The following is a 54,544-nucleotide window of genomic DNA, read 5'->3' on the forward strand; positions in this document are numbered from 1 at the left end:
GAAGCGCGTGATCGCGATCTTGTAGGTCTCGTCGAGCACGGTCGACACGGGCGCGGCGGCTTCGTTGACGATCGGCGCGGTGATCGAATAACCCTTGAGCGGATAGACCGGAATCTTCATCAGGTTCGAGATGAAGCTCGTCGAGTACGAGCCGAGCGCGACGACGTACGCGTCCGCGCGTACCGTCTCGCTGCCGCACTGCACGCCGGCGATCTTGCCGCCCGCGATCGCGAGCGCATCGATCGGCGTGTTGTAGCGGAACTTGACGCCAAGCGATTCGGCGAGCGCGGCGAGGCGCGTCGTGAACAGCTGGCAATCGCCCGTTTCGTCGCCCGGCAGGCGCAGGCCGCCCGTCAGCTTGTGCGAGACGGCGGCGAGCGCCGGTTCGGCCTTTTTCAGTTCGGCCGGCGACAGCAGTTCGAACGGCACGTTCGCTTCCTGCAGCACGGCGATGTCCTTCGCCGCGCCGTCGAGCTGCTGCTGCGTGCGGAACAGTTGCAGCGTGCCGCCCGTGCGGCCTTCGTACTGGATACCGGTATCGGCACGCAGCGCCTGCAGGCAGTCGCGGCTGTATTCGGCGAGACGGACCATGCGGCCCTTGTTGACTGCATAGCGCTCGGCCGTGCAGTTGCGCAGCATCTGATACATCCACTGGAGCTGGAAGCGCGTGCCGTCGAGGCGGATCGCGAGCGGCGCGTGCTTTTCGAACATCCACTTGACCGCCTTCAGCGGCACGCCGGGCGCGGCCCACGGCGCGGCATAGCCGGGCGAGATCTGGCCTGCGTTCGCGAAGCTCGTCTCCAGCGCCGGGCCGGCTTCCCGGTCGATCACAGTGACTTCATGGCCGGCGCGCGCGAGGTAATACGCGCTTGCCACGCCCACCACACCGCTGCCCAGAATGACGACTCGCATAGCTGCTCCAGATGGAAGGGACCAGATTGAGGCCGGGCGCACCCTGCGGCTCCGTGTAACCTCTAGCTGATCTAGTTTTTTGAGCTATGGTATTGTCGAATGTGCAGTTTTTGTTATCGTATTTTTTCGGTTTTCAGCATAAACAAATGAGAACGCAACGTCAGCCCGTACGCTCGCTCGACAAGCTCGACCGACGCATCCTGAAACTGCTCCAGGACGACGGCCGGATGGCGATGAAAGACCTTGCGGAACAGGTCGGCCTGACCGTCACGCCGTGTATCGAGCGTGTGCGGCGCATGGAGCGCGACGGCGTGATCACCGGTTATCACGCGCGGGTCGACCCGGGCCAGCTGGGCGCCGCGCTGCTGGTGTTCGTCGAGATCACGCTCGGCCACAAGGGCGGCAACATGTTCGAGCAATTCCGCCGGGAAGTGATGAAGATCGATGAGGTGCTCGAATGCCATCTCGTCTCCGGCGATTTCGACTATCTGATCAAGGCGCGGATCGGCGAGATGGCCGACTACCGCAAGCTGCTCGGCGACATCCTGCTGCAGTTGCCCGGCGCCGTGCAGTCGAAGAGCTACGTCGTGATGGAAGAAATCAAGGAAACGCTGACGATCGCCGTCGGCGAATGACGTGCCGGCGGCCCGTTGTCGGGCCCTTTATCCCGCCCTTGGCATGCTGCGCCCAATACTGTATAAATGTACAGTATTGGGCGCAGGCGAATGGGTGGGCACATGGACGATCGGTCCGACAACGAATTTCCGATAGCGCCGCCCGTGCCCCGCAAGGGGCGCGGTGCGGTCGACAACCTGCAGGGGCGGTATGAACTCGCGCAGCGCGAAGCGGTGGACGACGGCTGGACGCACGAGTCCGACGATGCCGATTTCCCCGCGCCGCTGCGCACGCAGGTATTCGAGGAGCGGGCGAAGAGCATCCTGACGCACAACCAGTCGCCCGATATTCCGTTCAGCGTGTCGCTCAATCCGTATCGCGGTTGCGAGCACGGTTGTATCTACTGTTTCGCGCGGCCGACGCACAGCTATCTCGGGCTGTCGCCGGGGCTCGATTTCGAAAGCCGCATCTACGCGAAGGTGAACGCGGCCGAGCTGCTCGAACGCGAGATTTCCCGCAAGCGCTACGTGCCGGAGCCGATCGCGCTCGGCGTCAACACCGACGCATACCAGCCGGTCGAGCGCGACCTGCGCATCACGCGCAGCGTGATCCAGGTGATGCACGATCGCGGCCTGCCGTTCGCGGCGATCACGAAATCGTCGCTGATCGAGCGCGATCTCGACCTGCTTGCGCCGATGGCCGAACGCGGGCAGGTGATGGCGGCGGTCACGATCACGACGCTCGATGCCGAACTCGCGCGCACGCTCGAGCCGCGCGCGGCCACGCCGGCGCGGCGGTTGCGCACGATCCGCGCGCTGCGCGATGCGGGCGTGCCGGTCGGCGTGAGCATCGCGCCGGTGATTCCGTTCGTGACCGAGCCGGACATGGAGCGCGTGCTGGAGGCGTGCGCGGAAGCCGGTGCGACGCATGCGAGCTACATCATCCTGAGGTTGCCGTGGGAGGTCGCGCCGCTGTTCAAGAGCTGGCTTGCCGCGCATTTTCCCGATCGTGCGGAGCGCGTGATGAACCGCGTGCGCGACATGCGCGGCGGCAAGGATTACGACTCGGATTTCTCGAAACGGATGAAGGGCGAGGGGATCTGGGCCGACCTGTTGCGGCAGCGCTTCCGTCAGGCGGTCAAGCGGCTCGGGTTGAACGAGCGCACGAACGGCATTCTCGATCTGTCGCGGTTCAGCGGGGCGCCGGCCGCTGCGGTGCCGGCGCCGCGTGTTGCGGTTCGCTCAGCCGGCGCGAAGCCGCGCGACGACATGCAGTTGAGCCTGTTCTGATGGACGAGCGATACGGTTGCCGGTGTGCCGTATCGACCGTATCGGTGGTGCTTACTGCGAAATCTGCTTGGCTGCTTCGACCTGCGATTCGAAGTAAGTCTGGAACGACAGCGCGAGCGCGGTCATCAACAGGAACGCGCCGATCAGCAGCGAGAAGATCACGACGAAGATCACGGTCCAGCCCGACTTGCTGTGCTTGCCGGTGTCCGCGTTGAATTGCGCATCCCATTTTTCGTCGGGACGCAGCCCGTAGACGAGTGCGGCGAGGAACGCCGCCAGCAGCGAGATTGCGCCGGGGACCGCGAGCCACCAGCCGAGGCCGGCGCTGCGCTGGGTAGCCGCGAGCAGGAGGAAGCCCGGGATGCCGACGATCGTCGCGAGCAGGTGGGCCCAGCCGTACACGTCGCGAAAGCCGTACAGATAGAAGCGGTGCGCGCCGAGCGATCCGAGCAGGAACGCGAGGGCGGCGGTGAGCGTCTTGGAGCGGAAGCGGCGGGGCGATGCGGTGCTGCTGGACATGGATGGCGGCGTCTTGTCGTTGGCATGGGCGGGGCCGGCAGGCCGGCGCGGGCGCGCGGCCCGGCACGCATTCTACGATGCCCGGTCGGGCCCGGTCACCCCTCGCCTGCGTCAAGGTGCCGCATAGGTCACGCGATAGATCGCGCCTGCGTAATCGTCGCTGACGAGCAGCGAGCCGTCCGGCAGCGGCAGTACATCGGCCGGGCGTCCCCATACCGTGCCGTCGGGTCGCAGCCAGCCGGTAATGAACGGCGTCTGGCGTGCATGGCTGCCGTCCGCCGAGACGACCACGCGCATCACGCGGTAGCCGACCTTCGTGCTGCGGTTCCACGAGCCGTGTTCGGCAATGAAGACATTATTGCGATACGACGCCGGAAACATCGGCCCGGTATAGAAGCGCATCCCGAGCGCCGCGACGTGCGCGCCGAGTTTCAGGACGGGCGGCACGTAACGGCGGCAAACCTCGGCGCTGCCGAATTCGGGGTCGGGTGTATCGCCGCCGTGGCAGTAGGGAAAGCCGAAGTCGAGGCCGGCGCGGGGCGCGCGGTTCAGCTTGTCGTCGGGTACGTCGTCGCCCATCATGTCGCGCCCGTTGTCGGTGAACCACAGCTCGCCCGAATCGGGGTGCCATGCAAAGCCGACCGTATTGCGTATGCCGCGGGCGACCACTTCGCGTCCGCTGCCGTCGGCGTTCATTCGCGCGATGATCGCGTAGCGGTTGCGATCGGCGAGGCAGGCGTTGCACGGTGCGCCGGTCGGCACGTACAGCTTGCCGTCGGGGCCGAACGCGATGAATTTCCAGCCGTGATGGTGGTCGGTCGGCAGCGCGTCGGTCACCACGACAGGGGCGGGCGGTCTGGCGAGCCGGTCGTCGATATGGTCGATGCGCACGATGCGCGACACGGCGGATATATAGAGAGCGCCGTCGCGGTAGGCGACGCCGACGGGCATGTCGAGCCCGGACGCGACGACGTAGCGCGCGCTGATCCGGCCCTCGTGCATGACGAACGCGTGGACCCGGCCGTCTCGTGTGCCGACATACAGGATGCCGCGCGGCGACCACGCCATTTCGCGCGCGGCCGGTACGGCGTCGGTCAGCACGTCCACGTGGAAGCCGGGCGGCACGACGAGTTCGTTCACCGGCAGCGGCGCGGTAAACGCCGGCGCGGACACGGAGCAGGCAAGGCCGGCAAGCAGCGCCGCGAATGGGCGCCGTGCGCGGCGCACGAGGGCGGCGCGAAGGGGCAACATGACGGTCGGGAGCGTCCTGGACACGACGATTGTAGGCCCAGCGGACGGGCCGTCCGCGGATTTTTACGCGTAAGTGTTTGTTGTACCTCTGGTTTCCGGCTATAATCGCGTGTTTCAGTAGTTTCGAACCCGGTTTTCCCGAAGGACATCATATGGTTATCATCCGTCTGGCTCGTGGCGGCTCGAAGAAGCGCCCGTTCTACAACATCGTTGCTACCGATTCGCGCAACCGTCGTGACGGCCGCTTCATCGAGCGCGTCGGCTTCTACAACCCGGTCGCCACGAAGGGCGAATCGCTGCGTATCGCTCAGGATCGCCTGACGTACTGGCAAGGCGTTGGCGCGCAACTGTCGCCGACCGTCCAGCGTCTCGTGAAGGAAGCGCAAAAGGCGCAACCGGCTGCCTAACATGGCACGGTGTGCCGGTCGTGCCGGCTATGAGGTGCATTGATGGCGGGTCACGATTCCGGTAATGCAAGGCGCGGGCGGGCGTCATTCGGCGCATTCGTCCGCAAACCGGTCGAGCGCGACATGGTCGCGAACGCCGGTCAGGCTGCCGAACCAGGCGGCCTCGACGCGACGCAAACCTGGCCCGACGATGCCGTCGAGGTCGGGGCGGTGGTCGACGCCTACGGCCTGAAAGGCTGGGTCAAGGTGGCGGCGCATGCCGATGCCGGTCGCGGTGGCGACGCGCTGCTCAATGCGCGTCGCTGGTGGCTGGAACGCGGTGCGGAGCGGCTTTCCGTCCGCATCATGCAGTCGAAGACGCACAGCGACACTGTCGTTGCGCAACCCGCGGGCGTCAGCGACCGCGATGCTGCGCTGTCCATGCGCGGCTTTCGCGTGTTCGTGCGCCGGGAAGATTTCCCGGCACTGGCCGCGGACGAATTCTATTGGGTCGACCTGATCGGTCTCGAGGTCGTCAACGAGCAATCGGTGGCGCTCGGGAAGGTGAGCGGGATGATCGACAACGGCGTGCATTCGATCATGCGTGTCGAGTATCCGGCGACCGGCAAAGACGGTCGGCCGACCACCGACGAGCGGTTGATTCCGTTCGTCGGCGTCTACGTCAAAACGGTGGATCAGGCGGCGCGTCGCATCGTCGTCGACTGGGAAGCCGATTACTGAAATGAACCAGGTTACCGAGAGCGCGGTGCAGTTCGACGTCATCACGCTCTTTCCCGAGATGTTCCGCGCACTGACCGACTGGGGAATCACCAGCCGGGCCGTCAAGCAGGGGCGCTTCGGGCTGCGCACCTGGAACCCGCGTGATTTCACGACGGACAACTACCGCACGGTCGACGATCGTCCGTACGGCGGCGGTCCGGGCATGGTGATGCTGGCGAGGCCGCTCGAAGCCGCGATCGATGCCGCGAAAGCGGCACAGGCGGAGCAGGGCATCGCGAGCACGCGCGTCGTGATGATGTCGCCGCAAGGCGCGCCGCTCACGCATGATCGCGCGGTGCGGATGGCGCAGGAACCCGGCGTCGTCGTGCTGTGCGGTCGTTACGAAGCGATCGATCAGCGCCTGCTCGACCGTTGCGTCGACGAGGAAATCAGCCTCGGCGATTTCGTGCTGTCGGGCGGCGAGCTGCCGGCGATGGCGATGATGGATGCAGTCGTGCGATTGCTGCCCGGTGTGCTGAACGATTCGCTGTCGGCCGTGCAGGACAGCTTCGCCGATGGTCTGCTCGATTGTCCGCACTACACGCGTCCCGAGGAATACGACGGCGTGCGCGTGCCGGACGTGTTGCTCGGCGGGCATCATGCCGAGATCGAGAAGTGGCGGCGTCAGGAAGCATTGAGGAATACGTTGCGGAAGCGGCCGGACCTGATCGTCCGGGCGCGCCGCGAAAAGTTGTTGAGCCGGGCCGACGAGGCGTGGCTTGCGAACCTCGCACGCGAAGCGAAGGACGCCTCCTGAGGCGGCTGCGCGAGCGGGAATTGGCGGTGCCGTACATGCGTGTACGGTGCCTGATGTGAATCCATCCTCTATCGGGGCCAGGCCTGGAAGCAGGCGGGTGCCAACGCCGACACGATGGCATAAGGAGTCAGTAATGAATCTGATCGCAAAACTTGAGCAGGAAGAAATCGAGCGCGCGCTCGCCGGCAAGACGATCCCCGATTTCGCCCCGGGCGACACGGTGATCGTGAACGTGAACGTGGTTGAAGGTAACCGCAAGCGCGTTCAGGCTTACGAAGGCGTCGTGATCGCGATTCGCAATCGTGGTCTGAACTCGAACTTCATCGTTCGCAAGATCTCGTCGGGCGAAGGCGTCGAGCGTACGTTCCAGACGTACTCGCCGCTGCTGGCAAGCATCGTCGTGAAGCGTCGCGGTGATGTGCGTCGTGCGAAGCTGTACTACCTGCGCGAGCGTTCGGGCAAGTCGGCTCGTATCAAGGAAAAGCTGGTGTCGAAGGATCGCGCCGCAGCAGCTTCCCAAGAGTAAGAGCTGTAAGGAAAAAGCACCCAACCGGGTGCTTTTTTCATTCTGGCGCGACAATATGCTCGATACGACACGAACCCGAGAGTCCCATTGAATCGCCGCCCCATCATCGATCCCGAAGTCTTGCCGGTCGAAGGCACCGGCGCCGGCCTGCCCGTCATCGACTCCCGGCTGATGACGCCGTCCGGCCTGCGCGAACGTTTTGCGCGCACGCTCGAATGGAGCGTCGAGCCCGGCGAGGCGAGGCTGCAGGAGGGCGTCGATCCGCGTAGCGCGGCCGTCCTCGTGCCGCTCGTCGTCCGCGAGTCAGGCCTCACCGTGCTGCTGACGCAGCGCGCCGATCACCTGAACGACCACGCCGGACAGATCAGCTTTCCCGGCGGCCGTCGCGAGCCGTTCGACCGCGATGCGACCGCCACCGCGTTGCGCGAGGCGAAGGAAGAGATCGGGCTGGCCGCCGAACGCGTCGAGATTCTCGGCGCGCTGCCCGACTACCTGACCGGCACGGGTTTCTGCGTGACGCCGGTCGTCGGCCTCGTGCATCCGCCGTTTACTGTGCAGGCCGATACGTTCGAAGTCGCCGAGATTTTCGAAGTGCCGCTCGCGTTCGTGATGAATCCCGCGAACCATCAGGTCCGCGTGTTCCGGTGGGAAGGCGGCGAGCGTCGTTTTTTTGCCATGCCCTATCCGAATGGCGAACCGGGCGGGCATTACTTCATCTGGGGCGCAACTGCCGGCATGTTTCGCAATCTGTATCGCTTCTTGGCCGCCGGCTAGGCGGGCGCGCCGACTGGCGCGCGCGACCGGCTGCCGGGCGACCGCGCCGGCAGCCATGCGCGGCTGACGCTGTGCTATCGTTATGCAAAAAATGACATAACTCCGAAGACGGCGCCACGCATGACTTTCTTTTCGGTTCTCCTCGCTCTCATCATCGAACAGGTCCGCGCGTTGTCGCCGAGCAATCCGGTATTCGCGCTGTTCCAGTTTCATGCGGAAACCGTCGCGCATGGCCTCGACGCCGGCAAGCAGAAGCACGGGATCCTCGCATGGCTCGCGGTCGTGCTGCCGTGGGTGCTGATCGTCGCGCTGATCTATTTCCTGCTGTACAAGGTGAGCTTCGTGCTCGCGTTCCTGTGGAACGTCGCCGTCGTGTATTTCACGCTCGGCTTCCGCCAGTTCAGCCACTACTTTACCGACATCCACCTCGCGCTCAACAACGACGACGTGCCGCGCGCGCGTGAAATCCTCCATGAATGGACGGGCATCGACACGGTCGACATGCCGGTGGGTGAAATCGTCCGCCATACGCTGATCCATGCGGTCGTCGCGTCGCATCGCCACGTGTTCGGCGTGTTCTTCTGGTACGTGCTGCCGATCGGCCCGGCCGGCGCCGTGCTGTACCGGATTTCCGAATATCTCGCGCGCAGCTGGGCGACGCCGGGCGACGACCGTACGGCCGCGTTCTCGACGTTCGCGCAGCGTGCGTTCTTCGTGATCGACTGGATTCCGTCCCGACTGACGGCGCTCGGTTTCGCGATCGTCGGCAATTTCGAGGATGCGATTTACGCGTGGCGCAATCACACGCGCCAGTGGCCCGACCCGAACGACGGCGTACTGCTGGCCGCCGGCAGCGGGGCGCTCGGCGCGCGTCTCGCCGGGCCGCTCGCGGAACCGTCGAGCCTCGATGCGCTGGCAGTCGGCGACAGCGGCCCGTTGACGGTTGGTGACGATTGCACGCCGCGCACGCTGCAGTCGGCGGTCGGCCTCGTATGGCGCGCGGTGATTCTGTGGATGATCCTGCTGCTGATGCTGACGCTTGCCGTCTGGGTGTCGTGACGGGGCAGCCTGACGCGCGATGAAATGAAAAGGCCGGCTCGATGCCGGCCTTTTCGCTGTGTGTCAGCGCGGTGCATTCAGTCATCGAGAGGGTCACGCACGGCGCCGCATTGCCAGCACGCGGTGAATTGCGCTTCGAGCGCTTCGCCGCACTGCCGGCAGCGCCAGGGCGCCGCGCCCGCCGACGGGCCGTGCGACGCGGCGTCGAGGAGCCGGCGGGCGAGTGCGTCGTCACGTTCGTCGTCGAGCCACAGCTCGGGTGTGCACGCATCGGCCGGCAGGCCGCCGAGCGCGCCGGTCGCGTAGCAGTTGTGCAGTTCGCAACCGATGCCGGCTACCTGGAGCACGTTGGCCCAATGCTGCGCGGTCGCGAGGTCGGGTGCCTTGAAACGCATCGCGGCTCCTGTCGATGAAAGCCGGCCCGGCTGGCGCCGGCCGGCCGTCGTGCACGTCGCGCGGTCAGCGGACGATCTGGCTCGCCTCGTGCACGAGCTGCGCGTACAGCGCGTGCCGCGACGGCGCGATACGGCCGTCGGCGACCGCTTCGAGGATCGCGCAGCCGGGCTCGTGCAGATGATGACAATTATAGAAACGGCAGTCCGCGAGCAGCGGCCGGAATTCCGGAAACGCGCGCTCGAGGCGGCCTTCCGTCAGGTGGTAGAGGCCGAATTCCTGGAAGCCCGGCGAATCGATCAGCGCACCGCCGCCTTCCAGCGGGTACAGGCGCGTGAACGTCGTCGTGTGACGACCGCTGTTGAGCGCGGCCGAAATTTCGCGGGTTGCGGCTTCGGCGTCGGGCACGAGCAGGTTCACGAGCGTCGACTTGCCCATCCCGGACTGGCCGAGCAGGATCGTCGAATGCCCGGCGAGGTGCGGCATCAGCTGCGCGCGCGCATCGTCCGGCGCGCCTTTCACCGACAGCTCGAGCACGTCGTAGCCGAGCGCGCGGTACGGGGCGAGGCGTTCGCGCGCGACCGGCAGCGCGGCCTCGACGTCGATCTTGTTCAGCACGACGAGCGGCTTCAGCTCGTTCGCTTCGGCGGCGATCAGCGCGCGGCCGAGCAGATCCTCGCTGAAATAGGGCTCGGTCGCGAGCACGATCAGCAACTGGTCGAGGTTCGCGGCGAACAGCTTCGATTTGAACTGGTCGGAGCGGTACAGCAGGTTGCGCCGTTCGCCGATTTCCACGATCACGCCCTGGTCGGCCGACGCGAGTTCGTACGCGACGCGGTCGCCGACCGCGATGTCGCTCTTCTTGCCGCGCGGGAAGCATTGCAGCATCGGGCCGCCGTCGTCGGGGGCGACGATGTAGTGGCGGCCGTGCGCCGCAATCACGCGGCCTTCGGCCCGTTGCGCGCTCGACGCGCGCGGGGCCGGCTTGCGGGAGGTCGGCCGGCTCATGCGTGCTGCAGCAGGCGGTCGATCCGCTGCGAGGCCGGCGGATGCGAGTAGTAGAAGGCCGTGTAGACGGGGTCGGGCGTCAGCGTCGACGCGTTGTCCTCGTAGAGTTTCACGAGCGCGCTGACGAGATCCTGCGCGTCGGTCTGGCTGGCCGCGAACGCGTCGGCCTCGAATTCGTGCTTGCGCGACGTGAGGCTGCTGAACGGCGTCGCGAAGAACAGGAACACGGGAATCGCGAGGAAGAACAGGACGAGCGCGGCGCCCGCGTTGCTGGTGTCGAGCGACGGCGTGACGCCGAGCCCCGTATAGAACCACGTGCGCTGCGCGAGCCAGCCGAGCAGCGCGAGCAGCACGAGGCTCAGCACGAACGACACGAGCATGCGCTTCATCACGTGGCGGCGCTTGAAGTGGCCGAGTTCGTGCGCGAGTACGGCCTCGATCTCCTGGCCGGACAGGCGCGCGAGCAGCGTGTCGAAGAACACGATCCGTTTCGATGCGCCGAAGCCCGTGAAGTACGCGTTGCCGTGCGCGGAGCGGCGGCTGCCGTCCATCACGAACAGCCCCTTGGCCGCGAAGCCGCAGCGCTTCATCAGCGACTCGATGCGCGCGCGCAGCGCGTCGTCCTTCAGCGGCTCGAACTTGTTGAAGAGCGGCGCGATGAAGGTCGGGTAGATCAGCAGCACGAGCATCTGGAACGCGACCCACACGATCCAGGTCCACAGCCACCACAGGCTGCCGGCCTGGTTCATCAGCCACAGCACGACGAACAGCAGCGGCAGGCCGAGCGCGGCGCCGAGCAGCGAATTCTTCAGCATGTCGGTGAAGAACAGCTGCTTCGTCATCCGGTTGAAGCCGAAGCGCTGCTCGATCCCGAACTGGCGGTAATACTCGAACGGCACGTCGATCACGCCCGTGATCACGAGCACCGCGGCGACCAGCGCGACCTGCTGCCCGTAGCCGCGGCCGAGCCAGCCGGTCAGCAGCGTGTCGAGCGCGCCGACGCCGCCGAGCAGCGTGAGGCCGACCAGCACGGCCGCGCTGACGACGATCTCGAGCATCGTCAGCCGGGTGCGCTCGACCGTGTAGTCGGCCGCGCGCTGGTGGGCGGTCAGCGGGATGGTGGCGCTGAACTGCGCGGGTACGCCGTTACGGTGCGCGGCGACGAAGCGGATCTGCCGCGATGCGAGCCACAGTTTGGTGACGACCATCGCGAGTACGGCGAGCGCGAACAGCAGGGTGAACGAAAAGGGTGACATCGAAGGCGCCAAAGGGTTCTATGCGAGAATTATATGTTCTTGCGGACCGGCCCCGCTGATGCGATGCCGGCCGCCCGGGCGGCGCTGCATCGGCGCGCCCGGTCCGCCATTTTCCAGGATGAATCATGACCGATACCGCCGCTTCCGCCAGCCAGCCCGCGCTCGTGCGCAACGAGTTGAACCTCGTCTGGCTCGACATGGAGATGACGGGCCTCGACCCGGATAACGACCGCATCATCGAGATCGCGGTCGTCGTGACCAACTCCACGCTCGACATTGCCGTCGAGGGCCCGGTGTTCGCGATCCACCAGAGCGACGAGACGCTCGCGAAGATGGACGACTGGAACAAGTCGACGCACGGCCGTTCCGGCCTGATCGACCGCGTGCGCGCATCGACCGTGACCGAGGCGGACGCCGCCGCGCAACTGCAGGCGTTCCTCGCGCAGTACGTGTCGCCCGGCAAGTCGCCGATGTGCGGCAACTCGATTTGCCAGGACCGCCGCTTCATGGCGCGCTGGATGCCGGAATTCGAGCGATTCTTCCACTACCGCAACCTCGACGTCAGCACGCTCAAGGAGCTGTGCCGCCGCTGGCAGCCGGCCATCTACAAGGGTTTCCAGAAGCGGGCGATGCACACTGCGCTCGCGGACATCCACGAATCGATCGACGAGCTGAAGTATTACCGCGAGCATTTCCTGATTCCGGCCGCGTCGGTGTCGGCAGGGGAATCCGCGCCGGCCGCGTGAGCGGGCCGGCACGCGCGCAGCGCCCGGCAAACGCTCAGCGCCGCGCGCTTTTCGGCCGGAACGCCGCGACCACCGCGGCGTCGGTCTCGACATACGGGCCGCCGATCAGGTCGATGCAGTAGGGCACCGCGGCGAAGATGCCGGGCACGGTCGGCTTGCCGTCGGCGTCGCGCAGCCCTTCCAGCGTTTCCCGGATCGACTTGGGCTGGCCGGGCAGGTTGATGATCAGCGCCGCATGGTCGGCCGTTTCTCGGATCACCGCGACCTGCCGCGACAGGATCGCGGTCGGCACGAAATTCAGGCTGATCTGCCGCATCTGTTCGCCGAATCCCGGCATTTCCTTCGTCGCCACGGCCAGCGTGGCTTCCGGCGTCACGTCGCGGCGCGCGGGGCCGGTGCCGCCCGTCGTCAGCACGAGGTCGCAGCCGGCGACGTCGACGAGCTCGGTCAGCGTGGCCGAGATCGTCGGCGCATCGTCCTGGATCAGGCGCGTTTCGGCGCGCCACGGCGAAACCAGCGCGCCGGCGAGCCATTCCTGCAGCGCCGGAATGCCCTTGTCTTCGTAGACGCCCGTACTCGCGCGGTCGCTGATCGACACGAGGCCGACCACGAGTTCGTCCGGGTGGTTACGCTTCGTCGTCATGGTCGTCATGGTCGTCTCCGGCGTCGTCGGCCGCTTCGTCGTCGCTGTCGGATGCGCCGCCCGCGGCCTTGATCCACTGGAACAGCTCGCGGAAATAGCGCGGCGGCTTGCCTTGCTGCGCTTCCTTGCGCGCGTTGCGGATCAGCGTGCGGCCTTCCTGGATGTCGGCGTCGGGGTGCTGGCGCAGGAATTCGGTCAGTGCGTCGTCGCTCGCGAGCAGCTGCTCGCGCGTGCGCTCGATCCAGTGCAGGCGGGCTGTCGCGGCCTTGTTCACGCCGCGTTGCGCGTCGAGCGCGGTACGCAGCGCGGCCGTTTCGTCGTCGGTCAGCGAGCGCATCACGCGGCCGACGTACTGGAGCTGGCGGCGCTTGCCCTCGTGATCGGTGATCCGGCGCGCCTCGCGCACGGCGTCGGCGAGATCTTCGGGCATCGGCATGCGCTTGAGCGCGTCCTTCGGCAGGTCGACGAGCGCCTGGCCGAGTTCCTGCAGCGCGTGCATTTCGCGCTTCAACTGGGATTTGCTGGGGCGATCGTAGCCATTGTCGTCGTCCTCGACGGCATGTTCGATCGGCTGGATTCGGGTTTTGCGTGTCATGGGCCGCATTGTATCGCGGCGCGGACACCCCAAGCTTGTCTGTGTCCGGCCCCGGACCTTGCTATGATCGCGGGATACGCAACATTTTGACCATGCGGGCGCCCGCCCGCCACCGGATACCAAGACGATGGCAGCCAATCTCGACGTACAAGCGCGCTATTTCCCGCACACGCAGGACCAGCTCAAGGAAATCGCATCGGACATCCTTCGCCATGCGAAGGCGCTCGGCGCGACGGACGCCGCGACCGAAATCTCCGAGGGCGACGGCCTGTCGGTGTCGGTGCGCCGCGGCGAAGTCGAAACGATCGAGCACAACCGCGACAAGATGGTCGGCGTGACCGTGTTCATCGGCAAGAAGCGCGGCAACGCGAGCACGTCGGACTTCTCGCCGGCCGCGATCAAGGACACCGTCGCTGCCGCGTACAACATCGCGCGCTTCACGGCCGAGGACGAAGCGGCCGGTCTCGCCGAAGCCGAGCTGCTCGAAACCGACCCGCGCGACCTCGATCTGTACCACCCGTGGGCGCTGAGCGCCGACGAAGCCGTCGAGCTCGCCCGCCGCGCGGAAGACGCCGCGTTCGCGGTCAGCCCGCAGATCCGCAATTCGGAAGGCGCGAGCGTGTCGGCGCAGCATTCGCAATTCGTGCTCGCGACGTCGCGCGGCTTCCTCGCCGGCTATCCGTACTCGCGCCACTACATCGCGTGCGCGCCGATCGCGGGCAGCGGCCGCCACATGCAGCGCGACGACTGGTATTCGTCGAAGCGCAGCGCGATCGATCTCGCCGCGCCCGAAGCGGTGGGCCGTTACGCGGCCGAACGCGCGCTCGCGCGGATGGGCGCGCGCCGTCTCGACACGCGCAAGGTGCCCGTGCTGTTCGAGGCGCCGCTCGCGGCCGGCTTGCTCGGCGCCTTCGTGCAGGCAGTGAGCGGCGGCGCGCTGTATCGCAAGACGTCGTTCCTCGTCGACAGCCTCGGCAAGCCGGTGTTCGCGCCGCACGTCCAGGTCGTCGAGGATCCGCACGTGCCGCGCGCGATGGGCAGCGCACCGTTCGACGAGGAAGGCGTGCGCACGCGTGCGCGCAGCGTCGTGAAGGACGGCGTCGTCGAAGGCTATTTCCTGTCGACCTATTCGGCACGCAAGCTCGGCACGCAAACCACCGGCAACGCGGGCGGCTCGCACAACCTCGCGCTGCGCAGCTCGAACACGCAGGCGGGCGACGACTTCGACGCGATGCTGAAGAAACTCGGCACGGGCCTGCTGCTGACCGAACTGATGGGGCAGGGCGTGAACTACGTGACGGGCGACTATTCGCGCGGCGCGGCGGGCTTCTGGGTGGAGAACGGCGTGATCCAGTATCCGGTCGAGGAAATCACCGTCGCCAGCACGCTGCAGGAGATGTTCCGCCATATCGTCGCGATCGGTGCGGATTCGATCGTGCGCGGGACGAAGGAAACCGGCTCGGTGCTGATCGAGCAGATGACGATCGCGGGGCAGTAAGCCGCACGCGGCACCGGCCGCCTGGAAACGAAAAAGCCCGACCGGCGCAAACCGGTCGGGCTTTTTTCATCGTGCGGAAGCAGGCGTCAGCCGCGCTTGCGTGCGTAGACGACGAACGCATAGCCGAACGTGTTCGGCGCGGCTGCCTGATGTGCGTCGCGCGAGAATTCCTGCCAGTGCGCGGCGTCGGGCGCCGGGAACGATGCGTCGCCGTCGAAGTCCGCATCGATCTCGGTGACGACCAGCTTGTCGGCGAGCGTGAGACCTTCCGCATAGAGTTGCGCGCCGCCGATCAGGAATGCCTCGGGTGCGCCGTCGCGCGCGGCGAGCGCCAGCGCATCGGCCAGCGACGTGACCGTGTCGCAGCCTTCGAAACGGCGCGTCGCGTCGCGCGTGACGACGATATTGCGGCGGCCCGGCAGCGGCCGCCCGATCGACTCGTGGGTCTTGCGGCCCATCACGATCGGCGCACCCATCGTCGTGCGCTTGAAGAACGCGAGGTCCTCGGGAAGTTTCCAGGGCAACTGGTTGTCGCGGCCGATGATGCCGTTGCGGGCACGCGCGACGATCAGGGTCAACGTCGTCATGAAGGTCGGGGAAGAGGGAAAACGGAATGGGCCGATTTTACCGGAACGGCGGCACGCTCCGGATTCCGCACGCCGGTAGGGACGTCGGCGTTTCCCGTGCCGTGCGCCGCGACGCGTGATGCTCCGCGTCGCGGCGACCGTCCGAATAAAAAGAGTGCCCGCCGGGGGACGGAGCACAAAAAACGTTTTGTGCCGCGAGATCGGCGATGCCGGTTCCGATCGAGGGCAGCGCGTTCGACCGGATCGTCAGTTCAATACGGAATCCTGATCGAATCGAAGCGACGCGAGCATCAAGGATGCGTACTGCCTCGCGCGTTGCCGCCCATCGCGTGCCGCATGTCCGACGGTTGCGGCGCCGGCAGCGGCATCGGCAACTGGGGCGGCGGCGGGATCTCGTCCCAAAGCGTCACGGAGGCCTGGGCGGCCGGCAGCGGTTGCGGCGCCGACACGGTCACGATACTGAAGCCGTCGCCGAGCTGCATGCTCGGCACAGGCTCGGCAACCAGCATGGCGCGATCCGGCCGCATGCCTTCGTCCGCGCATGCCGGTGCGGGCGGGCCGGCTGCCGAGAGCACGAGCGTCATCGGCACGAAAGAAAGTAAAAGATGTTTTCGCATGGCGACTGTCTCCGGTCGTTCCCGTATTCAGCGAAATACATGCCACGGTACCGGGACCATTGCCGCCATTGCGATTCCTGCTCAAGCGTTGCGAATTGTGGCCAAAAACGCCTGAAAATGTTTCAGGCCTGAAACGAGGGGGCTCGGGAATACTGCTGATTCAATCGATACGCTTCAAGGATGAAAATCGGCGCGTGTGTTGATGACGAAACCCTTCCCTGCGCATGGGCTATGTGCAGATGATTGATCTGCATCGACCTCCTGAGCGATTCGGCCGCATCGCCATCGGCACTGAAACGGCTTTGTCGTATTCGGTGCCTATAACCAAGCAGTCTTGATCAAAAATAACTGGACGCGAGATAAGCGCCATCATGCGAGGCTGTGTCGTTGCCGCGCATCGGCATGGCGAATCGAGCCACCTTGGGCTGACCCGATTCGATCCTTTTGCACGTGACCTTGACGTGTGCGGCAATCGTTAGACGGTTGATGAACGGGGTGAGCATATGGGAGCCGATCAGCGGCACGTGATCTACTATTCGCGCGAACCGAACGACGCGTTGCGCGGCCATTTCGACGAATGCGGCTGGCGCGTCGATCTGGCCGAGACCGTGCGCGATGTGCGGCGCGTCGTGCAGCATGGCGTCGCAACCGCCGGCCTGCTCGATTTCTCGCCGGGCTTCAAGCCGTCGGATCTGCGTGAACTCGAATCCTGCCTGAGCATCCAGCACATCGGCTGGATCGCGGCGACGCGGCGCGGCCAGTTGCAGGACGCGACGCTGCGCCACCTCATTCGCGACTATTGCTTCGACTACGTGACGATGCCGTACGAAACGGCGCGGATCGTCGAGACGGTCGGTCATGCGCACGGCATGGTCGCCCTGACCGATCCCGTTGCGCCGCCCGTCGGCGCCGGACGCAGCGAAGGCGAGATGGTCGGCACCTGCGATGCGATGCTCGGGCTCTTCAGGACGATCCGCCGCGTCGCGGCGACCGACGCACCGGTATTCATCTCCGGCGAATCGGGTACGGGCAAGGAACTGACGGCGGTCGCGATTCACGAGCGCTCGTCGCGCGCACAGGCGCCGTTCATTGCGATCAATTGCGGCGCGATACCGTCGACGCTGCTGCAGGCCGAACTGTTCGGCTATGAACGCGGCGCGTTCACCGGTGCGAACCAGCGCAAGATCGGTCGCGTCGAGGCCGCCAACGGCGGCACGCTGTTTCTCGACGAGATCGGCGATCTGCCGCTCGAAAGCCAGGCGAGCCTGTTGCGCTTCCTGCAGGAAGGCAAGATCGAGCGGCTCGGCGCGCACGTGTCGGTGCCGGTCGATGTGCGCGTGATCTGCGCGACGCACGTGGACATGGAAGCGGCGCTGCGCGAAGGGCGCTTCCGCGAGGACCTGTTTCATCGGTTGTGCGTGCTGAAGATCGAGGAGCCGCCGCTGCGCGCGCGCGGCAAGGACATCGAGGTGCTCGCGCGCCACATGCTCGAGCGCTTCAAGGGCGATGCGCATCGCCGTCTGCGCGGCTTTTCCCCGGATGCGGTCGCGTCGCTGTACGGCTATTCGTGGCCGGGCAACGTGCGCGAGCTGATCAACCGCGTGCGCCGCGCGATCGTGATGTCGGAAGGCCGGATGATCACGTCGGCCGATCTCGAACTGAACGACTATGCGGCGCTTGCGCCGGTGTCGCTGCTGGAGGCGCGCGAGGCGGCCGAACGGCAGGCGATCGAGCAGGCGCTGCTGCGCCATCGCGGCCGTTTCGCGGATGCCGCGCGCGAACTCGGCGTATCGCGCGTCACGCTCTACCGGCTGATGTGCGCACACGGGATGCGCGATCGCGGCGACACGCTCGGAGGGTTTTCGGCGCCGTTGCCGGAGCTTCCGCGTCACGCTTGTTAAAATTGGCGGGTACGGCCGCCCTCGCGGCCGAAGGAACCCGCATGAAACAGTATCTCGATCTCGTTCGTACCATTCTCGATACCGGCAGCTGGCAGGAGAACCGGACGGGGATCCGCACCATCAGCATGCCGGGCGCGATGCTGCGCTTCGACCTGCAGCAAGGCTTCCCGGCCGTGACGACCAAGAAGCTCGCGTTCAAGTCTGCGATCGGCGAACTGGTCGGCTTCCTGCGCGCGTCGCGCAGCGCGGCCGATTTCCGTGCGCTCGGCTGCAAGGTGTGGGATGCGAACGCGAACGAGAACGCACAGTGGCTCGCGAACCCGTATCGCCAGGGCGTGGACGATCTCGGCGACGTCTACGGCGTGCAATGGCGCCAGTGGCCGGGCTACAAGGTGCTGGATGCCGGCGCGGACGCGCAGATCGCCGATGCGACCCGCCGCGGCTTCCGGATCGTCACGCGTTTCGACGAAGACGGCGCGCCGAAGGTGCTGCTGTACAAGGCGATCGATCAGTTGCGCCAGTGCCTGGACACGATCATGGAGAACCCGTCCGATCGCCGCATCCTGTTTCACGCATGGAATCCGGCCGTGCTCGACCAGATCGCGCTGCCCGCGTGCCATCTGCTGTACCAGTTCCTGCCGAACGCGACGAAGCGAGAGATCTCGCTGTGCCTGTACATCCGCAGCAACGACGTCGGCCTCGGCACGCCGTTCAACCTGACGGAAGGGGCCGCGCTGCTGTCGCTCGTCGGCCGGCTGACGGGCTACACGCCGCGCTGGTTCACGTATTTCATCGGCGACGCCCACATCTACGAGAACCAGCTCGACATGCTGCAGCAGCAACTCACCCGCGAGCCGTACGAAAGCCCGCGGCTGGAAATTGCCGAGCGCGTGCCCGACTACGCGAAGACGGGCGTCTATGCGCCGGAATGGCTGGAGCAGGTCGAGCCGTCCGATTTCTCGCTCGTCGGCTATCGGCACCATGAGCCGCTGACCGCGCCGATGGCGGTCTGATCGCGCGGCCGGGGCCGCGCGGGTCCATCGATCCGCACCCTGCAAAAAGGCTCGACCGGCTGATACCGGTCGAGCCTTTTTGTTTCAGGTTTGCTGCACTTACTGGCGATGCCGCTCCTCGTGGCCGCCTTGCGGCGGCGGGTTGCTCGGGCGCGGCGCCTCGACGTGCGGCGCCGGCTGCGGCCGCGGTTCCATCCGCGGAGCGGGCATCGCCGGGCGCGGCTCCATGCGGGGCGCCGGTTGCGGGCGCGGCTCCATCCGCGGCGCCTGCGGCTGCGGACGCGGCACGTCGTGCACGGCGGGCGCCGGCGGACGGTACTCGTTCACGCGCGGCGGCGCGACTTCGCGATGGGGCGCCGGTTGAGCGAAGTCCGGGCGCGGCTGCGGCGCGGGGGCGGCCCGTTCCGGTTGCGGCTGCGGAATCTGCGCGGTATGGTCGGGCTGCGGTTGCGGCAGCGCGCGCGGCGCTTCGTTGCGGCCGCCGGGCTGGATGCCCTGCGGGGCCGGCACGCCGTCCGGGTGCGGCACCGCGGCGCTGCGCACGGGCGGCAGCGCGTTCTGGCCGGCCGCGTGCAGCGCGGTGGGCGGAGCAGGGCGCTGACGTTCCATCGGCGTGTGCGGCTGCATCCACGTGGGCGATGACGGCGCGTCGGCTGCCCGCGCCTGACCGATGCCCGACCGAGCGTTGTTCGCTTCCGGCGGATGCGGGACGCCGTTGCCGGTCGCGAATGCCTGATGCGGGATCGGGTTGCCGGATGCCTGCGGCGTGCCGCCATTGGCGAAACGCGGTGCGTTCGGGATGTCGCCGTTTGCCGGCCGTGCGACATTTGGCATGCCCGGCGTCGGCGCCTCCGGCCGTCCGGCCTGCACGCCGGCCGGCTGGCCTTCGCGCGGCGCGCGGGCCGGCTGCACGACGGGGCCGTGCGGATTCACGAGCTGCACGTTGTGCATCGCCCAGGCGCCGCCGCCCGGCTTGCCCGGCACGCGGACCGGACGAGCCGTATAGTCGGCCGGCACGTTGGTCTTCACGACCGGTGCGCCGGCGCCCGGTACGCGCCCGCCTTGCTGCGCGAGGTGGGCGGCGGCCTCGTCGCGATATGCGGCCGGCACGGCCGGATTGCGGGTCGCGACGTACGGGTGCTGCGCGATCGCCGCCGGCGGACGGTAGCTGGCATTGCGCAACCCGCCGGTGAAGCTCTGGCGCACCGGCGCGATGCCGGGCGTGCCCGGCGTGACATGCGCGTTGCGCCATTGCTGCGGATCGACGTGCTGCGAGAAGTGCGCGACCGGCTGGCCGTGCACGAACGCGGAGGCCGGTACGGCCGTGATCGCGTGCGGCGCGCGGAAATTCACGTACGTCTTGTTGATGTTGGTGATATTGGTGATGTTCGTCACGTTCACGGTCTTGTTCACGTTGACGTTGTTCACCACGATGTTGCGGTTGACGCGCTCGTAGTAGTGCGGGCTCCAGCCGCCCCAGCCCGGATGCCACGGCTCGCCCGGGCCGAGCGCGAACCATGCGCAGCCGGCCGCGGCGACGCCGCCGACCGTCAGCGCCACATTCCAGTCGGAACCGCCGCCACCGCCGCCGCCCACGAAGGCGACGAGCGCCGGCGCATAGACGGGCGGCTGGCTGACGACCATCGGGCCGGGCACCCAGGCCCAGCTGTCGTCCACGTACGCCCAGCGGCCGTAGTGATACGGCGCGAAGCCCCACGGCGCGTCGTCGACCCAGGTCCAGCCCCACGGCGCCTGCCAGATCCAGTGGCCGTCGTGATACGGCGCCCAGTCGGCCGGCGTGTCGTTCGGCACCCAGACCGCGCCGTAGTTCGGCGTTTCGCGCCACGTGCCGTTCGCATCGAGATCCTGGTAGCCGGGGATGTCGCGGGACACGTAGCGGGCCGACACCGAGCGCGCTTCGGCCGTGTCGCGGCTGGCCGCCCACTGGTCGAGCGCATCGGGGCCCGGTGCGGCCGATTGTTGCGCGACCTGCAGGTCGGTGCCGGTGAACACGACCTGCTGCCCGGGCGACAGCGGGTACTGCCCGTTGCTGCCGTAGGCCGTCGCGCTGCCGCTGCGCACCGTCACCGTCGTGCTCGCGCCGTTCGGCGCCACATCGACGCGATAGTCGCCGGGGCCCGTGATGCCGAGCGCGAGGTTCGGCGTGTCGATTTCATACGATCCGCCGGCCGGCAAATCGCGCACGTGCGTCGACACGGTGCCGAGGCCCACTTTCAACTGCGTCGTCGTGTCGTCGAGATTCAGCACCGCCAGGCTCGTCGACTCGCCGAGCCGCACCGCGGTCGAGCCGATGTGCAGTTCCGAGCGCGCGCCGGCATCGTTCCAGAGCTGGTCGCCGGTCGTCAGCGGCCGGTTCACCGCCGCATACGACCACGCATCGGTGCCGGCCGGTTCGGTCGTCACGGCGCCCGACAGGTAATTGAGCCGCGCGACGCGGCCGGGCGGATCGCCGCCCGGTTGCCGTGCCGCGGCCATATTCGGCGGCGCATCGGCCGATTGCGCGAAGGCGGGCGGCAGCGCCGCAAGCGCGACGAACGCGAGCAGCGTGTAGCGGGCGGTGCGCTTGAGCGTGAACAGGGTGGCCATGGTGAGCGTCATTGTCGTGATCGCGGCGCGTCGATTCGTGCCGTCGAGTTCACAATATCCGCTTGGCCTGTTTCAAGGCACGGTGTTTTGTAAGTCGAATGGCATGCGATGTAACAAAACCTGTCCATCGCGCGCCGTTGTCGTGCGGCTGCAATGCCGGCGTCAAGCGGACGTAAGCCACGCATCGAAAACCTGCCGGCCGGGCGCCGTGACGCGCAGCACGCGCGGCCGGGCAGTGCGCTCGATCCAGCCGTGTGCGCAGAAGCTTTCGAGCAGCGCCGCGCCGAGCGCGCCGCCGAGATGCGAGCGCCGCTCGCTCCAGTCGAGGCAACCGCACGCGAAGCGGCGCCGGCGCGCGCGCTGTTGCGCGACGTCGATGCCCCATCGCCCGAGCGCCTGCGTGCCGAGCTCGGTGGTCTCGATCGCGTCGCCGTTCGCGAGCAGCCAGCCGCGCGCGGTGAGGCCGTCGAAGATGCGCACCGCGAGCTCGCCTGCCATGTGGTCGTAGCAGGTGCGGGCGTAGCGCAGTTCGGCCGGGACCGCGCGCGACGGCGGCGGAACCGGACGGTGCGGCGCGGCCGCGCGGGCGACGTTCGCCAGCGCTTCGAGCGAGGCCGCGATGTCGGCCGACGCGATGCGGTAGTAGCGATGCCGGCCGCGCACGTCGAGCGCCAGCAGGCCGCCCTCGGTCAGGCGGGCGAGGTGCGCGCTGGCCGCGGACGGCGACAGCCCCGCGATCATCGTCAGTTCGCCGGCCGGCCGCGCGCTGCCGTCCATCAGCACCCATAGCATCGCGGCGCGGCCGGGATCGGCGATCAGTGCGCCGATGCGGCTCAGGCCCGGAAAATGGTGGTCGTCTTGATCGGTCATCGTCGTGCCTCGTCGAGCGGGATGAAGGCAGTGTAGTCGGTGCGCGCATTCGATGTTTCGCTTCCGGATGAAATGTCGGATGCGGCCGCGACGCCCCTGCGGGGACGGGCTGCGGCCGGTTGCAGGGCACGCGTAGAATGGCCGGACGCGGCGGCAGCGGGCCGCCGCATGTGACGCGATGCAACGATGAAGACGATTTTCTGTGTGTTGACCGCCGCGCTCGTATGCGCGGCGTGTGCGCAGGGCGGCGCGGGCGCGACCGGCGAGCGCGGCGGCAGTATCGAGATGTACGGGACGATCGACCAGGGCATCACGGTGCGCCGCTGACCGGCGGCGCTCCCCGCGCGCGTCGGCATGACCGCCGCAGCCCCGCCACGCGGGGCTTGCCGCGACGCGTTGCCGCAGTGCAACGTATAATGGCCGATCACAGCGCCCCTGTCGCCTGGAGCCAGAACAATGTCCCAACCGTCCCCCGTGCCGGCCGCCCTCGACCGCACCGAAACCGTATTCCGCTTCCTCGCCGAGCCTTCGTCCGTGAACTTCGGCGGCAAGGTGCATGGCGGCGCGCTGATGAAGTGGATCGACGAGGTCGCGTATGCGTGCGCGGCCGTCTGGTCGAGCCGCTATTGCGTGACGGTCAGCGTCGGCAACATCCGTTTCCAGCGTCCGATCCTGGTCGGCAATCTGGTCGAGCTGAAGGCGCGCGTCGTCGCGACGGGGCGTACCAGCATGCACATCCACGTGTCGGTGCACGCCGGCGATCCGAAGGGCGGCGTGCTGCGCCAGACGACCGATTGCCTCGTCGTGTTCGTCGCGGTCGACGAGAACGGCAACCCGGTGCCGGTGCCGCCGTTCGTGCCCGAAACCGACGAGCAGCGCGTGCTCGCGAAATATGCGGCCGACGTGCGGGCCGCGCTCGACAAGATCGTCGAGATGAAGCCGGAAGAAGTCGCGAAGGGCACCGTCTGAGTGCCGTGGGCGCCGCGCTCGTCGCGCCGCGCCCGCCGTCCTGCCGTTACCGCGTCCCGATCATCTGCTCGGGGCGCACCCAGGCATCGAATTCCGCCTCGGTCAGGTAGCCGAGCGCGAGCGCGGCCGCCTTCAGTGTCGTGCCTTCCTTGTGCGCCTTCTTCGCGATCTGCGCGGACTTGTCGTAGCCGATGTGCGGATTGAGCGCCGTCACGAGCATCAGCGATTCGTTCAGCAACAGGTCGATCCGCGAGCGGTTCGGCTCGATGCCCACCGCGCAGTGATCGTTGAAGCTCTGCGCGCCGTCGGCGAGCAGGCGCACCGATTGCAGCACGTTGTGCGCGATCATCGGCCGGAACACGTTCAGCTCGAAATTGCCGCTCGCGCCGCCGACGTTGACCGCGACATCGTTGCCGAACACCTGGCAGCACAGCATCGTCACCGCTTCCGACTGCGTCGGGTTCACCTTGCCCGGCATGATCGAGCTGCCCGGCTCGTTTTCCGGAATCGACAGCTCGCCGAGCCCGCAGCGCGGCCCGCTCGCGAGCCAGCGCACGTCGTTCGCGATCTTCATCAGGCTGGCCGCGACCGTCTTCAGCGCGCCGTGCGCGAAGACCAGCGCATCGGCGGCCGCCATCACCTCGAACTTGCTCGGCGCCGTCACGAACGGCAGCTTCGTGAGCCGGCCGATCTCGTCGGCCACGCGCACCGCGAATTCCGGGTGCGCGTTCAGCCCCGTGCCGACCGCGGTGCCGCCGAGCGCGAGCTCGTACAGATGCGGCAGCGCCGATTCGACGTGACGGATGCCCTGGTCGAGCTGCGCGACATAGCTGGAGAATTCCTGGCCGAGCGTGAGCGGCGTGGCGTCCTGCAGGTGCGTGCGGCCGATCTTCACGATGTCGGCGAACGCCTTCGACTTCGCGTCGAGCGTCGCGCGCAGCGTGCGCAGCGCCGGCAGCAGGTGATTGACGATCGCATACGCGGCCGCCACGTGCATCGCGGTCGGGAACACGTCGTTCGACGACTGGCCGCGGTTCACGTCGTCGTTCGGATGCACCTTGCGCGCTTCGCCGCGCTCGCCGCCCATCAGTTCGCTCGCACGGTTCGCGATCACCTCGTTGAGGTTCATGTTGGTCTGCGTGCCGGAGCCCGTCTGCCACACTGCGAGCGGGAATTCGCGCGGATGCTTGCCGGCGATGATCTCGTCGGCGGCTGCGATGATCGCGTGCGCCTTGTCGTCGGCGAGCACGCCGAGCGACTGGTTGACGGCCGCCGCGGCGCGCTTGACGATCGCGAGCGCGTGGATCAGCTCGGGCGACTGCTTCTCCGTCGAGATCCGGAAATTCTGCAGCGAGCGCTCGGTCTGCGCGCCCCAGAGCCGATCGGCCGGCACGGCGATCTCGCCGAACGTGTCGCGTTCCATCCGAACTGCTTCATTCATGATGCACTCCTCCTGGAAAGGGGAAAGGCCGCGCGTCGTCGCGCGGCGTCAGGCGTAATCAGACGTATCGTGAGGCAGTCGCGCCGCTGGCGCGGCGTCTCGAGGTGTTCAACCGACAAGCATAGCGCCGGCCGCGATTTTGCGTCGTGTCGCGCCTGGGGCCGGCGCAAGCCCGCGACGAGCGGGAACCGGCCCTAGCGCGCCGTCGCGATGAGCGAGAGGGTCTTGCGGTGAAAGCGCCAGGCCATCAGCGCGGCGACGCTCGCGAGCCCGGCCGCGAGCCCCCACCACAGGCCGCGCGCCCCCAGGCCCGCGTGGAACGCGAACCAGTAGCCGGTCGGGAAGCCGATGCCCCAGTAGCCGAAGGTCGCGGCGAGCATCGGGATGCGCGTGTCCTTCAGGCCGCGCAGCGCACCCGACGCGACGGTCTGCATCCCGTCGACGATCTGGAACACCGCGGCGATGCCGAGCAGTGACGCGGCGAGCGACACCGTGGCCGCGTTGGCCGGGTCGTCGAGGTGCAGGTACAGGCCGACGATCGTGTGCGGCGCGACGATCATCACGAGGCCCGACAGCGACATGAAGCCGACGCCGAGCGCGAGCGCGACGAAACCCGCGTGCCGCGCGGCGACGGGCGAGCCCGCGCCGACCCAGTAGCCGACGCGCACGTTGGCCGCCTGGCCGATCGCGAGCGGCACCATGAACGATACCGACGCGACGTTCAGCGCGATCTGGTGCGCGGCGAGCGACGTCGCGCCCAGCACGCCGACCGTGAGGCCGGTGGCGAGGAACAGCGTCGATTCGACCCCGTACGTGATCGCGACCGGCCAGCCGATGCCGATCAGCTCTCCCATCACGGGTAGCTTCGGGCGCGCCGCGGTCACGAAATGGCGGAAGCGCTGCCGGCCGTGCAGCAGCCAGATCAGCGCGAGCGCGGTGAGCCAGATCGTGATCGTCGTCGCGACGGCCGAACCGAGAAAACCGAGGCGTGGCAACCCGAATGCGCCGTGGATCAGCCCGTAGTTCAGCACGCCGTTGACGCCGACGCCGCCGATCGACACCCACAAGAGCCGCCGCGCGGCGCCGATCGCCGGCAGGAACGCGCGCATCAGCCCGACGCCGATCAGGCTGCCGAGCGCCGCGTAGCGCAGGATGCCCGTGTATTCGCCGACGTGATGCGCGAGCGGCGGCGGCTCGTGGAACATCAGCAGGATCGGCTCGGCGAGCGACAGCGCGACGATCGCCGGAATCGCGAGCAGCACGGACAGCGCGAAGCCCGTCCAGTAGATGTACGGCACGCGGTCCTCGGCCTGCGCGCCGCGCGCATGCGCGACGCTCACGCTGACCGACGACAGCACCCCTTGCAGGATCGTCACGATCACGAAGAAGAAGTTTGCGCCGAGCCCGCCCGCCGCGAGCGAATCGGGGCCGAGCGAGCCGAGCAGCACCGTGTCGGTGACGCTCATCGCCATCTGGGAAAGTTGCGCGATCGCGAGCGGCGCGGCGAGGCGCGCGGTATCGGCGGCATGACTGGACAGGGACGGCGGCGCGGCGGCCGTCCGCGTGAAACCGGAATGCGACATGGAATGGGCGCTCGCGCGGGTGCGGGCCCGCGCTATATGTATTTATTTTGAGAGACGGTTAGCTTACGGCTTTATTCGTACCGTGTCGAACGCGTGCATCGATGGCCATGTCGCAGGCAGGGGGAACGCGGCGGGGCTAGGCCTCGCGCACCGCGATGCGCGTGTCGCCGAGCAGCACGACCTGGCCCGCGCGGATCTTGCAGGTTTTGCGCAGCTCGACCGCGCCGTCGACTTTCACGGCGCCGGACGCGACGATCAGCTTCGCGGTGCCGCCGCTGTCCGCGAGGCCGGTGATCTTGAGAAGGTTGTGCAGCTCGACGTATTCGCCGGTCAGCGTGAAATCCAGATTGGGCATGACGAGGAAGGTGCGCGACGCGCGGGAGGAAACGCCCCGCATCATACGGCACCGCGGGCCGGCACGCGAGCGCGGCCGGCTGCCGGCGGATGTAAAGGACTGTGAGCGATTCGTCAGCAAATGAAACGGTGGGTAACAGTCTGAGAGATTGGCGAACCGGCCGCGCGGGCCGCCGGTCTTCTGTCGTACCTGCTGCGTGTTGCGGTGGGGACGCGACGGACCGCAACGGCGGCCCGGGCGGACAACTTCTTGAGGAGAATTGCCATGTCCAAGATTCGTACGATGCTGATCGGTGCCGCGCTGACGGCGTTCGCCACTTCGGCCGCATTCGCCCAGACGGGCACGACGGCGCAAGGCGCAGCCGGTGCCGGCGTGCAGGCGCAGACGCCGGCGGCCGGTGTCGGTGCAGGCGCGCAGGGCGGGGCCGGCGCGAACGCGTCGGGCAATGCGACGGGTGCTGCGACCGATGCGGTCGGCGCGGCAGCCGATGGCGCGAAGGATACGACGTCGTCGGCCGTCCATTCGACCAAGAAGCACACGAAGCATGCGGCGAAGTCGGCCAAGAGCCATGCCGGTTCGGCCAAGGCGAAGGCCGACGAGGCGACCGAGGGCGGCGCATCGGTCGGCGCGCAGGGCGGTGCATCGGCCCAGGGCGCCACGCAGTAAGCGATGCCCGGCGCTTGTCGCGACGCTCGCCTTCGGGCGGTGCGTCGCGACCGGCGATCGTCCGGCGGCCCGGTTCGCTTGACGCGAGCCGGGCCTTTTTCATGAAGTAAAAGGTTCAGCGGGACGGGCGAGCCGTCACGGCCGGCGCGGGCCTTGCCCTTGTCCCTGCCCCTGGGCCGGCCGCACGGCGGCCGGTGTGAACACGCTGCGCAGCCACGCGGCGAGCCGCGCGAAGACGTCGTACGGTTCCTCGACGAAGATCTCCGGCTTCAGCAGCCGCAGGTATTCCATGATCTGCTGGGCTTCCTGCTTCTGGAACGAGCCGTGCGCGAGCCCGAGCCGCAGCAGCCCGCGCAGTTCGCCGAGCTTGTCGCGCGCGGTGCTGCCGACGCTCATCTCGCACGCGAGCTTGGCTTCGTAGATCCGTTGCCGCAGCGATTCCGCGAGCCGCCACGCCGGCGTCTGCATCGATTCCTCGAGCGTCTGGATGTCCTGCGCCGCGCCCTTGATCTGCGACGCGAGCGGATCGATCAGCGACGCGTCGCCCTGCGCTTCGGCGACGATCGCCTTCGCCCAGTCGCGGCAGGCCTTCGCGAGTTCGTCGGGCGTCCACTCGGAGCGCGACGCGAAGCCGAAGCCGAATTCGCCGGCCTGCCGCATCAGGATCGCGACGACGTCCGGGAATTCCTTGTCGAGCGTGCGCTTCGCCCATGCGTACTGGCCGCCCTGCAGCATCCGCTGCACGGCGTGCTCGGTCAGCGGCACCATGTTGTCGAGCAGCTTGGCGCGCAGGAAATCCTCGAACGACGGCGTCGCGAATTGCGGGTCGAGTTTCAGCGACACGCGAACGAACGCATCGTAGTCCTTGCGCAGGGACTCGAGCGTGTCGTCCTTGAGGGAAAGGGTGATCTGGCCCATGAATCGTCTCGATGGCGGCCCGCGCAGGCCGGCGCCGGCACGGCGCACCGGGGCGGGCGCAGCGTCGACTGACCGGTGCGCGCCGAGGCCGGTGGCGGGTCTTCATCTCCTATATCGGCGCACCGGGCGGAAACTTGAGCGGGCGCGATCGAGCATGCGCTCAGGCGGGCAGCCAGTGCGGGAGGACGACCCCTTGCCACAGGAAGAACACCACGAGTCCGGCGGCGATCGTCACGAGCGGGCGGCGGGTCGTGGCCGATACCAGCACGGCGGCGAGCGCGCCGACGAGTTGCGGATTGCGCCAGGTCAGCTCGGCCGTGCCGCCGTGCGGGGAAACGGTCATCGGCACGATGATCGCGGTCAGCACGGTGACCGGCACGAAGCCGAGCGCGGTCCGCACGAGCGGCGGGAACGTCAGCCGCTCGCCGAACAGGAACAACGTCGAGCGGATCGCATACGTGATGACGGCCATGCCGAGGATCAACAGCGCGTAGCTCACGATGCGGCCTCCGAGCGCGAGCCGGCGCGCGTGCGATCGTGCAGCAGCGTGAGCAGGACGCCGATCGCGACGCCGACGGCGACCGCGCCGAGCAGCCCGAGCTTGTACGGCCAGCCCTGCCAGAAGTACGCGAGCGTGCCGGCCGTGGCGGCCGCCGCGAAATAGCGCAGCGTGCCGAGCTGCGGGACGACGATCGCGATGAAGGTCGCCGCCATCGCGAAATCGAGGCCGAGCGACTGCAGGCCCGGGAATGCCGCGCCGAAGCCGATGCCCGCGAGCGTCCAGACCTGCCAGTTCAGGTACATCGCGAGCCCGGAGCCGAAAAAGTAGTGGGGGCCGATCGTGCCGGGCGGGTAGTGCCGGTAGTGCCCGTACGCGACCGCGAACACCTCGTCGGTCATCAACGCGCCGAGCGTCGCGCGCCAGCGCAGCGGCAGGTGCGCGACATAGGGCGCGAGGGTCGCGCTGTACAGCAGGTGGCGCAGGTTCACGATCAGTGTCGTGGCGAGCACGACGACGAAACTCGCGCTACCGGCGATCAGGCCGAGCGCGATGAACTGCGCGGAGCCCGCGAACACGGCGAGCGACATCAGCGCGCCGTGCCAGGCGGCGAGCGGGCCGCCGCCGACGAGCGTGCCGAAAATCACGCCGAACGGTGCGGCGCCGATCATCATCGGAATCGTGTCGCGCGCGCCGTCGAGCCATTCGTTGAGCGGGCGGCGCGGGGGCGATGCGGGTGTCTTGTTCAAGAAGCGCTCCTCCATGAGCGGGAGGATAGCGGGCCGGTGGCGGGCCGGCTTGTATGTTCTTGCGCCCGCCGGAACGGGGCCGGCGCCCGCGTGCCGGCCGGCGCGGGCGGCCGTGCGGCCGACGACGGCGGGAAGCCGCGCGTCAGCTTGCCTGCCAGCGCCCGGGCGGCACGCCGAACATCCGTTTGAAATGCCGCGTGAAGTGGCTCTGGTCGACGAAGCCGCTGGCCGCCGCGACATCGGCGACCGGCACGCCCGCGCGCAGCGGCGCCAGCGCACGCTGCAGCCGCAACTGGTTGCGCCACGCATGCGGCGGCATGCCGGTCGTACGCGTGAACAGGCGCGCCGCGTGAAACGGCGACAGGCCGGCCGCCTGCGCGACCTCGTCGAGCGTCACCGTGGACATCAGGTCGGCGGCGAGCCGCTCGCGCATCGCGTCGACGCGTGGCTCGTCGGCCGCGAGCGGCGCGGGTCGCGGCCGTACGTCGGCGTGGCGCACGATCAGCGTCGACAGCGCGTCGAGCATCGCGGTTTCGGCGGCGAGCGGATCGTAGATGCGCGGCGCGCCGGTGGCCGGATCGCCGGCCGGCTGTCCGGCCGCATCGGCCTGCGACGACAGCGCGCGCTCGCTGCCGGCTTCCAGCATCCGGTGCGCGAGCGTGAGCCGGGCCGCGAGATCGGCGTCGCGGATCACGTCGGGGGCAAACCACGGTGCATCCTGCGGGCGGCCCGCGATCGTACTCGCGAGTTCGTGGATGAATTCGACCGGCATGTAGCTGACGCGATAGCACCAGCCTTCGTCGGCGGCACGCGAGCCCGTGTGCACTTCACCGGGATTGATCACGGGCACGGTGCCCGTTTCGGCGACGTAGCCGGTGCCGCGATAGGTGAAGCGTTCCGCGCCTTCGAGAATCACGGGGATCGTGTACGCGTCGTGCCAGTGGGGCGCGAACGCGTGATCGCGATAGGTGGCCGTGAGCAGATCCGCGTCCGGCACGAGCGGCGTGCGCCAGTAGCGTGCGGAATCGGGGAGGCGGGCGGCGGACATGATCGGGCGCGGGAGCGGGCTTACTTGACCGGAATCGTCGTGCCGGCGGGCATCGGCACCGCGGTCACGGCGTTCTTCGGGCTGCCGCTGACGATACGGTCGCTGTAGGTCAGGTAGACGATCGTGTTGCGCTTCTTGTCGATCACGCGCACGACGTGCAGCGTCTTGAAGATGAACGACATGCGTTCGCTGAACACGTCGGTCTGCTGCTTGAGCGGTTCCTTGAAGCTGATCGGGCCGACCTGCCGGCACGCGATCGACGCTTCGCTCGGATCCTCGGCGACGCCGAGCGTGCCCTTGATCCCGCCGGTGCGGGCGCGCGACACGTAGCAGGTCACGCCATTCACGACCGGATCGTCATAGGCCTCGACGACCACGCGATCGGAGCCCGTGACGCGGAAATGGGTGTTGACGCTGCCGACTTCCTCCGCGTGCGCGAACGGTGCGGCGGCGACGGCGGAGAACAGGAGGGCGACGGGGGCGAAACGGAAGAGGCGATGCTTCATCGACGGAACCGGATGCGAATGCGGGACAGAAACTCTAGCATGCGCATGACCGGACCACGAAAAGCGGGAAGAGGGAACGGCGGCCGGAAAAACAAAAGGCCCGTCGAATGACGGGCCTTTCGCTGTTTGGCTCCCCGACCTGGGCTCGAACCAGGGACCTACGGATTAACAGTCCGGCGCTCTACCGACTGAGCTATCGGGGAATAAATCGGTACATCTGCGTGTTGTGTGTTCCAACAAAAAACCCGTCCACTTTCAACGGGCCTTTGCGTTTTTGGCTCCCCGACCTGGGCTCGAACCAGGGACCTACGGATTAACAGTCCGGCGCTCTACCGACTGAGCTATCGGGGAACAAACAAGCAACAGCAGAGAAACGAGATTGTATGGAGTGTTCGCTAACCTGTCAACACCTTGGAGCCGCGCCGCATGAAATTTTTTGCGGCCGCCGCGCGATCAGCGCTCGAGCAGGTGCAGCTTCTCCTGCACGTCCTTCCACTCGTCCGCGTCGGCCGGCGCCGGCTTGGTCTTCGTGATCGACGGCCAATTCTTCGCCAGCTCGGCATTCAGCTCGGTGAACTGCTGCTGGTCGGTCGGAACGTCTTCTTCGGCATAGATCGCATTGGTCGGGCATTCGGCGACGCACACGGCGCAGTCGATGCACTCGTCCGGATCGATGGCGAGAAAGTTGGGACCTTCACGGAAGCAATCCACCGGGCACACATCCACGCAATCCGTGTATTTGCACTTGATGCAGCCTTCGGTCACAACGTGAGTCATTAAAACGCTCCTGCTTGGCGGTATATATGGGGTGGCGTTTGCGCCAAAAGCGGCATTGTAACTGAAGCGCAAAACCCGCATGACGTGGTCGGCTATCCGGCTTATATCGTTTCGTGATTAGTTTATGGCGTGCGCAACGCGGATACCCGCGCACCCGGCGGCGGCGCGACGCGGCCCGGCGGCGAGGGCGGTTTCACGATGGTCCGGCCCGCATTCGGGTAACATGACCGACAGACCGGGCGGCGCGCGGTGCGCCGGGGCCCGGTCATGATATTGGCGGTGCCGTCATCATGATCATCACTTCGCTGCTGGACACGGATCTCTACAAGTTCACGATGATGCAGGTCGTCCTGCATCACTTTCCCGCTGCAAACGTCGAATACCGCTTCCGGTGCCGTACGCCCGGCGTCGATCTCGTGCCGTACATCGACGAGATTCGCGACGAGGTGCGCGGCCTGTGCTCGCTGCGCTTTTCCGACGTCGAACTCGATTACCTGCGGCGGATGCGCTTCATCAAGAGCGACTTCGTCGATTTCCTCGCGCTGTTCCACCTGAACGAGAAGTACATCTCGGTCACGCCGTCGCCGAAGGGCAACGGCGAGATCGACATCGTGATCGAGGGGCCGTGGCTGCATACGATCCTGTTCGAGATCCCGGTGCTCGCGATCGTCAACGAAGTCTATTTCCGCAACACGCAGCGCGAGCCCGACTATCGCGAAGGCCGCGAACGGCTGCGCGAGAAGATCAAGCTGCTCGGCGCGAAGCCCGAGTTCGCCGACTGCAAGATCGCCGATTACGGCACGCGCCGGCGCTTCTCGAAGGTCTGGCACGAGGAAGTCGCGCTCACGCTGCGCGACGGGCTCGGGCCGCAGTTCGCGGGCACGAGCAACGTGCTGTACGCGATGAAGCACGACATCACGCCGCTCGGCACGATGGCGCACGAGTATCTGCAGGCGTGCCAGGCGCTCGGCCCGCGGCTGCGCGATTCGCAGATCTACGGCTTCGAGATGTGGGCGAAGGAATATCGCGGCGACCTCGGGATCGCGCTGTCGGACGTCTACGGCATGGACGCGTTCCTGAACGACTTCGACATGTACTTCTGCAAGCTGTTCGACGGCGCGCGCCACGATTCGGGCGATCCGTTCGAGTGGGGCGAGCGGATGCTGCGCCACTACGAAGCGAACCGGTGCGACCCGCGCACCAAGGTGCTGGTGTTCTCGGACGCGCTCGACATTCCGAAGGTCATGCAGCTGTACGAACGGTTCCGCGGCCGCTGCAAGCTCGCGTTCGGCGTCGGCACCAACCTCACCAACGATCTTGGCTACGTGCCGCTGCAGATCGTGATCAAGATGGTTCGCTGCAACGGGCAGCCGGTCGCGAAGCTGTCCGATTCGCCGGGCAAGAGCATGTGCGACGACAAGGCGTATCTCGCGTACCTGCGGCAGGTGTTCGGCATCGCGCAGCCGGTCGAGGAAGACGCGTCGAAGTAGGCGCCGGCCGTTCGGCCGAAGGTGCGTCGCGGCAGGGGCGGTCGGTATAATCCGACGTATTGCCCGCCACCGTCACGAGGACCGTTCATGGACACTTCCGCTGCCCGTCGCCAGATCCTCGCGCGCATTCGCGCGGCGCAGGGGCGCGCGGCCGAACCCGATGCAGCGGAGCGCGACGGCGTCGCCGACTATCTCGCCCGTCATCCGGAGGGGCCGCGCCCGCCGGCGCCGGCCGACCTCGTCGCCGCTTTCGTCGACGAAGCGGCGCGCCTGTCGACCACGGTCGACGAAGTCGCGACGCTGGCCGACGTGCCTGCCGCCGCCGCCCGCTATCTTGCCGCTCACGGCCTGCCGACGCAGGCCATCGCTTGGCGCACGCTCGCCGATCTCGACTGGGCCGGCGCCGGCCTGTCGGTCGAGTGCCGCAAGCCGCGCGACGGCGATCTGGTCGGTCTGACCGGCTGCTTTTGCGCGACCGCCGAAACGGGGTCGCTGGTATTGCTGTCCGGCCCCGACACTTACGCATCGGCCGGCCTGCTGCCGGAAACCCACATCGCGATCGTGCCGGCATCGCGCATCGTCGCCGGTCATGAAGACGCGTTCGCGCTGATTCGCGCGGAGCGCGGCGAGCTGCCGCGCGCGGTCAATTTCGTGTCCGGCCCGTCGCGCACGGGCGACATCGAACAAACGATCATCCTGGGCGCACACGGCCCGTACCGCGTGCACGCGATCGTCGTACGGGGCGCATGACGCGCCCGCTGCATTCACCCCTACTCGAACAAGGAAGTTCTGCATGAAACGACATGCCGCCTGGGCGGGCATGGCGTCGGGAATCGCGCTTGGCGCCGCTCCCGCGCTTGCATCGGCCGCCACGCTCGACGGTGCCACGCTGTCCGCGCTCTGGGGCATCCCGTTCGCCGGGATCCTGCTGTCCATCGCGCTGTTCCCGCTCGTCGCCCCCGTGTTCTGGCATCACCACTTCGGCAAGATCGCCGCCGGCTGGGCGATCGTGTTCCTCGCGCCGTTCGCGGTCGCGTTCGGCATCGGCACCGCGTTCGGCACGCTCGTGCATGCGCTGCTCGAGGAATACATTCCGTTCATCGTGCTGCTCACCGCGCTCTATACGGTCGCGGGCGGCATCTGCGTGAACGGCAACCTGCATGGGTCGCCGAAACTGAATACCGCGATACTCGCGCTCGGTACGCTGCTCGCGAGCGTGATGGGCACGACGGGCGCCGCGATGCTGCTGATCCGGCCGCTCCTGCGCGCCAACGACAACCGCAAGCATGTCGTGCACGTCGTGATCTTCTTCATCTTCCTCGTCGCGAACGCGGGCGGCTCGCTGTCGCCGCTCGGCGATCCGCCGCTGTTCCTCGGCTTCCTGAACGGCGTGAGCTTCTTCTGGACGACCACGCATCTCGCGCTGCCGATGCTGTTCATCTGCGTGGTGCTGCTGACGCTGTTCTTCGCGCTCGATACGTACTTCTACCGGAAGGGCGGCGAGGAGCGGCCGGCCGCGCTCGATCCGACGCCCGACGGTGCGGCGCTGTCGATCGACGGCAAGGTCAACTTCGTGCTGCTGGCGGCCGTGATCGCGCTCGTGCTGATGAGCGGCGTGTGGAAGCCGGGCATCTCGTTCGACGTGTGGGGCACGCACGTCGCGCTGCAGAATCTCGTGCGCGACGTCGCGCTCGTGGTCGTGACGCTCGTGTCGCTCGCGCTGACGCCGCGTTCCGCGCGCGAGGGCAACGCGTTCAACTGGGCGCCGATCGAGGAAGTCGCGAAGCTGTTCGCGGGCATCTTCGTGACGATCGCGCCGGTGATCGTGATCCTGCGCGCCGGCGCGGATGGCGCGTTCGCGCAGATCGTCCATCTCGTCACGGGGCCTGACGGCAAGCCGATCGACGCGATGTACTTCTGGGCGACCGGCATCCTGTCGTCGTTCCTCGACAACGCGCCGACCTATCTCGTGTTCTTCAACCTCGCGGGCGGCGATGCGCGGACGCTGATGACGACCGGTGCGTCGACACTCGCCGCGATTTCCGCCGGCGCGGTGTTCATGGGCGCGAACAGCTACATCGGCAACGCGCCGAACTTCATGGTGAAGGCGATCGCCGAATCGCGCGGCGTGAAGATGCCGAGCTTCTTCGCGTACCTCGGCTGGGCGCTTGTCGTGCTGATACCGGTATTCCTGCTGACGTCGTGGCTTTTCTTCACGGCGTAAGCTGACGATTTTCAACCCCGAGCGGGCGGTCCCGGCGGCGCATGGTGCGCCGCCATCCGTCCGCGGCATGCGGAGATGGCGATGCAGAAGATCCTGGTCGCGCGTCCGATCTTTCCGGACGTGATCGAACGGCTCAAGCAGTATTTCGAAGTCGACTGGAACGACGGCGACGCGCTCGCGCCCGACGCGCTCGCCGCGCGTCTGGCCGACAAGGACGGCGCGCTGACGGCCGGCGACCCGGTCGGCGCGGCCACGCTCGCGGCGGCGCCGCGTCTGCGCGTCGTGGCGAACATGGCGGTCGGCTACAACAACTTCGACATGGCCGCATTCAACGCGGCGAACGTGCTCGGCACCAATACGCCCGACGTGCTGAACGAATCGACCGCCGATTTCGGCTGGGCGCTGATGATGGCCGCGGCGCGCCGGATCGCCGAATCCGAACACTGGCTGCGCGCCGGCCACTGGCAGAAGTGGGCGTACGACGGCTTTCTCGGCGCCGACATCCATGGCTCGACGCTCGGCGTGATCGGGATGGGTCGCATCGGCCAGGCGCTCGCGCGCCGCGCGCGCGGCTTCGGGATGCAGGTGATCTACCACAACCGGTCGCGGGTCGCGCCCGAGATCGAAGCCGAGCTGAATGCCGAATACGTGTCGAAGGATGCGCTGCTCGCGCGCGCCGATCATGTCGTGCTCGTGCTGCCGTACACGAAAGAGAACCATCACACGATCGGCGCGGCCGAGCTCGCGAAGATGAAGCCGACGGCGACGCTGACCAACATCGCGCGCGGCGGGATCGTCGACGATGCGGCGCTGGCCGTCGCACTGCGCGACGGGACGATCGCCGCGGCCGGCCTCGACGTGTACGAGGGCGAGCCGAGCGTGCATCCGGCGCTGCTCGAGGTGCCGAACGTCGTGCTGACGCCGCATATCGCAAGCGCCACCGAAAAGACCCGCCGCGCGATGGCGGATCTCGCCGCCGACAACCTGATCGCCGCGCTGGGCGAGGGGCCACGGGCGGGGCGGCCGCCGAATCCGATCAACCCTGACGTGATCGGGAAGCCGCGCGCATGACGATGACGTTGTTGCTTGCGGCGGTCGTCGTGCTCGCTGTCGCGCTCGCGGTGGCGATCGTCGCGCTCGTGCGCGGCGGCCGCCACGACGATGCGGCCGTGCTCGGCGACCAGATCGAGGACGCCGCGCATGCGCAGGCGCGCGCGGTCGAGCGGCTCGAGCGCGAACTGCGCGGCGAGATCGTCGAAAATGCGCGCGGCTCGCGTACCGAGCTGGCCGGCAGCTTCGCGCAGTTGCAGCAGACGCTCGCCGCGCAACTGACGAGCGTGGCGACCGTGCACAACAACCAGATCGAGGGGTTCGCGCAGCAACTCGGCAAGCTCGTCGCCGGCAACGCGCAGCAGTTCGACGCGATGCGCGAGAGCATGCAGCGCCAGGCCCAGCAGGCGCGCGAGGAGCAGACGGGCGCGCTGCGGCTGTTCGGCGACACGTTGCACCGGCAGCTCACGCAACTGACCGAGGCGAACGATCGCCGGATCGGTGAAGTGCGTGCGACGCTCGAACAGCGGCTGAAGGAAATCGAGACGAACAACGCGGCGAAGCTCGAGGAGATGCGCCGCACCGTCGACGAGAAACTGCACGCGACGCTCGAGCAGCGGCTCGGCGAATCGTTCAAGCTCGTGTCGGACCGGCTCGAGCAGGTGCATCGCGGGCTCGGCGAGATGCAGACCCTCGCGGCCGGCGTCGGCGACCTGAAGAAGGTGCTGACCAACGTGAAGACGCGCGGCACCTGGGGCGAGGTGCAGCTCGAAGCGCTGCTCGAACAGATGCTCACACCCGAGCAGTACGCGAAGAACGTCGCGACGGTGCCGAAGAGTACCGAGCGCGTCGAATTCGCGATCCGGCTGCCGGGCCGCGATGCCGGCACGCGCGACGCGCCGCCGGTGTGGCTACCGATCGACGCGAAATTTCCGCGCGAAGACTACGAGCGGTTGATCGACGCGCAGGAGCGCGCCGATGCGGTGGCGGTCGAGGAGGCGGCGCGTGCGCTCGAGGCGCGGGTGCGGATGGAAGCGCGCACGATCGCCGAGAAGTACGTCGCGCCGCCGCACACGACCGATTTCGCGCTGCTGTTCCTGCCGACCGAGGGGCTCTATGCGGAGATCCTGCGCCGCCCGGGGCTGACCGACCTGCTGCAGCGCGACTATCGCGTGACGGTCGCCGGGCCGACCACGCTCACCGCGCTGCTGAACAGCCTGCAGATGGGGTTCCGCACGCTCGCGATCGAGCAGCGCTCGAGCGAGGTGTGGCAGGTGCTCGGCGCGGTCAAGACCGAGTTCGGCAAGTTCGGCGACGTGCTCGCGCGCACGAAGTCGCAGCTCGAAACGGTCACGCGTTCGATCGAGGCGGCCGAGCAGCGCACGCGCGTGATGAACCGCAAGCTCAAGCAGGTCGAGGCGTTGCCGGGCGATACGGCGGCCGGGCTGCTCGGCGCGGAAGGGGCCGAAGGCGCCGATGCGGACGATGCATGACACGCGTTGCCGGCAGCCGCCGGACAGAAAAAACGGGCGCCGCGGCGCCCGTTTTCCTTTGCAGCGATCGCCGGCGTGGCCGGCCCGCGCTCAATGCGCGGCGAGCGTGTCCAGCGCGCCACCCGTCACGCGTACGATGCGCCACTCCGGCAGCACGGTCGCGCCCATCTTCTCGTAGAAATCGATTGCCGGCTGGTTCCAGTCGAGGACCGACCACTCGAAGCGCGCGCAACGGCGCTCGACGGCGAGTGCCGCGAGATGACGCAGCATCGCGGTGCCGAGGCCCGTACCGCGCTGCGACGGCTGCACGTACAGATCCTCGAGATAGAGCCCGCGGCGGCCGAGGAACGTCGAATAGTTGTGGAAGAACAGCGCGTACGCGACGATCGCGCCGTCACGCTCGGCCACCAGCGCTTCGGCCGCGGGGTGCTCGCCGAACAGCGCGTCGGCGAGATCGGCTTCGGTCGCGACGAACAGATCCGTGAGCTTCTCGAACTCGGCCAGCTCGCGCATCAGCGCGAGGATCGCGCCGACGTCGCGCGGGGCGGCCGCGCGGATCAGCGGCGTGCCGCTCACGCTTCCTCCGGCGGATCGGACAGCACGATTTCGATGCCGCCGAAGCGCGACGCGACCCAGTTGTACGCGTGGCACGCAATCCACAGCAGCACGAAACCGAGGATCGCGTTCAGCAGCAGCGCGCTCAGGATCGTGCTCAGTTCGACCATCCCGTAGCGGATGTACGCGACGAGAATGCCGAGCAGCACGATCGGCACGCTGAACGTCAGGTAGACGAGAATCAGCGCCTTCGCGGTCTGTCCCGCGGCGATCGACGAGATTTGTTTCTTCATGTGCGGATTGCCCCCGTAGAGATATACCGATAGTGGAATTCAGATCAGGCCGTCGAGCGGCAGGATGTCGACCGGGGCGCCCGCGTCGACTGCCGCGGTATCGTGGCCCAGGACGATGAAACAGTTGGCGTCTGCGAGGCCGCTCAGCGACGCGGAGCTTTGCGATCCGGCCGGTGCGACGTGCCATTGGCCGTCGGCGGCGCGCGTCGCGATGCCGCGCAGGTATTCGGTGCGACCGGGGCGCGTCTTCAACGGCTGCGTACTGCGCGCCGTGTACATCGCCGGTGGCGGCGTCTGCGCGCCGGCCAGCGTCAGCAGCGCGGGGCGCACGATGGCGTAGAACGTCACGGCGGACGCGACCGGATTGCCGGGCAGCCCGAAGAACAGCGCGTGGCCGGCGCCGTCGGCCGCGCGTGCGAGCGTGCCGCACGCGAGCGGCCGGCCGGGCCGCAGCGCAAGGCTCGCGAACGTCACGTCGCCGAGCCGCGCCATCACGTCGCGCGTGAAGTCGGCTTCGCCGACCGACACGCCGCCCGACGTGATGACCGCATCGGCCTGCGCGGCGAGGGCGTCGCGCAATGCGGCATCGAGCGCGGCCGGGTCGTCGCGGACGATGCCGAGATCGATCGCATCCACGTGCAGGCGTTCGAGCATCGCGATCAGCATCCCGCGATTGCTGTCGTACAGCGCGCCGCGGCCGAGCGGTTCGCCGGGCTCGCGCAGCTCGTCGCCGGTCGAGAACACGGCGACGCGCACGCGCCGGCGCACCATGACGTCGGTGACGCCGAACGACGCGAGCAGACCGAGATCAGACGGCCGCAGGACGCGGCCCGCGGCGAGCGCACAGGCGCCGCGCGCGAGATCCTCGCCGGCCTTGCGGCAGTTCGCGCCGCGCGCGACGTCGCGCGTGGCGAAGCGGATCGTGTCGCCCTCGACGCGCACGCGTTCCTGCGGGATCACGGTGTCGCATCCGGCCGGCATCGGCGCGCCGGTCATGATCCGCACGCATGCACCGGCTGCCACGGCGCCGTCGAACGGATGGCCGGCGAATGCGGTGCCGGCGACCGGCATCGCGACCTCGCCCTGCGGCGACGCGAGTGCCGCGCTGCCGCCGTCGAACGCATAGCCGTCCATGGCCGAATTGTCGTACGCGGGAATGTCGAACGGCGCGCTCACGTCGACCGCGAGCACGCGGTCGAGCGCATCGCGCAGCGTCACCGTGTCGCACGCGTCGACGGGCACCGCGAAGCGGCACGCGAGCGCCTGCGCGTCGGCGAGCGACAGCGGGACGTCGGGGTCGGGTGCGGTTCGGGAAGCGGGCGAGGATTGCGTGATCATCAGTCGGACTGCGCCGCAAGGCGTATCGGGTTCGTGGCCGGTGGCGCGAGGAGGGTGCCTGGGCGCGGGTTTCGCGTGTGGCGGGCGCCGGGCGGGAACGGCACGGGGCCGTCAGCGGCGGGCCAGCGCGGCGAGTTCCTGCCAGGAGTTGGCATTGTAAAACGCACGCTCGTCGCGAAACTCGACTTCGACCGTCTTGTGGCGTGCGTACCACGCACGCACCTTGCGGTCGCCGGCCGCGAGGCGCGCGGCCAGATCGTCGGCCAGCGATGTGCGCAGCAGCGCGAACGTCGGCTGCGGCGAGCGCAGTTGCTGCGCGTCGACGGTGACCGCCATCGCGATGTCGGCCTGCTGTGCGTCCAGCGCCGTATGCAGTTGCGCGACGAGGTCGGCGGGCAGATACGGCGTATCGCACGGCGAGCACGCGACCAGCGGCGCGCGCGCCGCGCGCATGCCGGCGAGCAGGCCCGCGAGCGGCCCGGGGAAGTCGGGCGTTTCGTCTGCGACGATGCGCGCGTCGAACGGCGCACCGAGCTCGGCATAGCGATCGGCATGGCGGTTCGCGCTGATCAGCGTCTCGTCGACCTGCGGCGACAGCCGGCGCAGCACGTGCAGCGCGAGCGGCGTACCGTCGAGCAGTTGCAGGCCCTTGTCGACGCCGTCCATGCGGGTCGCTCGGCCGCCTGCGAGCAGCAGGCCGGCGATCGACGGAGAAGCGGGAGCGGGCATCGTGTGAAGGCGGAAAGAGGCGTCAGCCGCCGATATACGACATTTCGACGCGCTTGCCGGCGCCGTCGGGCGTGGCGTCGGCCGAGGCGCTGCCGCGCAGCTGCGAATAGCGATCGGTGCGCGCCTGCCAGATGCGCGCGATCGCAGTCGCGATCTCTGCATCGCTTGCGCCGCCCCGCACGAGCGCACGCAGGTCGTGGCCGGCCGACGCGAACAGGCACAGGTACAGCTTGCCTTCGGTCGACAGCCGGGCACGCGTGCAATCGCCGCAGAAGGCCTGCGTGACGCTCGAGATCACGCCGATCTCGCCGCTGCCGTCCGCATAGCCCCAGCGCTGCGCGGTTTCGGCCGCTGTGTGCGGCTCGAGCGGCACCAGCGGGAAATGTTCGGCGATGCGCGCGACGACGTCCGCCGACGGCAGCACCTCGGTCATGTTCCAGCCGTTCGACGTGCCGACGTCCATGTATTCGATGAAACGCAGGATCACGCCGGTGCCGCGGAACCGCTCGGCCATCGGCAGGATCTCGCTGTCGTTGGTGCCGCGCTTCACGACCATGTTGACCTTGACCGGCGCGAGGCCCGCGGCCTGCGCGGCGAAGATGCCGTCGAGCACGTCGGCGCTCGCGAACTCCGCATCGTTCATGCGCTTGAACAGCGTGTCGTCGAGCGCATCGAGGCTGACCGTGACGCGCGTGAGCCCGGCGTCCTTCAGCGCGCGCGCCTTGCGTGCGAGCAGCGAGCCGTTGGTCGTCAGCGTCAGGTCGAGCGGGCGGCCGGCATGCGTCGTCAGGCGCGCGAGGCGCTCGATCAGGAATTCGAGGTTCTTGCGCAGCAACGGTTCGCCGCCCGTGATACGGATCTTCTCGACGCCGTGTGCGACGAAGAGTCGCGCCACGCGCTCGATTTCCTCGTGCGTGAGCAGCGCGCTGTGCGGCAGGAACGGGTAGTCCTTGTCGAAGACCGCGCGCGGCATGCAGTACACGCAACGGAAATTGCAGCGGTCCGTCACCGAAATGCGCAGGTCGCGCAGCGGCCTGGCGAACGTGTCGGCCAGCGTGCCGTCGGGGGCATGCGCGACGCCGGAGACGTCCGGCATCCCGCTGACGTCGGCGAGAGGAATGATGCGTCGGGACATGTTGGAAGAAGTGCGAACCAGACCTCTATTTTAGCCGCAACCGGCCGGTCGGTCCGGTGGGCGGAAACCCGCAGCGCGGACATGAAAAAGCCCGCCGGAGGCGGGCTTTTCCTGGTCGGGCGATGCGCCGTTAGTGGCGCGTCGTTTCGACCTGCTGCATCGGCGCCGTATCGGCCGGCGGCAGCACCTTGCGTTCGCGCGGCACGCGGGCCGGGCGCGGGAGTCGCGATGCGGCTTCCTGCGCGGCCGCGAACTTGTCGGCGTCCGTGTTCACCCAGACGAGACCGGCCTGCTCCAGCACGACGTCCAGGCTCGCCGAAGCGGGCGCGGCTGCCGGTTGTGCGGGGGCGGGAGCCGGTGCCGGTGCGGCGACGGCCTCGACCGGCGCGGCTGCGACCGGTGCCTCGGCCACCGCAGGCGCCGCTTCGACCACCACCGGAGCGGTCTCGATCGCCACGGCAGCCGGTGCGGCCTGCTCGACCGGTGCGGCTTGCGGCGCCTCGGCAGCGACCGGAGCGGCTGCCGGCACTTCGAACGCATCGGTCGGCGACACCGCGACCGGCGTCGGGCCTGCTTCCGCGACGGCCGGTGCGACCGGTGCCGGTTCGGCTGCCTGGACGGCGACGGGCTCGACCGGGGCGGCCGGAGCCACTTCGGCGGGGGCCGGTGCCGGCTGCGCTTCGACAGCGGCCGGTGCGGCATGCTGCTCGGCGACGGCTTCCACGGCGACCGCGCTTGCTGCGGCCGCGACGACTGCCGGCGCGGCCGTGTGAGCCGGTTCGGCAGCGACCGGGGCGGCCGGCGTCACCGCTTGCGCGGCGACTTCGCCTTCGGCGCCTTGTTCGGCCTGCTCGACTGCGCCGTCTTCCTCGCGCTCGCGACGACCGCCGCGGCGGCCGCGACGGCGACGGCGGCGTTCTTCGCCGTCACGTGCGCCGGCTTCCGCATCGGCTGCCAGTTCCGCGCCGGGCAGGGCTTCTGCCGCCACCTTGTCGGTTTCCGGTTCCGGATGGTTTTCACCGCGGGTGACGGTTTCGAGCGTGGCTGCGTGCTGGGTCGGCTTGCGGCGTTCGCCGCGCTCGCGACGCTCGCCGCGTTCCTGACGCTCGCCACGGCCGGTTGCTTCGACGCCTTCCGGCTGTTCGGCACGCTCGCGCGGTTCGCGGTTCTCGCGCGGTTCGCGCGGCTCACGGCCTTCACGCGGCTCGCGACCTTCACGCGGGCCACGGCCCTCGCGACCTTCGCGACCCTCACGGTTTTCACGACCTTCGCGGTTTTCGCGGCCCTCGCGACCTTCACGCAGCTCACGACCCTCGCGCGGCTCACGGCCTTCACGCGATTCGCGCACTTCCTTGCCTTCGCGTTCCTGGCGTTGCGGCTGGCCACGGCCTGCGGCTGCCGGGTCGCGGCCGCCTTGCGCCTGCTGGGCGCCGCCGCGACGGTTGCGATTGCGATCGCCGCCGCGCTGCTCGGTCTTTTCCGTGCGCTCGCGCGCCGGACGGGCTGCCTGCTCCTTCGCCGGTGCCGGCGCGACCGGTGCGGGCGCCGGTGCCGGCGACACGCCGAACAGGCCCTTCAGCCAGCCGATGAAGCCGCCGCTTGCCGCGGCGACGGGCGCCGGGGCGGGGGCGGCAACGGGCTCGACCGGACGCTGCGGAGCCGGGCTCGGTGCCGGACGCTCGGGCGTGATGCCCTTGACCGCGGCTTCCTGCTTCGGCTTCACTTCGGCCGCCCGCTTGCTGTAGCCGGTTTCCGATTCGAGCTCGCGGGCCGCTTCCTCGGCCATCTTCCAGGATGCGCGCGGATCGTCGAGGCGCGCATCGTCGTGACGCAGGCGCTCGAGCTTGTAGTGCGGCGTATCGAGGTGCTTGTTCGGGATCAGCACGATGCCGACCTTGAAGCGCGACTCGATCTTGTTGATTTCCTGACGCTTTTCGTTCAGCAGGAAGGCGGTCACCTCGACCGGCACCTGGCAGTGGATCGCCGCGGTGTTTTCCTTCATCGCTTCTTCCTGAATGATCCGCAGGACCTGCAGCGCGGACGATTCGGTATCGCGGATGTGGCCGGTGCCGTTGCAGCGCGGGCACGTCACGTGGCTGCCTTCCGACAGCGCCGGGCGCAGGCGCTGGCGCGACAGTTCCATCAGGCCGAAGCGCGAGATCTTGCCCATCTGCACGCGCGCACGGTCGTGCTTGAGCGCGTCCTTCAGGCGCTGCTCGACTTCACGCTGGCTCTTCGCCGATTCCATGTCGATGAAATCGATCACGATCAGGCCGCCGAGGTCGCGCAGGCGCAGTTGGCGGGCGACTTCGTCGGCCGCTTCGAGGTTCGTGCGGGTGGCCGTTTCCTCGATGTCCGCGCCCTTGGTCGCGCGTGCGGAGTTCACGTCGATCGCGACGAGCGCTTCGGTGTGGTCGATCACGATCGCGCCGCCCGACGGCAGCGGGACCGTGCGCGAGTACGCGGTTTCGATCTGGTGCTCGATCTGGAAGCGGGAGAACAGCGGCACGTCGTCGTGATAGCGCTTCACCTTCGCGACGTTGTCCGGCATCACGATGTCCATGAAGGCACGGGCCTGATCATGGATTTCGTTCGTATCGATCAGGATTTCGCCGATATCCGGCTGGAAATAGTCCCGGATCGCGCGGATCACGAGGCTCGATTCCAGATAGATCAGCATCGGCTGGCCGGCGTTGCCGCTTTGCGAGGCAGCCTCGATCGCGCGCCACAGTTGCAGCAGGTAGTTCAGGTCCCACTGCAGTTCCTCGGCGCTGCGGCCGATGCCCGCGGTACGGGCGATCATGCTCATGCCGTCCGGAATCTGCAGCTGCGCCATCGTTTCGCGCAGTTCCTGGCGCTCGTCGCCTTCGATTCGGCGCGATACGCCGCCGCCGCGCGGGTTGTTCGGCATCAGCACGAGATAGCGGCCGGCGAGCGAGATGAAGGTGGTGAGGGCGGCGCCCTTGTTGCCACGCTCTTCCTTCTCGACCTGGACGATCAGCTCCTGGCCTTCGCGCAGCGCATCCTGAATGCGCGCGGAGCGCATGTCGATGCCTTCCTTGAAGTACTGGCGGGCGACTTCCTTGAACGGCAGGAAGCCGTGGCGGTCTTCGCCGTAGTTGACGAAGCACGCTTCGAGCGACGGCTCGATACGGGTGATGACACCTTTGTAGATATTGCCTTTGCGCTGTTCGCGCCCGGCGGTTTCGATGTCGATGTCGATGAGCTTTTGCCCATCGACGATGGCGACGCGCAGCTCCTCCTGCTGCGTCGCATTGAACAGCATGCGTTTCATGAACGACTCCAGGCGGCTCCGCTGCCGGCGCCTCGCGGTTGTCAGGCGCGAGGGCGGGAACGACGACAGGCCGCACCTTGTTGTGTTGTCACGAGCACGCTGGAGCGGGAATGCTGGCGGGGAGAATTGCCTGAAGAGGCGCTTGGGCCCGAAAGACGGGGCCGGCGGCCATAGGGCACCTGCGAATACGGCTTCAAAGCACGGCGTTCACACACCGCACGCTGCAAAAGCGCGCTAAGCCTGTCCGGGCATTGCCACGGGCGCGCGCAATGCGTCGCGCGCGCCGACGGGCGGCAGATGCTGCGGCTTGGGCCGCAGCGGGGAGTATCGAATCCAGCCCGACTTTCCCGCTTGGGGTGTACTTCCCTGGTTTGACGTCGCCAAGCCCCGCACGCTTCGCGGGGCCAAATCGGGCGCAACGCCGTAATTTTCGCAACCGGCAGCCTGCGGACGCACTGCGCGCCGTCGGCTGCCGATCAAATTCTTTTCAACCAACTTTCCGTTACCGCGGCGCCTTGCCGACCGAATCCGCCTGTGGGCGCGATCCTTGCCGACGGGCGGCGCCGTGCGTGCAACTTGCTGCTTCTCTTTGATTAGGGGCGAGCAGCGGACCCCCGGCGCAAGTAAAATAGCAGTTTGCGCTTGCGCCTTGCCCGATTCAGCCGGGGCCGGCCGGTCAGGCCACCCACAACGTCAGGCTGGGCAAAATTATATTCAGTATGAATGAGTTAGGCAAAATATCCCAGAATTCGGTCGCAAGCGGCCAGGTATCGATGATCGAGATCGACGAAAACTCGGCCGGTCAGCGCATCGACAACTTCCTGTTGCGCGTCTGTAAAGGCGTGCCGAAAAGCCATATTTACCGGATCCTCCGCAGCGGCGAAGTGCGCGTGAACAAGGGCCGGATCGACGCGCAGTACCGCCTGGAGCTCGGCGACCTCGTCCGCGTGCCGCCGGTGCGCGTGGCGGCGGCCGACCTCGCGCGCGCCGACACGCCCGTCGTGCCGCCCGCGCATTTCGACGTGCTGTACGAGGACGACGCGATGCTCGTCATCGACAAGCCGGCCGGGGTCGCGGTCCACGGCGGCAGCGGCGTCGCGTTCGGCGTGATCGAGCAGATGCGCCAGGCGCGTCCGCGCGCGAAATTCCTCGAACTGGTGCACCGGCTCGACCGCGAGACGTCCGGGATCCTGATGCTCGCGAAGAAGCGCACGGCGCTCGTCGGCCTGCACGAGCAGATCCGCGAGAACCGGATGGACAAGCGCTACTTCGCGTGCGCGCACGGCGAATGGCAGCCCGACTGGGGCCGGCGCCGCGCGGTGAAGGCGCCGCTGTTCAAGTATTCGACCCCGGAAGGGGAGCGCCGCGTACGGGTGCAGGAGGACGGGCTCGCGTCGCATACGGTGTTCAATCTCGTCGACCGCTGGCCGGACTACGTGCTCGTCGAAGCGGAACTCAAAACGGGTCGGACCCATCAGATCCGGGTGCACCTCGCGCATCTCGGCCTGCCGATCGCCGGCGACGCCAAGTATGGCGATTTCGCATTGAACAAGGCGCTGGCGCGCGCGAACGCGCAGCCGTCGCTGAAACGGATGTTCCTGCATGCGCACCGCCTCAAGCTCGCTCATCCGCTGACCGGCGAGGCGCTGCAGTTCGATGCGCCGCTGCCGGCCGAGTGCCGGCGCTTCCTCGATCAACTCAGCGCATTGCGCGATACCGCCTGAACCGCATGGCCCGACAGCAATTTGACCTGATCGTCTTCGACTGGGACGGCACGCTGATGGATTCGACTGCGCACATCGCGCACAGCATCCAGGCGGCATGCCGCGATCTCGGCTTGCCCACGCCGTCCGACGAAGCTTCCCGCTACGTGATCGGCCTCGGCCTGCGGGACGCGCTGCAGATCACGGCGCCGACCCTCGATCCGTCCGACTACGCACGGCTGGCCGAGCGCTACCGCTATCACTACCTGCTCGACGACCAGCGCATCGAGCTGTTCGCCGGCGTGCGCGAGCTGCTCGCCGAACTGCGCGATACGGGCTATCTGCTCGCCGTCGCAACCGGCAAGGGTCGGGTCGGGCTGAATCGCGTGCTCGACCAGTCGAAACTGACGAGCTGGTTCGACGCGACGCGCTGCGCGGACGAAACGTTCTCGAAACCGCATCCGGCGATGCTGCACGAGTTGTCGCGGGAATTGGGGCAGGACCTGTCGCGCACCGTGATGATCGGCGATACGACGCACGACCTGCAGATGGCGGCCAGCGCCGGCGCGGCCGGCGTCGGCGTCGCGTATGGCGCGCACACGGCCGATGCGCTGGCGGCGCTCACGCCGCGCTTCGTCGCGCCGGACGTCGGTGCGCTGGCCGCATGGCTGCGGGAGCACGCATGAGCGCGGCGCCGGACGCCGTGCGCGTGTGCGCGTCGGACGCGCTGACCGACGGCGGCGCCGGGGTGCGCGTCGACGCGACGCTGCGCGGCGAGCAGGCGGTCGTGTTCTTCGTGCGCTACGACGGCCGCGCCTACGGCTACCTGAACCGCTGCGCGCATGTGCCGATGGAGCTCGACTGGGCCGAAGGGCAATTCTTCGAGTCGTCGGGCCTCTATCTGATGTGCGCGACGCACGGCGCGATCTACGCGCCGGATACCGGCAAGTGCGTCGGTGGCCCGTGCCGCGGCGGCCGCCTGCGGCCGGTCGAGGTCGACGAGCGCGACACGCCCGACGGCCGTGCGGTATTCTGGGTGCCCGATGCGGACCTGCATCCCGCCACGCCCGCCACGACCGACTGACGACACCACTGCATGGCCGACCAACCGAATTCCCCGGATTCCTCCTCCCGTCCCGACAGCCGTGAACCGGCCTGGGAGCGCGCAGCGCTCGAGCGGATCGCGCTCGCGGCCGTCAAGGAGCAGCGCGCCGCACGGCGCTGGAAGATCTTCTTCCGCTTCGCGTTTCTCGGCGTGTTCGTGCTGCTCGCGTTCGCGCTGATCGATTTCTCGAGCGATTCGAAGTTCTCGTCGAGCGGGCGGCATACGGCGCTCGTGACGATCGACGGCGAGATCGCGGCAGGCGTCAACGCGAACGCCGACGACATCAACACCGCGCTCGACGCTGCGTTCGACGACGACGGCACGGTCGGCGTCGTGCTGCGGATCAACAGCCCGGGCGGCAGCCCGGTGCAGGCCGGCATGGTCTACGACGAGATCCGGCGGCTGCGCAAGAAGTATCCGGACAAGCCGCTGTACGTCGTCGTGACCGACATGTGCGCATCGGGCGGCTATTACATCGCGTCCGCGGCCGACAAGATCTTCGTCGACAAGGCGAGCATCGTCGGCTCGATCGGCGTGCTGATGGACGGCTTCGGCTTCACCGGGCTGATGGGCAAGCTCGGGGTCGAGCGGCGCCTGCATACGTCGGGCGAAAACAAGGGCTTCTACGATCCGTTCTCGCCGGAAACGCCGAAGATGGACGCGCACGCGCAGGAGCTGCTCGACCAGGTGCATGCGCAGTTCATCAAGGCCGTGAAGGATGGCCGCGGCAAGCGGCTGCACGAGACGCCGGACATGTTCTCCGGCCTGTTCTGGACCGGCGAGAAGAGCGTCGAGCTCGGGCTCGCCGACGGCTACGGCACCACCGACACGGTCGCGCGCGACGTGCTGAAGGCGCCGGATCTGGTCGACTATACGGTGAAGGAAAGCCTGACGAACCGTGTCGCGCGCAAGTTCGGCGCGGCCGTCGGCGGCGCTGCGATGAAGGCGCTGACGGCTGGCGGCGCGTCAGTCAGCCTGCGCTGACGGCGGCGATCGGCGGGCCGCGATGGCCCGCCTTTCATTCATCGGTGGATCGCCGGTCGCGGCATCAATCAGTTCGCGAGCAGCAGGAAGATCGCGGGGCGCTTGTGCAGATTCGGCGCCGGCGCCTTTTTCCAGTCCGCCGCCGTGCGGCTCGCGATCGTCTCGGTCGCGAGGGTCAGATCGGCCGCGACGCAGATCTGCGTCGACGGCGCGCAGGTCGCGACCAGCGTGTCGAGCATCGCGTGATTCCGGTACGGCGTTTCGATGAAGATCTGCGTCTGGCGCGCCTTGCGCGACAGTTGCTCGAGTTCGCGCAGGCGTTTCGCGCGCGCGGCCGCATCGACCGGCAGATAGCCGTTGAACGCGAAGCTCTGGCCGTTCAGGCCCGACGCCATCAGCGCGAGCAGGATCGAACTCGGTCCGACGAGCGGCACGACCTTCACGCCGCGCTCGTGCGCGCGGCGCACCAGCAACGCGCCGGGATCGGCGACGGCCGGGCAGCCGGCCTCCGACACGAGGCCGGCATCCGCGCCGGCCAGCACCGGTGCGAGCAGCCGGTCGATCGCGCCGGCCGGCGTATTGACGTTCAGCTCGCTGATCTCGATTTCCTGGATCGGCCGCGTCGTACCGATCTTCTTCAGAAACGCGCGGGTCGTTTTCGCGTTCTCGCCGATGTAATAGCCGAGCGTGCCGGCGCGCGCCTGCACGGCGGCGGGCAGCACGGCGGCGAGCATCGATTCGTCGCCTTCGCCGAGCGTGTTCGGAACGAGATAAAGCGTGCCGGCGGTCATGCGCGGTCTCCACGAGTGGTTGCAAACAATGGGTAGCCGGCGGCGCGCAGCATCCGCGTGAGGGCGATCAGCGGCAGGCCGACGAGTGCGGTGGGGTCGTCCGAGTCGATCGCGTCGAGCAGGGCGATGCCGAGCCCTTCGGATTTCGCGCTGCCGGCCACGTCGTACGGCGTTTCCGCGTGCAGGTAGGCGTCGAGTTCGGCCTCGGGCAGCGAGCGAAAGCGCACGTGCGTGACGATGTCCTCGACCTGCGCTTCGTCCGTACGGCTGTCGTACAGGCAGAGCGCGCTGTGGAATTCGACTTCGCGGCCCTGCATCGACACGAGTTGCGCGAGCGCGCGCTCGTGCGTACCGGGCTTGCCGATCTGGTGGCCGTCGAAGGTCGCGACCTGATCCGACCCGATCACGAGCACGCCGTCCGGCGCGTCGATCGTCGCGGCCACCGCGCGTGCTTTCGCGGCGGCGAGGCGCAGCGCGGTCGCGGCCGGCGTTTCGCCGGCGAGCGGGGTTTCGTCGAGGTCGGGCGACACGACGTCGAACGGCACGCCGAGGCGCTCGAGGAGCGCTCGGCGGTAACGGGAACTGGAAGCAAGAATCAGCCGCGGCGGGCGGCAAACGGTATCCGGCATGGTCGGTTGGATCGGTGGGTCGTCAGGTGTGGCGCGGCGTTGCGCGGACGCAAGCTTAAGTGATTGACCGCAAAAGGTAAAACAGGTATGCTTTCCCGCTTTTCGTCGGCAGGCTTTCGTGTGGTGGCGCCTGCCGGGTCTTCGGAAGTAAAGTACGTCATCCTTCGATGAGCCGTACGCGAGCGGTGCCAAGCCGGATCCCGCAAGTCAGCCTGTAGGCAGGAGCGCACATGAACACTTCTTCTGGCAAACCTGCGGCGGCGCTCGATCCGCACGCGGTCGACCTGTTCGAGTTTGCCCGCAGCGGGCGGCAGGCAGCCGGCGCGGTGCACCTCTCGCAACTGCCGCGCATGTTAAACGAAGTGCCGACGGACGCGCCAGATCGCGACACGGTCTTCACGTGGCAGGCGGAAGGGTTCACGCAAAAGGAGTTGCAGGACGACGGCACCGACGGGCAGCAGCCGTATCTGCGCCTTGCGGTGCACGGCCATGCGTGGCTCACGTGCCAGCGCTGCATGACGCCGTACGACCAGACGTTCGACGTCGACATGACGTACCGGATCGTCGCGACCGAAGAAGAAGCTGAAGAATTTCCGCTCGACGACGATGAAGCCGATGTGATCGTGGGCTCACGCCAGTTCGATCTCGTCGACTTGATCGAAGAGGAATTGCTGCTTTCGTTGCCGCTCGTGCCCAAGCACGAGGTTTGCCCGGCAGTTCACGAAAGCCTCGTGTCGGGCGCGAGCGGTCCCACGGAAGAGACGGACGAGGCGTCCGACGAAGCCGGGGACGAAGGCAAACGGCCGAATCCGTTCGCAGCGCTGGAAGCGTTGAAGAAGGACGGTGACGGCACCAAGAAACACTAAGCAGTTGTGGCGCGGGAAGGCGTAAGGGCTTTGGGCCAGGGTAGTTAAGCGCCGGATCGGGCTGTGTTAGAATCCGGAAAATTATTTAGGAGTTAGTCATGGCAGTCCAGCAAAACAAGAAGTCGCCGTCGAAGCGCGGCATGCATCGTTCGCACGATTTCCTGACGGCAGCGCCGCTGGCAGTCGAGCCGAGCACGGGTGAAGTGCACCTGCGTCACCACGTCAGCCCGAACGGCTACTATCGCGGCAAGAAAGTCGTCAAGACGAAGAACGACTAAGCGTCAAGTCACGCGTTGCGCGCTACGCTCGCCGTTCGCGTGACAACTGGTTCGCTTGACACTTTCCTGGCTCAACAAAAAGGCGGCATTCAACTGCCGCTTTTTTGTGCCTGAAATTCGTCGCATTCCATGACCGTAAAGCTCACAATCGATTGCATGGGAGGCGACCACGGCCCGTCCGTGACCGTTCCCGCGGCAGTCAAGTTCGTCCGCGCGCATCCCGATGCGCACCTGATGCTCGTCGGCATCGAAAGCGCGATTCGCGCTCAGCTGAAGAAGCTGAAAGCCCTCGACGATCCCGCGTTGACCATCGTGCCCGCCACCGAAGTCGTGGCGATGGACGATCCTGTCGAAGTGGCGCTGCGCAAGAAGAAGGATTCTTCGATGCGCGTCGCGCTCAACCACGTCAAGGACGGCGCGGCGCAGGCCTGCATCTCCGCCGGCAATACCGGCGCGCTGATGGCCGTTTCCCGTTACGTACTCAAGACGCTGCCCGGCATCGAGCGGCCCGCGATCGCGTTCGCGCTGCCGAACCCGACCGGCTACACGATGATGCTGGACCTCGGCGCGAACGTCGACTGCGAACCGCAGCACCTGCTGCAGTTCGCGGAGATGGGGCACGCGCTCGTGGCCGCGCTCGAAGGCAAGGAGCGCCCGACGATCGGCCTGCTGAACATCGGCGAAGAGGTCATCAAGGGCAACGAGACGATCAAGCGCGCAGGCGAGCTGCTGCGTGCCAGCACGCTCAATTTCCGCGGCAACGTGGAAGGCAACGACATCTACAAGGGCACCGTCGACGTGATCGTGTGCGACGGCTTCGTCGGCAACGTCGCGCTGAAGACGTCCGAGGGGCTCGCGCAGATGCTGTCGGACATCATCCGCGAGGAGTTCGGCCGCTCGCTGATGTCGAAGCTGATGGCGCTGCTCGCGCTGCCTGTGCTGATGCGCTTCAAGAAGCGCGTCGACCACCGCCAGTACAACGGCGCGGCGCTGCTGGGGCTGAAGAGCCTCGTGATCAAGAGCCACGGTTCGGCCGACGCCTACGCGTTTGAGTGGGCGATCAAACGCGGGTATGATGCCGTCAAAAACGGGGTGCTGGAGCGCCTCGCGCGCGCGATGGCGGATAATTCAGTGTCGCTCGGCGACGGCGAACACGACGCGGGCGGCGCGGGCCATGCAAGCCCGGCCGCAGGCCATCACGCCGAACCTTCCGCTGCGCAATCCTCTAAAGCATAAATGGCCCAATCGACTCTCTATTCCCGCGTGCTCGGCACGGGCAGCTACCTGCCGCCCGACCGCGTCACGAACCAGCAGTTGACCGATCGTCTTGCGAAGGAAGGCATCGAGACGAGCGATGAATGGATCGTGGCGCGCACGGGCATCCATGCGCGCCATTTCGCCGCACCGGACGTCACGACGAGCGATCTCGCGCTCGAGGCGTCGCGTCGTGCGATCGAAGCGGCCGGTGTCGATCCGCAGTCGATCGACCTGATCATCGTCGCGACTTCGACCCCCGATTTCGTGTTCCCGAGCACCGCGTGCCTGCTGCAGAACAAGCTCGGCATCAAGAACGGCGGCGCGGCATTCGACGTACAGGCCGTGTGTTCGGGCTTCGCGTACGCGATGGCGACGGCCGACAGCTTCATCCGCAGCGGCCAGCATCGTACGGCGCTCGTGGTCGGCGCGGAGACGTTCTCGCGCATTCTCGACTTCAAGGACCGCACGACCTGCGTGCTGTTCGGCGACGGTGCCGGCGCGGTGATCCTGTCCGCGTCGGAAGAGCCGGGCGTGCTCGGCAGCGCGCTGCATGCGGACGGCAGCTACTCGAACATCCTGTGTACGCCGGGCAACGTCAACCGCGGCGTGATCGACGGCAGCGCGTTCCTGCACATGGACGGACAAGCCGTGTTCAAGCTCGCGGTCAACGTGCTCGAAAAGGTCGCGATCGAAGCGCTCGCGAAGGCGAATCTCGCGCCCGAGCAAATCGACTGGCTGATTCCGCACCAGGCCAACATCCGCATCATGACCAGCACCTGCCGCAAGCTCGGCCTGCCGCAGGAGCGCATGGTCGTGACGGTCGACCAGCACGGCAATACGTCGGCCGCGTCGATCCCGCTGGCGCTCGACGCCGCGGTGCGCGACGGTCGCATCCAGCGTGGCCAGCACGTGCTGATCGAAGGCGTCGGCGGCGGCTTCACCTGGGGCGCGTCGGTCTTCCGCTTCTGATCCGCGGCGCGCGACAAGCCGCGCGCGGATCCCATCGGCGCGCCGTTCGTGCGCGCCGTCCGAATCGATTCAATTGGGGACGATATGAAATTTGCATTCGTTTTTCCGGGGCAGGGCTCGCAGGCGATCGGCATGCTCAACGCATTCGCCGATCTGGCCGTCGTGCGCGAGACGCTCCAGGAAGCATCCGATGCACTCAATCAGGATCTCGGCAAGCTGATCGCCGAAGGCCCGGCCGAAGAACTGA

The 54,544-nt window shown here is 67.7% G+C and carries 58 protein-coding genes and 2 tRNA genes (2 of these 60 only partly in view); 29 read left to right on the forward strand and 31 right to left on the reverse strand.

Going from position 1 to position 54,544, the window contains the following annotated elements; genetic code table 11:
• Positions 1-912: the 5' portion of a D-amino acid dehydrogenase gene (locus tag DFS13_RS07370; protein WP_034200850.1), read on the reverse strand. The gene continues 375 nt to the left of window position 1, outside the view; only the first 912 of its 1,287 coding nucleotides appear in the window; the start codon lies at positions 910-912; the stop codon falls past the left edge of the window.
• A 146-nt stretch (positions 913-1,058) separates the two neighbouring features.
• On the opposite strand from DFS13_RS07370, the gene DFS13_RS07375 reads away from it, so the two are divergent.
• Both DFS13_RS07375 and DFS13_RS07380 read left to right on the forward strand, forming a co-directional pair.
• On the forward strand, positions 1,059-1,547 hold the full coding sequence (locus DFS13_RS07375; RefSeq protein ID WP_012492860.1) for an Lrp/AsnC ligand binding domain-containing protein: 489 nt from the start codon (positions 1,059-1,061) through the stop codon (positions 1,545-1,547).
• Positions 1,548-1,637: 90 nt separating this feature from the next.
• A complete protein-coding gene (locus DFS13_RS07380; RefSeq protein WP_048984663.1) occupies positions 1,638-2,816 on the forward strand; it encodes a PA0069 family radical SAM protein in 1,179 nt (392 codons plus the stop codon).
• 51 nt (positions 2,817-2,867) lie between these two features.
• On the opposite strand, the gene DFS13_RS07385 is transcribed toward DFS13_RS07380, so the two are convergent.
• Positions 2,868-3,335, reverse strand: a complete 468-nt coding sequence (locus DFS13_RS07385; RefSeq protein ID WP_006486876.1) for an NINE protein — start codon at positions 3,333-3,335, stop codon at positions 2,868-2,870.
• A gap of 111 nt (positions 3,336-3,446) precedes the next feature.
• A complete protein-coding gene (locus DFS13_RS07390; RefSeq protein WP_111441529.1) occupies positions 3,447-4,586 on the reverse strand; it encodes a sorbosone dehydrogenase family protein in 1,140 nt (379 codons plus the stop codon).
• A 152-nt stretch (positions 4,587-4,738) separates the two neighbouring features.
• On the opposite strand from DFS13_RS07390, the gene rpsP reads away from it, so the two are divergent.
• The 6 genes from rpsP (at position 4,739) to DFS13_RS07420 (ending at position 8,868) form a co-directional block, all read left to right on the forward strand.
• Positions 4,739-4,993 (forward strand): 30S ribosomal protein S16, encoded by a 255-nt coding sequence (rpsP, locus tag DFS13_RS07395; RefSeq protein WP_006476550.1) that lies wholly within the window; start codon positions 4,739-4,741, stop codon positions 4,991-4,993.
• A 42-nt stretch (positions 4,994-5,035) separates the two neighbouring features.
• On the forward strand, positions 5,036-5,713 hold the full coding sequence (rimM, locus tag DFS13_RS07400; RefSeq protein ID WP_006496528.1) for a ribosome maturation factor RimM: 678 nt from the start codon (positions 5,036-5,038) through the stop codon (positions 5,711-5,713).
• A 1-nt stretch (position 5,714) separates the two neighbouring features.
• On the forward strand, positions 5,715-6,509 hold the full coding sequence (trmD, locus tag DFS13_RS07405; RefSeq protein ID WP_006486979.1) for a tRNA (guanosine(37)-N1)-methyltransferase TrmD: 795 nt from the start codon (positions 5,715-5,717) through the stop codon (positions 6,507-6,509).
• 133 nt (positions 6,510-6,642) lie between these two features.
• Positions 6,643-7,035, forward strand: a complete 393-nt coding sequence (gene rplS, locus DFS13_RS07410) for a 50S ribosomal protein L19 (protein WP_006486838.1) — start codon at positions 6,643-6,645, stop codon at positions 7,033-7,035.
• Positions 7,036-7,122: 87 nt separating this feature from the next.
• Positions 7,123-7,809 carry a CoA pyrophosphatase gene (locus tag DFS13_RS07415; protein ID WP_006486824.1) on the forward strand — a complete coding sequence of 229 codons (687 nt, stop codon included), beginning with the start codon at positions 7,123-7,125 and terminating at the stop codon, positions 7,807-7,809.
• 120 nt (positions 7,810-7,929) lie between these two features.
• Positions 7,930-8,868 (forward strand): CobD/CbiB family protein, encoded by a 939-nt coding sequence (locus DFS13_RS07420; RefSeq protein ID WP_006486900.1) that lies wholly within the window; start codon positions 7,930-7,932, stop codon positions 8,866-8,868.
• 77 nt (positions 8,869-8,945) lie between these two features.
• Here DFS13_RS07420 and DFS13_RS07425 read toward each other — a convergent pair whose 3' ends face one another.
• The 3 genes from DFS13_RS07425 to DFS13_RS07435 form a co-directional block, all read right to left on the reverse strand.
• Positions 8,946-9,263: a putative signal transducing protein gene (locus DFS13_RS07425; RefSeq protein WP_011351362.1), complete on the reverse strand. Its 318-nt coding sequence runs from the start codon at positions 9,261-9,263 to the stop codon at positions 8,946-8,948.
• 64 nt (positions 9,264-9,327) lie between these two features.
• Positions 9,328-10,269, reverse strand: coding sequence for a ribosome small subunit-dependent GTPase A (gene rsgA / locus DFS13_RS07430; protein WP_006486937.1), 942 nt, complete (start codon positions 10,267-10,269; stop codon positions 9,328-9,330).
• A complete protein-coding gene (locus DFS13_RS07435) occupies positions 10,266-11,525 on the reverse strand; it encodes a M48 family metallopeptidase (RefSeq protein WP_048984637.1) in 1,260 nt (419 codons plus the stop codon). The genes rsgA and DFS13_RS07435 overlap by 4 nt, the downstream gene beginning before the upstream one ends.
• Positions 11,526-11,650: 125 nt before the next feature.
• Here DFS13_RS07435 and orn point away from each other — a divergent pair, with 125 nt between their 5' ends.
• Positions 11,651-12,271, forward strand: a complete 621-nt coding sequence (gene orn, locus DFS13_RS07440) for an oligoribonuclease (RefSeq protein ID WP_006486828.1) — start codon at positions 11,651-11,653, stop codon at positions 12,269-12,271.
• 34 nt (positions 12,272-12,305) lie between these two features.
• Here the strand turns inward: orn and mog are convergent, their stop codons facing one another.
• Together mog and yjgA are read right to left on the reverse strand one after the other, a co-directional pair.
• Positions 12,306-12,914: a molybdopterin adenylyltransferase gene (gene mog, locus DFS13_RS07445; RefSeq protein ID WP_006486883.1), complete on the reverse strand. Its 609-nt coding sequence runs from the start codon at positions 12,912-12,914 to the stop codon at positions 12,306-12,308.
• Entirely contained in the window at positions 12,898-13,509 is a 612-nt protein-coding gene (gene yjgA / locus DFS13_RS07450) for a ribosome biogenesis factor YjgA (protein ID WP_277626985.1), read from the reverse strand. The genes mog and yjgA overlap by 17 nt, the downstream gene beginning before the upstream one ends.
• A 127-nt stretch (positions 13,510-13,636) precedes the next feature.
• Between yjgA and pmbA the strand changes: the two genes are divergently transcribed.
• Positions 13,637-15,007 carry a metalloprotease PmbA gene (gene pmbA / locus DFS13_RS07455; protein ID WP_048984630.1) on the forward strand — a complete coding sequence of 457 codons (1,371 nt, stop codon included), beginning with the start codon at positions 13,637-13,639 and terminating at the stop codon, positions 15,005-15,007.
• An 86-nt stretch (positions 15,008-15,093) separates the two neighbouring features.
• On the opposite strand, the gene DFS13_RS07460 is transcribed toward pmbA, so the two are convergent.
• Entirely contained in the window at positions 15,094-15,594 is a 501-nt protein-coding gene (locus DFS13_RS07460) for a dihydrofolate reductase (protein ID WP_111441531.1), read from the reverse strand.
• Between the two features lie 290 nt (positions 15,595-15,884).
• Positions 15,885-16,211: a hypothetical protein gene (locus DFS13_RS07465; RefSeq protein ID WP_006486864.1), complete on the reverse strand. Its 327-nt coding sequence runs from the start codon at positions 16,209-16,211 to the stop codon at positions 15,885-15,887.
• A gap of 503 nt (positions 16,212-16,714) precedes the next feature.
• Here DFS13_RS07465 and DFS13_RS07470 point away from each other — a divergent pair.
• Positions 16,715-18,112 (forward strand): sigma-54 dependent transcriptional regulator, encoded by a 1,398-nt coding sequence (locus DFS13_RS07470; protein WP_006486860.1) that lies wholly within the window; start codon positions 16,715-16,717, stop codon positions 18,110-18,112.
• A gap of 41 nt (positions 18,113-18,153) precedes the next feature.
• Positions 18,154-19,125: a thymidylate synthase gene (locus tag DFS13_RS07475; protein WP_006486933.1), complete on the forward strand. Its 972-nt coding sequence runs from the start codon at positions 18,154-18,156 to the stop codon at positions 19,123-19,125.
• Positions 19,126-19,224: 99 nt separating this feature from the next.
• Here DFS13_RS07475 and DFS13_RS07480 read toward each other — a convergent pair whose 3' ends face one another.
• A complete protein-coding gene (locus DFS13_RS07480) occupies positions 19,225-21,744 on the reverse strand; it encodes a DUF6600 domain-containing protein (RefSeq protein ID WP_241308474.1) in 2,520 nt (839 codons plus the stop codon).
• 150 nt (positions 21,745-21,894) lie between these two features.
• The gene (locus DFS13_RS07485; protein WP_111441532.1) at positions 21,895-22,602 is read right to left on the reverse strand and encodes a helix-turn-helix transcriptional regulator; all 708 of its coding nucleotides are present in this window, start codon (positions 22,600-22,602) and stop codon (positions 21,895-21,897) included.
• Positions 22,603-22,788: 186 nt separating this feature from the next.
• Between DFS13_RS07485 and DFS13_RS40230 the strand changes: the two genes are divergently transcribed.
• Positions 22,789-22,929: a hypothetical protein gene (locus DFS13_RS40230; RefSeq protein WP_006486199.1), complete on the forward strand. Its 141-nt coding sequence runs from the start codon at positions 22,789-22,791 to the stop codon at positions 22,927-22,929.
• A gap of 129 nt (positions 22,930-23,058) precedes the next feature.
• On the forward strand, positions 23,059-23,571 hold the full coding sequence (locus DFS13_RS07490) for an acyl-CoA thioesterase (protein WP_006493265.1): 513 nt from the start codon (positions 23,059-23,061) through the stop codon (positions 23,569-23,571).
• A 46-nt stretch (positions 23,572-23,617) separates the two neighbouring features.
• Here the strand turns inward: DFS13_RS07490 and fumC are convergent, their stop codons facing one another.
• The 3 genes from fumC to DFS13_RS07505 all read right to left on the reverse strand — a co-directional run bounded on the left by fumC (position 23,618) and on the right by DFS13_RS07505 (position 26,950).
• The gene (fumC, locus tag DFS13_RS07495) at positions 23,618-25,012 is read right to left on the reverse strand and encodes a class II fumarate hydratase (RefSeq protein WP_111441533.1); all 1,395 of its coding nucleotides are present in this window, start codon (positions 25,010-25,012) and stop codon (positions 23,618-23,620) included.
• 194 nt (positions 25,013-25,206) lie between these two features.
• Entirely contained in the window at positions 25,207-26,595 is a 1,389-nt protein-coding gene (gene norM / locus DFS13_RS07500) for a multidrug efflux MATE transporter NorM (RefSeq protein WP_111441534.1), read from the reverse strand.
• A 136-nt stretch (positions 26,596-26,731) separates the two neighbouring features.
• Entirely contained in the window at positions 26,732-26,950 is a 219-nt protein-coding gene (locus tag DFS13_RS07505; RefSeq protein WP_006486208.1) for an RNA-binding S4 domain-containing protein, read from the reverse strand.
• A gap of 264 nt (positions 26,951-27,214) precedes the next feature.
• On the opposite strand from DFS13_RS07505, the gene DFS13_RS07510 reads away from it, so the two are divergent.
• Complete coding sequence (locus tag DFS13_RS07510; protein WP_006486212.1) at positions 27,215-27,616, forward strand: hypothetical protein; 402 nt, start codon at positions 27,215-27,217, stop codon at positions 27,614-27,616.
• A 135-nt stretch (positions 27,617-27,751) separates the two neighbouring features.
• On the opposite strand, the gene DFS13_RS07515 is transcribed toward DFS13_RS07510, so the two are convergent.
• The 8 genes from DFS13_RS07515 to fdxA all read right to left on the reverse strand — a co-directional run bounded on the left by DFS13_RS07515 (position 27,752) and on the right by fdxA (position 32,113).
• Positions 27,752-28,534, reverse strand: a complete 783-nt coding sequence (locus tag DFS13_RS07515) for a DUF4088 family protein (RefSeq protein WP_006493266.1) — start codon at positions 28,532-28,534, stop codon at positions 27,752-27,754.
• Between the two features lie 160 nt (positions 28,535-28,694).
• Positions 28,695-29,033, reverse strand: coding sequence for an AzlD domain-containing protein (locus tag DFS13_RS07520; protein WP_006486204.1), 339 nt, complete (start codon positions 29,031-29,033; stop codon positions 28,695-28,697).
• Complete coding sequence (locus DFS13_RS07525; RefSeq protein ID WP_006496522.1) at positions 29,030-29,797, reverse strand: AzlC family ABC transporter permease; 768 nt, start codon at positions 29,795-29,797, stop codon at positions 29,030-29,032. Before DFS13_RS07525 ends, DFS13_RS07520 begins: the two co-directional genes overlap by 4 nt.
• A 127-nt stretch (positions 29,798-29,924) precedes the next feature.
• Positions 29,925-30,830: an AraC family transcriptional regulator gene (locus DFS13_RS07530; protein ID WP_006486200.1), complete on the reverse strand. Its 906-nt coding sequence runs from the start codon at positions 30,828-30,830 to the stop codon at positions 29,925-29,927.
• Positions 30,831-30,850: 20 nt separating this feature from the next.
• Entirely contained in the window at positions 30,851-31,336 is a 486-nt protein-coding gene (locus tag DFS13_RS07535; RefSeq protein ID WP_006486196.1) for a CreA family protein, read from the reverse strand.
• Between the two features lie 127 nt (positions 31,337-31,463).
• Positions 31,464-31,539: transfer RNA gene (locus DFS13_RS07540), tRNA-Asn, on the reverse strand.
• 72 nt (positions 31,540-31,611) lie between these two features.
• A tRNA-Asn gene (locus tag DFS13_RS07545) sits at positions 31,612-31,687 on the reverse strand.
• Between the two features lie 102 nt (positions 31,688-31,789).
• A complete protein-coding gene (gene fdxA, locus DFS13_RS07550; RefSeq protein WP_006496521.1) occupies positions 31,790-32,113 on the reverse strand; it encodes a ferredoxin FdxA in 324 nt (107 codons plus the stop codon).
• A 290-nt stretch (positions 32,114-32,403) separates the two neighbouring features.
• On the opposite strand from fdxA, the gene pncB reads away from it, so the two are divergent.
• The 5 genes from pncB (at position 32,404) to rmuC (ending at position 38,370) form a co-directional block, all read left to right on the forward strand.
• Positions 32,404-33,603, forward strand: a complete 1,200-nt coding sequence (pncB, locus tag DFS13_RS07560) for a nicotinate phosphoribosyltransferase (RefSeq protein ID WP_006486197.1) — start codon at positions 32,404-32,406, stop codon at positions 33,601-33,603.
• A gap of 87 nt (positions 33,604-33,690) precedes the next feature.
• The gene (locus DFS13_RS07565; protein ID WP_006486205.1) at positions 33,691-34,353 is read left to right on the forward strand and encodes a lactate utilization protein C; all 663 of its coding nucleotides are present in this window, start codon (positions 33,691-33,693) and stop codon (positions 34,351-34,353) included.
• 43 nt (positions 34,354-34,396) lie between these two features.
• The gene (locus DFS13_RS07570) at positions 34,397-35,827 is read left to right on the forward strand and encodes a sodium:proton antiporter (RefSeq protein WP_058902108.1); all 1,431 of its coding nucleotides are present in this window, start codon (positions 34,397-34,399) and stop codon (positions 35,825-35,827) included.
• Positions 35,828-35,908: 81 nt separating this feature from the next.
• Positions 35,909-36,898, forward strand: coding sequence for a D-glycerate dehydrogenase (locus tag DFS13_RS07575; protein WP_006486189.1), 990 nt, complete (start codon positions 35,909-35,911; stop codon positions 36,896-36,898).
• Entirely contained in the window at positions 36,895-38,370 is a 1,476-nt protein-coding gene (rmuC, locus tag DFS13_RS07580; protein ID WP_111441535.1) for a DNA recombination protein RmuC, read from the forward strand. The genes DFS13_RS07575 and rmuC overlap by 4 nt, the downstream gene beginning before the upstream one ends.
• A gap of 90 nt (positions 38,371-38,460) precedes the next feature.
• On the opposite strand, the gene DFS13_RS07585 is transcribed toward rmuC, so the two are convergent.
• From DFS13_RS07585 to DFS13_RS07610, 6 genes are all read right to left on the reverse strand, one after another.
• Complete coding sequence (locus DFS13_RS07585; protein ID WP_006496519.1) at positions 38,461-38,946, reverse strand: GNAT family N-acetyltransferase; 486 nt, start codon at positions 38,944-38,946, stop codon at positions 38,461-38,463.
• A complete protein-coding gene (locus tag DFS13_RS07590) occupies positions 38,943-39,218 on the reverse strand; it encodes a hypothetical protein (protein WP_006476519.1) in 276 nt (91 codons plus the stop codon). The genes DFS13_RS07585 and DFS13_RS07590 overlap by 4 nt, the downstream gene beginning before the upstream one ends.
• Before the next feature lie 39 nt (positions 39,219-39,257).
• Positions 39,258-40,556, reverse strand: coding sequence for a gephyrin-like molybdotransferase Glp (gene glp, locus DFS13_RS07595; RefSeq protein ID WP_080331969.1), 1,299 nt, complete (start codon positions 40,554-40,556; stop codon positions 39,258-39,260).
• A gap of 111 nt (positions 40,557-40,667) precedes the next feature.
• Positions 40,668-41,285: a molybdenum cofactor guanylyltransferase MobA gene (gene mobA / locus DFS13_RS07600; protein ID WP_006488635.1), complete on the reverse strand. Its 618-nt coding sequence runs from the start codon at positions 41,283-41,285 to the stop codon at positions 40,668-40,670.
• A 22-nt stretch (positions 41,286-41,307) separates the two neighbouring features.
• Positions 41,308-42,420: a GTP 3',8-cyclase MoaA gene (gene moaA / locus DFS13_RS07605; RefSeq protein WP_006488636.1), complete on the reverse strand. Its 1,113-nt coding sequence runs from the start codon at positions 42,418-42,420 to the stop codon at positions 41,308-41,310.
• Positions 42,421-42,550: 130 nt separating this feature from the next.
• Entirely contained in the window at positions 42,551-45,715 is a 3,165-nt protein-coding gene (locus DFS13_RS07610) for an Rne/Rng family ribonuclease (protein WP_111441536.1), read from the reverse strand.
• Positions 45,716-46,434: 719 nt separating this feature from the next.
• On the opposite strand from DFS13_RS07610, the gene DFS13_RS07620 reads away from it, so the two are divergent.
• Genes DFS13_RS07620 through DFS13_RS07635 form a run of 4 tightly spaced genes read left to right on the forward strand, consistent with a single transcriptional unit; the run spans position 46,435 to position 49,507 of the window.
• The gene (locus DFS13_RS07620) at positions 46,435-47,439 is read left to right on the forward strand and encodes an RluA family pseudouridine synthase (protein WP_034200839.1); all 1,005 of its coding nucleotides are present in this window, start codon (positions 46,435-46,437) and stop codon (positions 47,437-47,439) included.
• A 5-nt stretch (positions 47,440-47,444) separates the two neighbouring features.
• Positions 47,445-48,104 carry an HAD-IA family hydrolase gene (locus tag DFS13_RS07625; protein WP_006493743.1) on the forward strand — a complete coding sequence of 220 codons (660 nt, stop codon included), beginning with the start codon at positions 47,445-47,447 and terminating at the stop codon, positions 48,102-48,104.
• Entirely contained in the window at positions 48,101-48,502 is a 402-nt protein-coding gene (locus DFS13_RS07630) for a Rieske 2Fe-2S domain-containing protein (protein WP_006493745.1), read from the forward strand. The genes DFS13_RS07625 and DFS13_RS07630 overlap by 4 nt, the downstream gene beginning before the upstream one ends.
• Positions 48,503-48,514: 12 nt before the next feature.
• Positions 48,515-49,507, forward strand: a complete 993-nt coding sequence (locus DFS13_RS07635) for a S49 family peptidase (RefSeq protein ID WP_048987065.1) — start codon at positions 48,515-48,517, stop codon at positions 49,505-49,507.
• A 68-nt stretch (positions 49,508-49,575) separates the two neighbouring features.
• Here the strand turns inward: DFS13_RS07635 and DFS13_RS07640 are convergent, their stop codons facing one another.
• A complete protein-coding gene (locus DFS13_RS07640; protein WP_006489699.1) occupies positions 49,576-50,298 on the reverse strand; it encodes an SAM-dependent methyltransferase in 723 nt (240 codons plus the stop codon).
• Positions 50,295-50,927 (reverse strand): Maf-like protein, encoded by a 633-nt coding sequence (locus DFS13_RS07645; protein WP_006489696.1) that lies wholly within the window; start codon positions 50,925-50,927, stop codon positions 50,295-50,297. Before DFS13_RS07645 ends, DFS13_RS07640 begins: the two co-directional genes overlap by 4 nt.
• A gap of 230 nt (positions 50,928-51,157) precedes the next feature.
• Between DFS13_RS07645 and DFS13_RS07650 the strand changes: the two genes are divergently transcribed.
• From DFS13_RS07650 to fabD, 5 genes are all read left to right on the forward strand, one after another.
• The gene (locus DFS13_RS07650; protein WP_006489698.1) at positions 51,158-51,793 is read left to right on the forward strand and encodes a DUF177 domain-containing protein; all 636 of its coding nucleotides are present in this window, start codon (positions 51,158-51,160) and stop codon (positions 51,791-51,793) included.
• A gap of 98 nt (positions 51,794-51,891) precedes the next feature.
• Positions 51,892-52,071, forward strand: coding sequence for a 50S ribosomal protein L32 (gene rpmF, locus DFS13_RS07655; protein WP_006051932.1), 180 nt, complete (start codon positions 51,892-51,894; stop codon positions 52,069-52,071).
• A 129-nt stretch (positions 52,072-52,200) separates the two neighbouring features.
• A complete protein-coding gene (plsX, locus tag DFS13_RS07660) occupies positions 52,201-53,307 on the forward strand; it encodes a phosphate acyltransferase PlsX (RefSeq protein WP_006489700.1) in 1,107 nt (368 codons plus the stop codon).
• Entirely contained in the window at positions 53,308-54,297 is a 990-nt protein-coding gene (locus DFS13_RS07665; protein ID WP_006489693.1) for a beta-ketoacyl-ACP synthase III, read from the forward strand.
• An 84-nt stretch (positions 54,298-54,381) separates the two neighbouring features.
• Positions 54,382-54,544, forward strand: the 5' portion of a protein-coding gene (gene fabD / locus DFS13_RS07670; protein ID WP_058902116.1) for an ACP S-malonyltransferase. 770 nt of this gene lie beyond the right edge of the window; 163 of the gene's 933 nt are visible here — the first part of the coding sequence; the start codon lies at positions 54,382-54,384; its stop codon lies beyond the right edge, outside the window.

Source organism: Burkholderia sp. 28_3 (genome assembly GCF_003253915.1).
Taxonomy (GTDB): domain Bacteria; phylum Pseudomonadota; class Gammaproteobacteria; order Burkholderiales; family Burkholderiaceae; genus Burkholderia; species Burkholderia cenocepacia.

Bases quoted from the DNA above. Each gene is read 5' to 3' on its own strand.
- DFS13_RS07375 (WP_012492860.1), top strand. From the start codon at position 1,059: ATGAGAACGCAACGTCAGCCCGTACGCTCGCTCGACAAGCTCGACCGA.
- DFS13_RS07380 (WP_048984663.1), top strand. From the start codon at position 1,638: ATGGGTGGGCACATGGACGATCGGTCCGACAACGAATTTCCGATAGCG.
- DFS13_RS07385 (WP_006486876.1), bottom strand. From the start codon at position 3,335: ATGTCCAGCAGCACCGCATCGCCCCGCCGCTTCCGCTCCAAGACGCTC.
- DFS13_RS07390 (WP_111441529.1), bottom strand. From the start codon at position 4,586: ATGTTGCCCCTTCGCGCCGCCCTCGTGCGCCGCGCACGGCGCCCATTC.
- rpsP (WP_006476550.1), top strand. From the start codon at position 4,739: ATGGTTATCATCCGTCTGGCTCGTGGCGGCTCGAAGAAGCGCCCGTTC.
- rimM (WP_006496528.1), top strand. From the start codon at position 5,036: ATGGCGGGTCACGATTCCGGTAATGCAAGGCGCGGGCGGGCGTCATTC.
- trmD (WP_006486979.1), top strand. From the start codon at position 5,715: ATGAACCAGGTTACCGAGAGCGCGGTGCAGTTCGACGTCATCACGCTC.
- rplS (WP_006486838.1), top strand. From the start codon at position 6,643: ATGAATCTGATCGCAAAACTTGAGCAGGAAGAAATCGAGCGCGCGCTC.
- DFS13_RS07420 (WP_006486900.1), top strand. From the start codon at position 7,930: ATGACTTTCTTTTCGGTTCTCCTCGCTCTCATCATCGAACAGGTCCGC.
- DFS13_RS07425 (WP_011351362.1), bottom strand. From the start codon at position 9,263: ATGCGTTTCAAGGCACCCGACCTCGCGACCGCGCAGCATTGGGCCAAC.
- rsgA (WP_006486937.1), bottom strand. From the start codon at position 10,269: ATGAGCCGGCCGACCTCCCGCAAGCCGGCCCCGCGCGCGTCGAGCGCG.
- DFS13_RS07435 (WP_048984637.1), bottom strand. From the start codon at position 11,525: ATGTCACCCTTTTCGTTCACCCTGCTGTTCGCGCTCGCCGTACTCGCG.
- orn (WP_006486828.1), top strand. From the start codon at position 11,651: ATGACCGATACCGCCGCTTCCGCCAGCCAGCCCGCGCTCGTGCGCAAC.
- mog (WP_006486883.1), bottom strand. From the start codon at position 12,914: ATGACGACGAAGCGTAACCACCCGGACGAACTCGTGGTCGGCCTCGTG.
- yjgA (WP_277626985.1), bottom strand. From the start codon at position 13,509: ATGACACGCAAAACCCGAATCCAGCCGATCGAACATGCCGTCGAGGAC.
- pmbA (WP_048984630.1), top strand. From the start codon at position 13,637: ATGGCAGCCAATCTCGACGTACAAGCGCGCTATTTCCCGCACACGCAG.
- DFS13_RS07460 (WP_111441531.1), bottom strand. From the start codon at position 15,594: ATGACGACGTTGACCCTGATCGTCGCGCGTGCCCGCAACGGCATCATC.
- DFS13_RS07465 (WP_006486864.1), bottom strand. From the start codon at position 16,211: ATGCGAAAACATCTTTTACTTTCTTTCGTGCCGATGACGCTCGTGCTC.
- DFS13_RS07470 (WP_006486860.1), top strand. From the start codon at position 16,715: ATGGGAGCCGATCAGCGGCACGTGATCTACTATTCGCGCGAACCGAAC.
- DFS13_RS07475 (WP_006486933.1), top strand. From the start codon at position 18,154: ATGAAACAGTATCTCGATCTCGTTCGTACCATTCTCGATACCGGCAGC.
- DFS13_RS07480 (WP_241308474.1), bottom strand. From the start codon at position 21,744: ATGACGCTCACCATGGCCACCCTGTTCACGCTCAAGCGCACCGCCCGC.
- DFS13_RS07485 (WP_111441532.1), bottom strand. From the start codon at position 22,602: ATGACCGATCAAGACGACCACCATTTTCCGGGCCTGAGCCGCATCGGC.
- DFS13_RS40230 (WP_006486199.1), top strand. From the start codon at position 22,789: ATGAAGACGATTTTCTGTGTGTTGACCGCCGCGCTCGTATGCGCGGCG.
- DFS13_RS07490 (WP_006493265.1), top strand. From the start codon at position 23,059: ATGTCCCAACCGTCCCCCGTGCCGGCCGCCCTCGACCGCACCGAAACC.
- fumC (WP_111441533.1), bottom strand. From the start codon at position 25,012: ATGAATGAAGCAGTTCGGATGGAACGCGACACGTTCGGCGAGATCGCC.
- norM (WP_111441534.1), bottom strand. From the start codon at position 26,595: ATGTCGCATTCCGGTTTCACGCGGACGGCCGCCGCGCCGCCGTCCCTG.
- DFS13_RS07505 (WP_006486208.1), bottom strand. From the start codon at position 26,950: ATGCCCAATCTGGATTTCACGCTGACCGGCGAATACGTCGAGCTGCAC.
- DFS13_RS07510 (WP_006486212.1), top strand. From the start codon at position 27,215: ATGTCCAAGATTCGTACGATGCTGATCGGTGCCGCGCTGACGGCGTTC.
- DFS13_RS07515 (WP_006493266.1), bottom strand. From the start codon at position 28,534: ATGGGCCAGATCACCCTTTCCCTCAAGGACGACACGCTCGAGTCCCTG.
- DFS13_RS07525 (WP_006496522.1), bottom strand. From the start codon at position 29,797: ATGGAGGAGCGCTTCTTGAACAAGACACCCGCATCGCCCCCGCGCCGC.
- DFS13_RS07530 (WP_006486200.1), bottom strand. From the start codon at position 30,830: ATGTCCGCCGCCCGCCTCCCCGATTCCGCACGCTACTGGCGCACGCCG.
- DFS13_RS07535 (WP_006486196.1), bottom strand. From the start codon at position 31,336: ATGAAGCATCGCCTCTTCCGTTTCGCCCCCGTCGCCCTCCTGTTCTCC.
- fdxA (WP_006496521.1), bottom strand. From the start codon at position 32,113: ATGACTCACGTTGTGACCGAAGGCTGCATCAAGTGCAAATACACGGAT.
- pncB (WP_006486197.1), top strand. From the start codon at position 32,404: ATGATCATCACTTCGCTGCTGGACACGGATCTCTACAAGTTCACGATG.
- DFS13_RS07565 (WP_006486205.1), top strand. From the start codon at position 33,691: ATGGACACTTCCGCTGCCCGTCGCCAGATCCTCGCGCGCATTCGCGCG.
- DFS13_RS07570 (WP_058902108.1), top strand. From the start codon at position 34,397: ATGAAACGACATGCCGCCTGGGCGGGCATGGCGTCGGGAATCGCGCTT.
- DFS13_RS07575 (WP_006486189.1), top strand. From the start codon at position 35,909: ATGCAGAAGATCCTGGTCGCGCGTCCGATCTTTCCGGACGTGATCGAA.
- rmuC (WP_111441535.1), top strand. From the start codon at position 36,895: ATGACGATGACGTTGTTGCTTGCGGCGGTCGTCGTGCTCGCTGTCGCG.
- DFS13_RS07590 (WP_006476519.1), bottom strand. From the start codon at position 39,218: ATGAAGAAACAAATCTCGTCGATCGCCGCGGGACAGACCGCGAAGGCG.
- glp (WP_080331969.1), bottom strand. From the start codon at position 40,556: ATGATCACGCAATCCTCGCCCGCTTCCCGAACCGCACCCGACCCCGAC.
- mobA (WP_006488635.1), bottom strand. From the start codon at position 41,285: ATGCCCGCTCCCGCTTCTCCGTCGATCGCCGGCCTGCTGCTCGCAGGC.
- moaA (WP_006488636.1), bottom strand. From the start codon at position 42,420: ATGTCCCGACGCATCATTCCTCTCGCCGACGTCAGCGGGATGCCGGAC.
- DFS13_RS07610 (WP_111441536.1), bottom strand. From the start codon at position 45,715: ATGAAACGCATGCTGTTCAATGCGACGCAGCAGGAGGAGCTGCGCGTC.
- DFS13_RS07620 (WP_034200839.1), top strand. From the start codon at position 46,435: ATGAATGAGTTAGGCAAAATATCCCAGAATTCGGTCGCAAGCGGCCAG.
- DFS13_RS07625 (WP_006493743.1), top strand. From the start codon at position 47,445: ATGGCCCGACAGCAATTTGACCTGATCGTCTTCGACTGGGACGGCACG.
- DFS13_RS07630 (WP_006493745.1), top strand. From the start codon at position 48,101: ATGAGCGCGGCGCCGGACGCCGTGCGCGTGTGCGCGTCGGACGCGCTG.
- DFS13_RS07635 (WP_048987065.1), top strand. From the start codon at position 48,515: ATGGCCGACCAACCGAATTCCCCGGATTCCTCCTCCCGTCCCGACAGC.
- DFS13_RS07640 (WP_006489699.1), bottom strand. From the start codon at position 50,298: ATGACCGCCGGCACGCTTTATCTCGTTCCGAACACGCTCGGCGAAGGC.
- DFS13_RS07645 (WP_006489696.1), bottom strand. From the start codon at position 50,927: ATGCCGGATACCGTTTGCCGCCCGCCGCGGCTGATTCTTGCTTCCAGT.
- DFS13_RS07650 (WP_006489698.1), top strand. From the start codon at position 51,158: ATGAACACTTCTTCTGGCAAACCTGCGGCGGCGCTCGATCCGCACGCG.
- rpmF (WP_006051932.1), top strand. From the start codon at position 51,892: ATGGCAGTCCAGCAAAACAAGAAGTCGCCGTCGAAGCGCGGCATGCAT.
- plsX (WP_006489700.1), top strand. From the start codon at position 52,201: ATGACCGTAAAGCTCACAATCGATTGCATGGGAGGCGACCACGGCCCG.
- DFS13_RS07665 (WP_006489693.1), top strand. From the start codon at position 53,308: ATGGCCCAATCGACTCTCTATTCCCGCGTGCTCGGCACGGGCAGCTAC.